The organism is Ignatzschineria indica (assembly GCF_003121925.1).
In the GTDB taxonomy this organism is placed as follows: Bacteria; Pseudomonadota; Gammaproteobacteria; order Cardiobacteriales; family Wohlfahrtiimonadaceae; genus Ignatzschineria; species Ignatzschineria indica.
In genome coordinates this window covers 230,686-288,356 of sequence record NZ_QEWR01000002.1, presented here as the reverse complement: position 1 = coordinate 288,356, position 57,671 = coordinate 230,686, and the positions used below count along the sequence as shown (strand labels likewise).

Genomic DNA, 57,671 nt, shown 5'->3' with positions numbered 1-57,671 from the left:
TCCTTTTTCGCAATGGTGAATCTCACCATCCTTCTCATATTGATACGCCTCGGCAAGCTCAAGACCAATACCTCGGTAGTTGAACTCAAAGGCAGAAGTTTCGATCTGATGAATCCCTTGAGGCGTTGAAAAACGGACACTATCGATGCCTTGGCGGATATCTTTTAGGCTCTCTAATGGATAATCTGTGGGGGAATCGAGATTAATCCATGATTGTGCCGGGATTACGATCTCGCCAAAATTCAAATTTTCTTTCACTTGAAAATAACGCTCATTAAGCTCTTCTAAAGCTCGCTTTTCAGCGATTAGATCGGTGATTTCTGTAACAAAGATTGTCCAAAGAAGCATAACTGCCGGGAAAACCGTAATCACCATCGATAGATTGATCCCAAAGAGTTTGAGCTTAGAGATCTCCCTCGATCCTCGTAAATAACGCCGGCGATAGATCCACAATCCTAAAAAGAGTAGAAAGCCAAGGATGGCAATAAAGATAACAATAATAAAACCACCGGCAGCAGCGGAAGCGCCCATAAAGCCTCTCTTTTAAGATATCAATGTATTGAAATGATTGGGAAATTAATGTAATCGGCAGTATCGATACCCTGCCTCTCAAATTGATCTACCAGATACAATATTAACGGGTTATTAGGAATATTGTCTATGATAAAACTCAATAATTGCATATAGATCAACCACTTTTGAAGATTTAAGCCCCATTTTGAGAGAGTAGCGCTACAAATCCTCCATCTACTGTCGCTTAAATATCATTTAAACATCACTTAAACATCAACTGGAATATATATTTTTAAATATATATTCATGTATATTCAAAAATAGATGGAAAACATTTGCAAAATATTTTATAAAAATTATAAAGAGGAGATCTTATAAAGATTTGTAAAATACCTACCACAAGAAGCTACCACTCCCAAATAAGGTGATCGATATGATGATGACTGTATTAGATACAACGCTCCCTATAGTTGTAACGCTGTTACTCGGTTTTTTCGCTTCATGGCACCATGATTTCACCAGTAGTGATGCGCCGATTTTAAATCGAATGGTCTTAACATATGCCGTTCCGATGGCAATTTTTGCCGGAACAATCAGTACTTCTCGCGAATATTTAATTGAAAGTCTCCCCTTATTTACAACAATTACTGCAGGTGTTGTTATTACCTATATTGTTGTCTATTTTATCTCTCGCCTCTTACTAAGATTATCCCTTAGCGCTAGCGCATTAGTAGCGGTTGCTGTTGCCGGACCTGCCGTTCCTTTTTTTGGTCCTGCAATTCTTGAAGGTGTCTTCGGCACATCTGGTGCAGTACCGATGGCTATCGGTAGTATCGTCATTAACGTTACGATCGTCCCCTTCACTGTTTATCTTTTAACGGTCGGAAAAATGAAGAGTGAGCAAGCAGAAAATGATAAAGAGATAGAAGAAGATGCCGGCTCCATATTTATTGAGCACTTAAAAGAGACTGTACAAAAACCTTTAGTATGGGCACCAATTCTTGCTGTTATTATTGTCTTTTCAGGCCTCGATCTCTCCTCTCTTTTTGGTAAATCCCTCAATTTATTGGGATCATCAGCCTCCGGAGTCGCCCTTTTTGCTTCCGGGATTATGTTAGCCGCCTACAAAATTCGATTAGATTTTTTAACATGGTTTATTGTTATATTAAAGAATATTGCGGCACCGGCAGCGATCTATTTTGCGGCATCTGCATTGGGACTCGATCATAAAACAGTTGCTCAAGCGGTGATTACAATGGCAATTCCGGCAATGCCGATCATCGTTGTATTTGCAATCGAATATAAAGTGGCAGAAAAAAATATGCCCTCGGCACTGTTACTAAGTACCATTCTATCCCCACTAACCATCGGAGGATTTATCTATCTGTTGGCGGTATAGTGAAATCAAATATATCTGTAAAATAGAAGATTGTGATCAAATAGATAGCTACCATGTAATAATTAGATAGTCATTTAAAAAATATTAAAAGTGATAAACTATTCCCTATTCGATTAATAGTAATTTTCTTATAGGTTTCATAAATGGCGATCAATCAAACAGAATTATTCGATAAATTAGAAAAACTTACTCAAAACAAGGATTACGATAATTTTATCTTTGAATTTTTACATCTTTATGATTTCCCTAAATCTACTATTACTCGTTTAAAAAAGACTGTTTCTGGCGATAACGACAACATTAATGTTGCTTTAGCACCTTTAGAAGGAGAGGTTGCTAATCAAAAAGGAATCTATTTTAAACCCATTAAAGATGGAGCTAAGCTATTAGATACACTAGATACTTTAAAGAAAAATAGTATCATTCAATCCAAAAATATCGCTTTTATCATTATTACCGATTATCAAGACATCCTAGCTTATGATGTTGAAAATGATGAGATGATCGACTGCCCCTTTACAGAGCTTCATAAAGAGTATGGTTTCTTTTTGCCGCTAGCTGGATATGAAAAAGGAGCTGAATATACCGATAATCCCGCTGATGTAAAGGCAGCAGAACGACTGAGTAGGCTATTTGATCTAATACGTTATAAAAACAATCTTACTACAGACCAAGAGATTCATGCTCTCAATGTCTTTTTAACCCGTCTATTATTCTGTTTTTTCGCAGAAGATACCGACATTTTCAAGAAAAACCAATTTAGCGATACAGTTGCTAAATATACCAAAACAGATGGTTCAGATTTAAAGCCATTTTTAAAATCTCTATTCTCGATTTTAAATAGTGAGCCTACATCCGATTTACGCCAAAGTTCACCATCTCACCTCACTGACTTCCCTTATGTTAATGGTAAGTTATTTGAGGATGAAGAGACCATTCCTAAATTTGACGCTCGTACTCGGAGGATGTTACTAGAGTGCAGCTCTCTTAATTGGTCTGAAATTAATCCGGATATCTTTGGATCGATGTTCCAAGCGGTAATTCATGAGAATCAAAGACGTCGACTAGGGCAACACTACACCTCTGTTCCTAATATCATGAAAGTATTACGCCCTCTTTTTCTCGATGAATTAGAAGAGGAATTTATCAAAAGCAGGCATAGCGAAAAGAAACTTAAAGAACTGTTATTGCGTTTAGGCAATATTCGGGTATTTGATCCAGCTTGTGGTTCGGGAAACTTCTTAATTATTGCCTTTAAAGAGCTTCGAAAATTAGAAATCCGTATCTATCAAGCTCTTTCTGATTTGAATGAAGATCCTGAGATGATGATGTCGAATATTCGGCTAAATCATTTCTACGGCATTGAAATAGATGATTTTGCTCACGAGATAGCCCTACTCTCTTTATGGCTTGCAGAACATCAGATGAATTATGAGTTTAATCGAACTTTAAAAAGTTATATCCCAACACTCCCTTTACATGAAAGTGGAAATGTTATTCAAGGTAATAGCCTTAGAACCGATTGGGTAGGATTTTGTCCAGCTAACAAAGGTGAGGAGGTTTACGTTGTCGGTAACCCACCTTTTGGTGGCGTCAATAGCCGTTCAGAAGAGCAATCTGAAGATATGGAAATTGTATTTAAAGGCTTTAAAACTTTTAAATCCCTTGATTATGTAACATCTTGGTTTTGGCTTGGAGCTCAGTACATTCAAAAAACGAATGCAAAAATGGCATTAGTTGCAACTAACTCAATATGTCAAGGTATTCAAGTTGCACCATTATGGGAGCCTATTTTTGACTTAGGTTTGGAAATTGACTTTGCTTATCAGTCATTTTTATGGGCAAATAATGCCAAGGATAAAGCCTCTGTATATGTAGTAATAATTGGCTTATCTTTTAAAAAAGATACTTTCATAAAAAAGAATAAATTTATCTATCGAGAAATCAATAAAAATTGGCATCAAATCTCTGTTAGTAACATTAGTCCCTATTTAACTGAAGGAAATAATATTGCCATTAAAAATAGATCTAATCCTATTAATAAGGTTAACCTAGCTATCTGCGGAAGTATTCCTGTCGATAATGGAGAATTATTATTATCCGTAGATGAAAAAAATAATTTACTATCTGAAATCCCTTCTCTTGAACAATATATTTTTCAAATAGTTGGGGCACAAGAGTACTTAAATAATATTCAACGATGGTGCTTATGGTTTCATACAAATCCCCCTCCTATTCACTTATTTAATCACCCTCTTTTAGAAAAAAAATTTCGTGAAATACAAAGCTATCGTGCTTTAAGTACAAAAAAATCAACTAGAAAATTAGCAAATATACCACACCTATTTGGTGAAATTAGGACTCCCAAAGCTGAAAACTATATCTTAATACCCAGAACAACCTCAGAAAAAAGAAAATACATACCTATAGGATTTATGAATAGCAATATTATTACAACTAATGCTAATTTATTTGTTGATAATGGGACATTATATGATTTTGGTATATTAACATCTATTATACATAATGATTGGATGAGGTTGATTGCTGGTAGATTAAAGTCAGACTACAGGTACTCAGCTAACATTGTATATAACACCTTCCCCTGGCCTCAAAATATCGGACCTCAACGCCGGGAACAGATTGAAAAGCTTGCCAAAGAAATTTTACGGGCTAGAGCTCGCTATCCGGACAAGACTTTAGCGGAACTCTATGATCCAGACAAAATGCCGGCAGATCTATTAAAAGCTCATGAGACTCTCGATAGAGCTGTTGAAAAACTCTACCGAGATGCACCATTTCGAGATAGTACAGAACGAGTTGAATATCTATTTAAACTCTATGAAAAACTTATTAATGAAGAGAAAAATAAGAAAAAGAAAAAATAGTGGGGAGATAAAATGAGCAAAACTGTCAATTTAGTAGAAGTCACCTATGAGCAGACAGGTGCTAGCACTCAAAATAATGCGATGGGTATGCGAGAGATGCAAGCAAGAGCTTACGCCTATCGCAATAGTCAATATCTATTAATTAAAGCACCACCTGCATCAGGTAAATCGAGAGCTTTAATGTTTTTAGCTTTAGATAAGTTACATCGACAAGGTATCCGTAAAGCTATTGTTACTGTTCCTGAAATGTCTATCGGAGGCTCTTTTAAAGATACGGATCTTACAAGCCATGGCTTTTTTACTAATTGGCATATTGAAAATAAAAATAATCTCTGTTTAACCGAAAGTGAAACTAGCGGTAAAGTGGATCGCTTTATCGAGTTTATCAAAAGTAATCAACCGAGAGATGCGATCATTCTCTGTACTCACGCAACATTACGACATGCTTTTAAAAAATTAGAGCCTCAAGACTTTAATAATACTGTGTTGGCAATCGACGAATTTCATCATGTTTCTGCAGGTGAAGAAAACATTCTCGGAAAACTGATCGATGAAGTAATGCATGGATCAAATGCTCATATTATTGCAATGACAGGTTCTTACTTTAGAGGAGATTCGGTACCAATCTTATTACCAGAAGATGAAGCTAAATTCGATAAAGTGACTTACACCTACTACGAACAGCTCAATGGCTATCAATATCTGAAATCTCTTGGAATTGGATATCATTTCTATCAAGGGCGTTATATTGATGCTCTATCAGAAGTCTTAGATACCAATCAAAAAACATTAATTCATATACCCCATGTTAATTCTTCAGCTTCTACAGGCAATAAATATGCAGAAGTGGGACATATCCATGATGTGATTGGAGAGTTTGTATCAAAAGACCCAGACACTCATATTTTGACATTAAGGCGTTATAATGATGGGAAGCTTATAAAAGTAGCCGATCTTGTTGATGATAGTAAAGAGCGCCCTATTGTTATGGAATATCTTCGCAATGTAAATCATGCCAATGATATCGATATCATTATTGCTCTAGGGATGGCTAAAGAAGGTTTTGATTGGCCTTGGTGTGAACATGCATTAACCGTTGGGTTCCGAAACTCTCTAACTGAAATAGTACAAATCATTGGCCGTGCAACACGGGATTGCGAGGGTAAAACCCATGCACAATTTACTAATCTTATTCCACAACCTGATGCAACTGATGAAGATGTCGTTATCTCTGTAAACACGATGTTAAAAGCCATTAGTGCTTCTCTATTGATGGAACAAATTCTAAAACCGAATATCACTTTTAGACCAAGATCATCAGTTGTAGAAGGGGAGACTTTACCGCCAGGAACTATTGTAATAGACGATACAACTAAAGCACCCTCTAAAAAGGTATTAGATATCTTAAATGGTTCTACTGATGATATTTTCGCAACTCTATTAAATACTCAAGAAGCGCAACAAGCCTATTGGTCTGAACAAGGTTTAATAGAAACGGAAGTTGTGAATAAATTAATGATCCCTAAAATCATCCGACAATTACATCCCGATTTAAATGAGGAAGAAGTTGATCAAATTCATCAAGGATTATTAACCAGTCTATTCATTCGGCAAAATGGAGGGATAATAGAAGGTAATGCCCTACCTGAAGATGCCATTGTTGAGGGAGAATTAGCATCAAATAGAGGAGGCACTCATCCTACATCGAGTGATTATAGTGGGCAGCAATTTATCAATATTGGTAATCGATTTATTAATCTGGATGATTTAAATGTAGACTTAATCGCTTCTGTAAATCCTTTTCAAGGTGCTTATGAAGTTCTCTCTAAAAGCATAGATGCAACACTCTTAAAGACTTTGCAACAGACTTTAGCTTCTCAAAAGATCAATATGACGGAAGAAGAAGCTGTGATGCTTTGGCCTAAAATTAATCAATTTATAGCTGATAATAATCGACATCCAGATGTGGATAGCAATGATAATATTGAGCGTCGGTTAGCGGAAGGACTGTTATATATCCAAAGAAAATATGCTGAAAAGAGACAACAGGAGGGGTAAGAATGAAACTCTATGGGATAAAAAATGAGCTCCCTTCCCTAACTTTTGAGGAGATTCTCAGTGGTCAAAATGATCCGCATGGCCTGCTTAAAAATATTAAGCCTAAAAATAGTAACAATAAAATACAAAGTGCTTTAGTCTCTAAATTTGATGAGATTAATCAATTCATTGATCAAAAATCTCGATTACCCGAGGTAGAAAGTACTGATATCACTGAAATGATATTAGCAGAATCACTACATAGTATTATTGAAAAGCACTCTGATAATAATATATTACGGCAGATGGATCACCATAACCTCCTTACAAAGGAAGCGACTTCAGTAGCTACAAATAAAGATATAAACATAAAAAATAACATTTCTAAAGCAGAAGAGGTAACTTCTTTAGAGGATATCTTTAATATTGCCGGTGATCTTTTAAAAGATAACAGCGGAATATTTGAGCTAAAACATATACCGAAGATCAAACAAAATAAAGAGATGCCAGATGACGTAGCTGAGAGAAAAGAGTGCCCTGACTTTTGGAGATTTAAACCGTTATTCATTGAGATGCATCAAAAACTTAAAGATGGAGAATTTCAATTACAAAAGTTTAGTAATAATTCCCAAATACGAGAGGGAGATTTTTTTATCCTTAAGGGAGTTGCCTGTTTTGTTGATTCTATTGCTAAAGAGAGTGAACGAGAGGATGTTCATAACCCAAGAATGCGTCTGATTTTTGAAAATGGATTAGAATCCAATATGTTAATGAGATCACTAGCAGCTTCTTTATATAAAGAAGATAATGGACGGCGCATCTTACAAGGAGCCGATGCCGTAACAGAGTCTCTACTTAATATCTCTCATAAAGATAAGCCATTAGGTTATCTTTATATTTTACGCTCTTTGAGTAATAACCCTTCCCTAGCTATATACGAAAATCTTTATAAGATTGGTTTTACAACCACAACGATTGAAGATCGAATTAAGAATGCCGAGAATGATATTGCTTTTCTAGAAGCGCCTGTCGAGCTTGTAAAGTTTTTCGAATGCCGGCATGTCAATCCTCATAAACTTGAAAGATTAACGCATACTTTCCTCGAAGCTCAAAGGCTTAAAGTCACTTTAATAGGTAAGGATGGAAGTCGATATCAGCCACAAGAATGGTTTAATGTCCCCTTAGAAACTATTATAGAAGTAGTAAAAAAAATTAGTGATGGGACTATCAATCAATATCGTATGAATAACACGACTGGGGAGGTTGTTAGGAAATAATATTAACTTGACCATAAAGTTCAGAATATCAAAAGAGGATTCTATGTCATTAAACACCACTATTTTTGAGAAAAATGATTTTAAAGAAGTTATTCGCAAATTAGAAGAGCTTTTAACCCACTCTAAAATTGTTTTATTAGGAGCAGGGGCAAGTTTCTGCGCCGGATTGCCTTTAACAAATAAGCTGACGGAAGAGGTCTTGAAAAACGAGAGCCTCTCTACCACATCTAAAGAAATTTTAAAAGCTATTCAATCTAAGTTTAAGGGAGCCAATCCCGCTGCTCATATTGAAGATTACCTCAGTGAATTAATTGATTGGTTAGCCATTACAGCCCGTCGCTTTAATAGAAATGTGGATGATAACTCTATTTCGATCGATAAGAAAAGATATGAGCATGATCAATTATTAAAAGCTGTCGAAGAAATTAAATTAGCCATCTTTTCTGTGATAAATAAAGATGTAACAATTGATACGCATATTAAATTTATTGAATCATTACATCGACCTATTCGACCGGGTAAAAAGTCATCAGAATGTATCGATTATCTAGTGATGAATTACGATACTTTAATAGAAGATGCTTTAGCTCTTTCAAGAATAAAATATGCCGATGGCTTAGAGGGAGGAGTATCAGGATGGTGGAACCCTGATGTATTTGAAAAAAGTGATTTAGAAGCTAAAGTTTTAAAACTACATGGTTCCATCAATTGGTCAGAGGATCCTTCTTCTTTCACTCCGTTTAGAGTTAACAATCGACTTAACTTTCAAAAGGATCCGTCAGCAAAAATAATGATATGGCCTGCATCTACTAAATATAGAGAAACGCAGTTAGATCCATATGCATACTTGATGCATAAAGCAAGAGGTATTTTAAATCCTCAAAATGGAAAACAAAAAGTCTTATTAATTAGTGGTTATAGTTTTGGAGATTCACACATCAATTTAGAAATTGAAAGAGGCCTCAAAAACTCTAAAGGTAATTTAACTGTCTTAGCTTTTATCAGCGATAATGAACCAACTGGTATTATTAAAGACTGGAATAATAATCCTGATATAAACAAGCAATTATTAATTTTTGCTAATAAGGGATTTTATCATGCAGATCAACAGATAATTTCTGAAAATGATATTAAATGGTGGAAGTTTGAAAATTTAACTCAAATTTTAGAAGGACGGATTTAACATGATAAACCAACTTATTAAACCTATTGATAATCTTGCTATCGGTAAAATTATCGAAGTTGATGGTACTCGTATTATTGCAGAATTAGACCCCCTACTATTAGATCTATCTAGGGTATTTGCGGGAGAAAACTATCCTATAGGCCAGTTTGGTTCTATTATAAAAGTACATTTTGGGCGAAAATCAATTTATGGTTTAGTTAGTCGCCTACGAATGAAAGCTGACTACGAATTAGAGAATGGAATCCCTGTTGTATCTTCCGATGAAAGAATTATAGAGGCAGATCTATTCGGTGAGGGTGAGTGGAGAATAGGTGCAGATGAGAGCCCTTCTTTAGAATTTCAGAGAGGTGTTGCTACTTACCCACTTCCCCAGCAAACCATTTACATTACACAAAAATCCGAACTGAAATATATATATGGTAATACACAAGGTGCAATTATTCATTTAGGAGAGCATGTTGGTTCAGGATCCCCCTGTTATGCTGAACTTAATGAATTGCTTGGAAAGCATACCGCAATATTAGGGTCTACAGGATCAGGAAAATCAGGAACAGTCTCAGCTGTATTGCATAGCATCTTAGAACGAGGGAATATTGCTCACTATGAACGTTGGCATCCACAGATTATTATCTTAGATCCTCATAATGAATATGGAAAATCTTTTCCAAATCATCAACGCCTATCTACAGATGAAGGATCATTAAAGCTTCCTTATTGGCTATTAGATCTTGAAGAAACTATAAGTTTATTTATAGGAAAGACAGAGTACGCAGCTACATCTCAATCTAATATAGTTAAGAACGCATTAATAGCAATCCGTGAACAAGCCGCAAATAAGTTATTATTAGATAAAAGTCTATTAACAGTCGATTCTCCCATCCCATATATTTTGGGAGATCCGAATGGCATAGATGAATTTGGGAAAAAAAATAATGAACTATATACAGAAGGTTTAATTGGAGAAATAAATAAACAGCGTCCAAATAATAAAAGTCAAAACCAACATGAAGACTACAATAAAGTTATTCGTAAAATTAGCTCTCTCTTAAAAGATGGTAGATTAAAGTTCATGATGAAAGGTTGGGATGGCAAGTCCGATCCTTTACCTAGTATTCTTAGTCAATTTTTAACCTCAGAGACGTCTATCCAAATAGTAGATTTATCAGGCATACCCAATGAAATTGCTGGAATTACAAGTGCCGCTATTGCCCGAATTATATTTCAAATAAAAGTATGGCAGTCAGAAGAGGAAAGACAAAATAGTCCTGTTCTTCTTGTGTGTGAAGAAGCCCATCGTTATGTCCCGAATAAAGGGGAGGCTCAATATGAAGCAGCTCAATCAGCAATTAGAAGAATCGCAAAAGAAGGTAGAAAATATGGCGTTGGATTATTTTTAATATCGCAACGTCCAAGTGAGGTAGAGGCTACGGTCCTCTCTCAATGTAATTCTTGGATTGTCTTGCGTATAACAAATGATACTGATCGAGAACATGTCAAAAGTATTTTGCCTGACTCAATGACAGGCTTAACCAAGATGTTATCAGGATTACGCCGACAAGAAGCTATATTTTTAGGTGAGGCGGCAACACTACCTTCCAGAATTATGATTAAAAACTTAGAAAAAGATCAGCTTCCTAAATCAAGCGATATTGATTTTGATTTAGGCTGGCAAAAAGCAGCCTCTAATTTAAAAGACATGGAAAAAGTGATAAATCGTTGGAGATACCAACAACGTTAAATAACAGAACAAAACTTATATCTTGTATTGATTCTTAACAAATGAAGTACAGAAATAAAGTACAGCTTTGAGGCTTATAAAAATAATAAATTTGTTATTATCTTCCTTATTTAATCACATACGTAAGTTTAAAAATGTTTTCTCCCCCAAAAAAACAAAAAGCCGGCGCTATGCCGGCAATTGAATGGATACTCCCATTAAGGTTTATTGTTTTTAAGAGATGTGATTATGAGTAGTGATACAGATTTTCACAATTTTTTATACCTTGGGAGAAAGTGATCCTCAATGAGTAGGATGAATTGTGATGGAATTCACCAATAAGGATATTGGGCACTTTAGCCCTTTCTGTAAAATAGTATCCATTAGAACACATAAAATATGTGCTGTTTGGGTCTAGTGAAACTAACGTACAGAACAACAAATCATAACAAAAATTGTCACAGGTAGCGGAAAATCTTTCTCATTTATTGGTATAAGTTGACATATATCATGATTTCTTTATTTAAGGTAAATATCCCTAAAAATGAGCTTAAATGCGCTAAAACAATATAAATTTTTATCTGAAATTGTTATATATTGTTAATGAGATAACGACTTCATCCATTTAATGAGGAGTTTAAGATGAAATATAATAGAGATATTCTTTTTATTAATGATTTTTCCGATTATAGCGATCATCCTTCCCATAGACTCAATGAACGATTGAAAGAGTTACAGAGTGCTTTGAGTGCTTTGGGGTATCAATTTACAGTGGTTGAATCTCTACCACAGGCAACGGCAATCGTTGCGCAGACGCCTCACTTTGGAGGTGTTGGACTCTTTTGGGGTGGTAAAGAGACAGATGCCGTTGATGCTCTACACTTTTTAACCACTTTTCGCGCTAGAAATCCGGAAACGCCCATCTTTCTCCTCTCGGTTGAATCGATTACTCATAATCTGCCGATCGATCTCCTTAAAGAGATGAAGGAGTATATCTATCTCTATTCAGAAACGCCTCCCTTTTTAGCCAATCGCATCGACCGAGCAATTCGTCGCCACTATGAAGCGATGCTGCCACCCTACTTTAAGACTTTAAAAGAGTTTACCGAAGATGGTGATTACTACTGGGATTGTCCGGGGCATATGGGGGGAATGGCTTATCTAAAACATCCTGTTGGCGCAGAGTTTTTTAAGTTTTATGGGGAGAATATGTTCCGCTCCGATATTGGTGTTGCTACGGCGGAGATGGGGGATTATCTGATCCATGAAGGACCACCGAAAAAATCAGAAGCGATCGCAGCAAAAGAGTTTGGGGCTGACTGGACATTCTATGGTGTCGGGGGCTCTTCTACCTCCAATAGAATCGTGGCGCAAGGTGCCGTAGGTGCTAATGAGATGGTGGCTGTAGATCGCAACTGTCATAAATCGATCAATCACGCCTTAACACTCTCTCAGGCGCGTCCTGTCTATCTTCAACCGACACGAAATGGCTTCGGTCTGATCGGCCCGATTCCGACAAAAAGATTAACCAAAGATCATATCGATAGCTTAATTGCCGCAAGTCCTTTAACAAAGGATGCTATCTCACCGGCGCCCACTTATGCTGTTGTCACGAACTGTACTTATGATGGATTCTGCTACAACGTTAAAGATGTGGTCTCTCATCTTGGCGAATCGGTCCCGCGTATCCATTTTGATGAGGCTTGGTACGCCTATGCAAAGTTTCATCCTCTCTATAAAGCACGTTTTGCGATGGATGTTGAAGAGGATGATCCCCATCGCCCGACAATATTTGCCGTACAATCGACCCACAAGATGTTGCCGGCACTCTCAATGGCGTCGATGATTCATGTGAAGAAGAGTGATCGAGCGCCACTCAATTTTGAAGACTTTAATGATGCCTTTATGATGCATGGCACCACTTCGCCCTACTATCCGATCATTGCATCGATCGATGTTGCCGTTAATATGATGAGTGGTCAATCGGGCTACTCTTTAGTACAAGAGTCACTAGAAGAGGCGATCGCTTTCCGAAAATCGATTGTCTCTATTAAACGCCGACTGCAGGAGGAAGAGGGTGAAGAATCTTGGTTCTTCGATCTGCTCCAACCGTGCGAAATCTACTCTGAGAAAGAGAATCGTCACTATAGCTTTGAAGAGGCGCCGATAGAGCTTTTAACTCATGATCCCCGCGCTTGGCAACTGCGTGCAGGTGAAGATTGGCATGGTTTTAGCGATGAAGATTTAGCCGATACCGATAGTATGCTCGATCCTGTAAAAGTGACCATCACCTGCCCCGGCATTACGGCACAAGGGATCTATGAAGAGAGAGGAATTCCCGGCTATATTATGACTCGCTTCCTCGATGATCGCCGGATTGAGATTGCACGAACCGGTGATTATACCCTCTTAATTCTCTTCTCTGTCGGGACAACAAAAGGAAAATGGGGAACCTTAGTGGAAGCTCTGCTTGAGTTTAAGAAGCTCTATGACAATGACACTCTCGCGATTGAAGCGATTCCTTCTCTCGCAGCAGAAGGGGATCACTATCGTAATATCACACTCAAAGCACTCTGCCAAAAGATGCATGAGATGATGAAATCGAAAGAGATGATGTTGAAGATCAATAATGCCGTCAATAGTGCGCCTATTGCCGAGTTAACGCCGGCAGAAGCCTTCCAGAAAGTGGTTCGTTATCAGACTGAGGTAGTGAAGCTCGATGACTTTAGAGGTCGTATCTCCGCCACAATGGTAACCCCTTACCCACCTGGAATTCCGGTCTTAATGCCGGGTGAGCGCCTCTCTGAAGAGGATACCGGCGTAATTGCTTACCTTAAAGCGTTGCAAGAATTTGATAAAGCATTCCCCGGATTTGAGCATGAGCTACAAGGGGTACATATCGATGAATCGGGGGATTTCTGGGTTCGAGCAATTGTTGAGGAAGAGCGAGAACCTGCGCAACCGAAGGTGAAATTTAGAAAACAGCGCTCTCATGCCATCCGTACAGCACGTGGTTAAAGGAGATTAATCATGAAAAAGCATGCAGCAGAAGCACCGAAGCCTGCTTCTAAACTTGGCTTCTTTGCCCTTATCGCGATTGTGGTCGGATCGATGCTCGGTGGTGGGGTCTACAGTTTGCCCCAAAACACCTCGCTCCACTCCGCTGTAGGCCCCATTATTATCGCTTGGCTGATTGCCGGCTTTGGCGTCTACTTTATCGCTAACTCCTTCCGTATTCTCTCCGATATTCGCCCCGATCTAAAATCGGGTGTCTATATGTATGCACGTGAAGGTTTCGGCCCCTTTATCGGCTTTGTCGTCGCTTGGGGCTACTGGCTCATGACCGCTTTTGGGAATGTCGCGTTTGCCGTTATCTTGATGGATGCAATGAACTATATCTTCCCGGGGAAATTTACCGGGGGGAATAACCTCAACTCCATTATCTTCGGCTCCATTTTGATCTGGCTCTACTACTTCTTAGTTCTTCGTGGTATCAAGACAGCGAGCTTTATCAATATGGTCGGGACGATGAGTAACCTTATCCCCTTAACGCTCTTTATCATTATTATGCTCTTCTTCTTTAAGTTCAGCCATTTTACGGAGAACTTCTGGGGTCATAGTGCGCCGGCACCTAGTGAGGATCTTGGCTCTATTCCTAAGCAGATTATGTCACCAATGTTAGTGGCCTTATGGTGCTTTATCGGTGTTGAAGGGGCTGTGGTTCTCTCAGGCCGAGCGAAAAATCCTGCCGATGTCGGGAAAGCTACTTTAATCGGCTTTTTAGTAGTATTAACGATCTATATTCTGCTCTCGATCCTTCCCTTTGGTTTTATGGCGCAACATGAGATTGCAGAAGTTCCCAATCCTTCCACTGCCGGCGTATTGGGTAAAGCTGTTGGCAATTGGGGGCAATGGTTGATGAATATTGGGCTGATGATCTCCGTTCTTGTCGGCTGGCTCTCTTGGACACTCCTCTGTGCAGAAGTCCCGATGGCAGCGGCACAAAATGGAACCTTCCCTTCGCTCTTTGCCAAGCAAAATAAGAATCAGACCCCATCATTCTCACTGCTCGTCAGTAGCATCATTATGCAGGCGGCGATGTTATTGGTCTATTTCTCCAATAATGCGTGGCAAACAATGCTCAGTATCTCAAGCCTTATTATGTTGCCGGCCTATCTTGGGACTACGCTCTTCCTCTTTAAGCTCTGCACGCAAAAAGAGTATGAGAAGTATGCGAAAAAAGGTAAAACGCTTGCCTATTTAAGTGGTTTGATCGGTTTTCTCTTTGGCCTTTTTATGTTCTATGCCGGCGGTATTCAATATGTGGTAATGGTTCCCGTCCTCTTAGCATTGGGAATTCCGGTATTTATCTGGTCTCGCTGGGAGAAGAGAGATGGTGCGCCGATCTTTCAAAAAGTGGAAGTGCTCTATCTTCTGATCCTTCTGCTATTAGCGATTGCCGGCATAATCTCCGTCTGGGGAGGTTGGGTAAAACTGTAATAATGATCTCGTAGCGCTTGACTCGCTCTTTTAATCTATTTAACAGATCGAACGCAGATGACGCTACGAGAGAATCTAATCTGTTTGTTTAATCGGTAAACTTTATTATTCAATTTCAGAAAATGAGGATTCATCAATAATGGGTCAATCAAAAGGTGGTAAGTTGGGCTTAATTGCCCTGATTGCAATTGTTATGAGCTCGATGATTGGTGGTGGCGTCTATAGTCTGCCCCAAAATATCGCACAATATTCAGCACCCGGTCCGGCGATTATCGCTTGGATCATTACGGGTATTGGTCTCTTCTTTATCGCAAACTCTTTTAGTATCTTGGCAAATGCGCGTCCAGATCTAAAGGCGGGAATCTATATGTATGCTCATGAGGGCTTTAATCCCTTTGCCGGCTTTTTAGTCGCTTGGGGTTACTGGCTGATGACGATCTTTGGTAACGTTGCTTTTGCCGTGATCTTAATGGATGCGCTCAATACCTTCTTCCCGGGCGTCTTTACTAATGGTAATAATCTAACTTCCATCATCTGTGGCTCGATTCTGATCTGGGGCTATAATCTACTCGTTAGTCGCGGGGTAAAAGTTGCCGGCTTTATCAACTTTATCGGGACGATCGGCAAGACCATTCCCCTTCTAATCTTTATTATCGTTGTGGGCGTTATGCTCGATTATAGTAATTTGACACATAACTTCTGGGGGAATGATCCCCATACAATGAGCGAGCTTGGCTCACCGGGGAGACAGATCACTAATCCCTTAATGGTAACTTTATGGGTCTTTGTAGGGGTTGAGGGTGCCGTTGTCCTCTCTGGGAATGCGAAAAATCCCAAAGATGTAGGAAAAGCCACTTTGATCGGCTTCTTCTTAAGTCTCTTTATCTATATTGCGCTCTCTATTTTGCCCTATAGTGTGGCGAGTCAAGATACTTTAGCGAAGATGGCAACACCCTCTACGGCAGAGGTTTTAAAGCTCGTTATTGGTGAGGCCGGTTCGATGATTATGAGTATCGGCGTAATTATCTCGGTGATGACAGGATGGCTCGCTTGGACCATGCTCTGTGCTGAGATCCCGATGGCTGCTTCTGAAAATGGAACCTTCCCTAAATTCCTCTCCATTAAAAATGGTCGCGGCGCAGCGAAATACTCCCTCTTGATTAGTAGTGCCATTATGCAGATTGCGATGATTTTGGTCTACTTCTCCAAAAATGCTTGGAACACAATGGTTGATATTACCTCGGTGATGGTGATTCCGGCATATCTTGCAACCACACTCTTCCTCTTTAAATATGCCCTAAAAGGGGATAATGAGGTGATTAAGAAGCGGAGAATCTTAGCGCTTATGAGTGGTTTGGTCGGCTTTCTCTTCTGTGCCTTTATGCTCTATGCGAGTAATCCGCTCTATGTTGCTGTCATTCCATTACTATTAACGCTCGGTGTCCCGCTCTATATCTGGGCGAAAAAGGAGAGTCGTACAACACAAAATGGGACAATTGAAACAACCGAGGCTCAAAAGGAAAAAGAGCGACTCTTTAGACGAGATGAACTCCTCTATCTTATCCTGCTTCTCATTTTAGATGCCGTTGCCGTAACGGCACTATTTCTGATGCTCTTTAAGCATTAATCGCTAAATGGGTGATTGGATGATTGGATTGATGATTGAAGCCTGATCCTTAAAATATTGATGGCTCTATCGATTATCCTATATCAATAGAGCCCCGTTAAAGGATCAGCTCAAGAGCTCCATAGAGAGATCAGAGAAAAGAGAATAAAGAAAAGCCGGCATGATCGTTATCATCATGTCGGCTTTTATAATTGATAGGATGCATTATTAATCTATCAATATTACTAGGGGATCGTTACTCATCGAGAGCCTAGATCTCTACGCTCGATGATTAAATCGCTTCTTGATCTGTCGTTAATCGACCTATCGTTTTTCAATCTTAAAAGTTACGGTAAAGAGATAATCATACTCAATCGCTTTGCCCTCTTTTTGTGCCGGCTGATAGCGATACTCTTTCGCCGCTTTTAGGGCAGCTTCATCTAGACGTGGGTAACCACTACTTTTATGCACTTTAACACTCTTCGCTCGTCCTGAAGGGAGTACTGTTGCCACTAAAGTGACTTGCCCCTCTTCTCGGCGCCGGAGCGAAAGCTCTGGATAGCGCGGTTTACGATTGCCTAGTGCCGCTCCCTGATGCGATGGCGGCACAAAGGCTTGATTTCTAAGATCGCTCCCACCGGGATTACGATTATTGCTACGGTTCGCTTTTGGATTATTACCCTGCTTTTTCTCTTCTCTCCTCTCTTCCTTTTTCACCGGCTTTTTTTCAAGCTTTAGCGCACTCTGTTTAGGCTCACTCTTCTTCGGCTTACTCTCATTGAGATTTTGAGTAGGTGCTGTTAATGGCTCCTGCACCCTTTTTTCAATACTCTCTTCGGCTGGCTGATCAACTGCTATTATAGATTCAACTGCTTTCTCCGGCTCAAAGCTTTCGAGCGCTTTCTCACTCTCTTCTTGCTCTACAACCGATGTTGTACTTGATGGTAAGTTTACGGAGGCACTCTCCATCCGCATCTCAGGAATTAAAGAGATCTCTAATATTGTGCCTGCCGCTGCTAGATCCTGCTTAACGATCTGATCAGGGGGAGCGATCAAGAGTCGTTGCAAAATCGCGTAGTGAAAGAGTAACACTCCGGCAAAGATCACAATATTAGAGAATTTAAACATATTATTTTTAATACCACTTCAGAATAGATATCCCAAAATACCCATCCAATAGAGAATTAAGATGACTATCTAAAGATCAATATTCATCCTGACCCAAAGGCTTCTTCCCGGCTCATTAATACGAGTTTTATTCTGAACGTTATAACCTGCAATATCATGCGTTCCACGACTGATAAATTCGGCATAATTTTTATTAAAGAGATTATCAACGCCCGCCATAATGGTCATCTCATTGCGTACCTTCCATGAAGCATTAAGCGCAACCGTGCCATAGCCGGCACCACGACCGATATCGGTACCAAAAATATTCCCTTGCCCTTTTGCATAACGATGTTGCGAATTCACCACTCGCCAAACAATCCCGGCACTAAATTGCTCATCATGCCACTGAAGGGAGCTATTCCACTCTAAAGGGGGAACTTGTGCTAATGGGCGATTATCGGTTTTATTCTTTCCATAAGTGTAAGCAATGCTACTGCTAAGGCGCCAATTTTGGCTCATATTCCATTGCACTTGCGCTTCAATGCCGTAACGGTCAGCATCGATATTACGAGCTGCTTTTTCTTGGATCAAGATATAATCCTTCATTTTGCTCGCAAAGAGTGTTGTTGAGAAGGCTAATGTCTCATTTTGGAAGATAACCCCTAGATCGATCTCATGATTAGTCTCTTTCTTAAGACGTTCACCATTATCTTTACTTCTCTCCCAGAAATCGGGCGCACGTTGCGCCATACCGTAACCGGCATGTAGTAACCAATCACCTAAACGATGCTCATAACGGAGAAATGCAGAATCGAGATTGTAACGTTTCGAATGAAATTGGGGTGCAATTTTACTTCCTTTGCCAAAATCGGGATTATATTTTGCATCATAACGATCATGACGATATCCCATCACCAATTTCTGTGAATCATTGAGGAACCACTCATCTTCAATAAAGATGCCCCAATTCTTAAATTTTTGATTCGCTTGATAAGGCATCTTATGGTAGTTAGCGGCAGCTGCTAAATTGGGTTTCATACCGGTCATTCGTAACTTATGGCGATCATCGAGCCAATCGATCCCCACTGTTGTCTCATGATCTCCTAAAGAGAGTTCTGCAAAGAGCTTTGCCGATTGCGTTGTCCGTGCAGGATTACTTACCGCAAACATCTTTGGTGAAATTCGGTAAGTGTAATTATCCATCACATGATCAATCTTATTATGGCTATACTCAAATTGGAGCGTGCGTAACCAATCGGTAATATTCTCCTGTTTCACTCTAAAGCGCCAGCTATCACGATCAAACTTGATACCATCCATCATGCGATCTGCATAGTAGGTATGGCCACGGCTACGATCATAACCTATTTCAATCAAGGTATTCTCGGTGGGGGTTAAGCCCGCTTCTATCGTTTGACTATCCCGTTTATATTTAGAATGGATCTTATCGCCGGCACCATCCTTATAATCATGTGAGCGATTATAGGTCGCATTGGCATGAATCCAGCCCCACTCATTACCGATGATCCCATCAACATAGGATTCAATTCGATCAAAGGAACCTCCTAAAAGGGAACCGCTCAATTTAGCTGTCGGTTGATCAAAACGAAGATCATTACGGATAAAACGAGCAACTCCGGCAATATTTCCCGGGCCATATTTTACTGTTTGTGGCCCTTTAATAAAGATCACTTCATCATATGATTCAGGATAGATATAAGCGGTTGGGGGATCCATTCGTCCGCCACATCCACCTAGAATTTGATGATCATTACTCAAAATACGTAGACGAGATCCGCCCAATCCACGGAAGATCGGCTCACCGCCGCCGCCCCCTTTACGAGCAACACTCATATTAGGGATTAAGCGCAATAGCTCTGTACCATCTTGCACCGGTGCCGGCTGTATCGCCTCTTTGGGATTGATATATTGAATATTTGGCTGATCAGAGATCTTAGCAATCACCTGAATATCATCTAATGCCGTTAATCTCTCCTCTAGAGCAACCTCTTGCGGTAGATGATTCACTTCATCGGCAAACAATGGGGGGATAAGAATCGCAAAGAGTGCGAGACACAATCTCTTCTGTTTCATTGAGCTTCCTTCAACTGACATACTTTTCTCCATTTCAATGATCGATGGAGGTTAAGTTAATAAAAGGCTTAAGGATTTGAGTTCTCCTAATTTAAGAATTCTTAATTTGAGCGTTCTTAATTTGAGGAGTCCTAAGCCGAAAAATTTTTTAATGATGCATCGTGCTATGATCGATCTCTGAATGATCCATCTCTGAGTGGTCCATTGTTCCATGCCCCATCGCACCATGGTCCATCTGCGAGTGATCCATTGCCCCATGCCCCATCGCATCATGATCCATCTGTGAATGGTCCATCGCTGAATGATCCATGCCATGTCCATGATGATCATGACCACCGCCGATCCCAAGATCGCTCATCAACATCGATCCCATGTAGAAGATGGTCATCGCTAACACCAATAATCCGGAAATCTTGCGTGCTTTTGGAGAGCTAAAGAAGCTCCCAAAGAAGTTTCCAGAGACACTTAAGGTCAACATCATCGGTAACGTTCCTAATCCAAAAAAGAGCATCACTAATGGTGCTGCTAAAACATTCTCCACTCCTAAGCTCATCGCAAATGCCATATAGACCATGCCACAAGGGAGTAGCCCCCAAGCAAGTCCGGCAACATAGGCCCCTTTTAAGGTCTTAATGGGAAAGAATTTGCGCGTTAACTGAGAGATCGGGCGAGAAAGCTTATTGAGCGGTTTCTCAATAAAGGCGAGATATTGTGGAAAGCCGATCAACTGTAACGCCACAAAGAGCATAATCATTCCTGAAAAGTAACGAATCACAATCTGTAATGGCTTGAGATCTTGCATCGCAACAGAGAGAAGCATCGCAACAAATCCTAAGATCACATAGGTGGAAATTCGTCCTAAGTTATAACAAATGGCTGTTCCAATACGCTTACTATGAGTATTCGCATCGGTATTCATCCCTAAAATACCGACAATCGGCCCACACATCCCCACACAATGTAGCGAACCATTAAGCCCTACCAAAAACACCGCTGCAAGCAACGTAATATCAATCATTTCTGTCCCCTATTTCTACTTTTTTGATCGATCTTTTAGGGATCAATCACTTCTATTAATATTCTCTTTTATGTCCTTATTATTTTTTGCTTCTATATTTTACAAGTTGTATATACAGGATTATAGTGTATAGTTGTCTATACAGCTTGTTAACTATAGGGGTATAGTCTAGCTCTAAAAAAATAAATAATAAAGCCCTACCGGCAACTCTTTTTAAAAAAGAGGGGGATAGAGGTCAAAGAGTGATAAATAACTGATCAATATCAATGATCTACTGCCGATCGATTATGGACCACTTACCGATATATTGAATGCTCGACTTTGAAGATTAGGCTCTAATGATCAGATTTTGAAGATGAAGTTTTGAAGATGAGACTTTGAAAATGAGCTTTTGAAAATGAGCTTTTGAAAAGTAGAGTTGAAAAGTAGATTATAAGAATCAAATTTTACTATGGAATTGATATCGCGATGCCGGATAGAATTGTTCTGCGTAGGAACGGAGCTTTCCTTGAATCTGCAATTTTTCAATCACTTTAAAGCAAGCCTCTTCCCCCTCAATACTCAAAATTTTCTTCAGTTCAGGAGAGGGTATCATCGCCTCGAGACGATGCTTTTGGGAGAGTGCCGGCACTAAATTGAGAAGATAGGCACTACTACAATGATGGGTAAAGTGCTCCTCTTCATAGCGAGGGGCAAAAGCGGCTAATAATGTTCGTTGCTCATATTGAATCGGGATACCGTTACTAAGATAGAGGATTTCACTATAAAGAAAAGGAAATTCTGCCGCCTCTTCTTTAGAAAGCTGAAAGAGCGAGGCAAAAGGGACTTCATCATAGGCGAGACGTTTGCGCTCAAGAATCAGAACACCGTATTGATTCCCCTCAATGGCAATCTCTTGAGAGATGGGAAATAGTTCAAAAAAAGGGGTAAGCTGAAATGGTTCTGCCACAAATGTACCCGATCCCTTTTCACGAAAGAGATAGCCCTCCTCCGTAAGCTCCTTAAAAGCTCGATTCACTGTCATTCGGCTAACATTCAAAATAGCCGAGATCTCATTTTCGGAAGGAAGCTTTTGATGTGGCAACCACTCTCGGATGGCAATCTTTTCGAGAATAAACTCTTTAATCTTCTGATAGAGTGGCAAAGAGCGATCATCACGCTCTAATGAGTGCTGAAATTCTTGAAATGAATTGATTGGCATATTTTCGATTCAATCTCCCATCGATCGGCAGTCAAAGAAGCTAATATAGCTTATTAGCATGACTTGTTAGTATAACTTAAAATCTCTCAACGCTCGTTAGATTCATATAGAAACGATCATAAATGATTAAATTATCGAGTGAAAGTTAAGCTGATATTAAACTGATATTAAACTAATAGTAAGCTTATCCTATTTCCTCATCAATAGAGGTCACTTTTGATCTATAATGATCTTTACAAATCTATTTGCCGATAAATTTATAGAGCTGATTGAGGGAGATCATGACAAAAAATAAGATATCACCAGCAGAATATACCATCATGCAGGTATTATGGTCCCAAAACCAAGCAACAAGCCAAGAGATGATTACGATCTTAAGTAAATCAACCGATTGGAAACCAAATACCATTCAAGTAATGCTCTCCCGTTTAGTGAGTAAAGGTGTTGTCGGTATCCGAAAACGGGGTCGCTATAATGTCTACTTTCCCACAATCGCAGAAGGTGATCGTAGCCGAAATATCGGGGAGAGTTCCACTCATATCTGTGCTCGAAAGGTGGGGAGTCGTATTGTCGAGATGATCGAAAACCGCATACTCTCCTTCGATGATATCGCGAAGATTGAGAAGGCATTAGAAGCTAAAAAAGCTTTTGCCGTTGAGGAGGTGATGTGTGATTGTCCGCCGGGAACCTGTACCTGTAAAAATTGTAACTGCAGACGAGAAGATCGAAAGTATGCCCTAACCCCGGCCAATAGCCAAGTTGAAGATTCAGATCAAAGAGCAACGGCCAATAACTCACTTGCGACTTCACTATCTTCCCCTTTATCACTACAGCCGGAAAAAGAGCAGCAGAGAGCAGAAGAGATCAAGAGCGACAAAATGAAAAGTAGCTGTTGCGGTGGCTAGATATAATTAAATCTATTCTATAGTTAGATGTAGCTCTAGATAATAACTCTAGATAATAACGCAGTAAAAAGCGCACTAAAAAGTACGCTTTTTACTATCTTAAGTCTCATCTATCTTCTATTCTACAACTCTGGCCACTCGCCTCTTCTAGGAAGAGCGTGGCTCAACAAGTGGGCGTCGAAGATAATCGAAACAAAAACCAAAAGGTTTGGCATGTTGACGCTTTCCTTCACCCTTCTTACCAATAAACTTTCCCTTCTCTGCCATCAGTTGGCCACGTAGAAAGACCTTATCAGCTCGACCTTTGATTTTAAACCCTTCAAAAGCAGAGTAATCGATACCTTGGCAGAGATCTTTATTATGAATTTCCCCCTCATAATCTTGATCCCAGATCAAAATATCGGCATCACACCCAACTGCAATACGCCCTTTATGGGGAATATTGAGTAATCTTGCAGGATTTGTCGCCGTAATCTCCACAAATTTCTGGCGACTAATATGTCCCGCTTCTACACCATAAGTCCAGAGCATCGACATACGCTCCTGCATTCCAGGAACACCATTAGGAATCTTTGCAAAATCACCATATCCCTCTTTCTTCTTCTGAAAGCCCCCCACTAAAGCACAGTGATCCGAACTCGTCGCCGTTAACCAGCCCCGGCGAAGTCCTTCCCATAGGGGCTCTTGATTCGATTTATCCCTCAATGGGGGCGCACAAACATATTTAGCACCTTCAAAATGGGGAAGCCCTAAGTAGGACTTATGTAATGTGAGATAGTGCGTACATGTTTCGCCATAGATCGGATACCCCTTCTGATAGGCATCGCGAATCGCTAACATCGAATCTTCGAGCGTCACATGGACTATAAAGAGTGGCGCTCGTGTTAAGATCGCCATATCGATCCCCCGACGTGTTGCCTCTACCTCAGTAATAGGAAGGCGTGAGTAGTAGTGATCTATCGTCTGCTCTGGATGTTCTTTCTCTAAGATCTCTGTCAAATAGGAGATCATATCGCTATTTTCACAATGGAGCATGGTGGTGATCCCATATTTTCTCGCTTCTCGCATACAGTGCATAATGGTTTCATCATTTGAGTAATACTCACTACCTTTATACCCCATCAATAATTTAATAGTGGAGACCCCATGTTTTGGGAGGTTTTTTATATCATCAAAGAGCCCTTTATGCCCACCGCCCATCACCATTGAGTGAAATGCATAATCACAGCTTGCTATCCCCGCCGCTGTTTGATCATGCGCTTCAATCGCATCACTAAAGGTCTCACCTTCATGCATCGGTGCAAAATCGATCACCATCGTTGTACCACCGGCAAGTGCGGCATGGGTTGTTTCAAACCCCATACCACCAAAGGAGCCTAAATGGGTATGTTCATCAATGCCACCGGGAAGGATATACTTTCCCTCAGCATCAACGACTTCATCGGCATTTGGAGTTTGATCAGTAATCGCAACGATCTTCTCCCCTTCAATCAGCAGGTTTGCCCGATACTCATGATCAGTATCAACAATGATGCCATTTTTAATCAGAATAGTACCCATAACTCTTTTTTTTACCCTAAATCTTAAAATTTTAAATTTTAATAGAACTTCTCAATAGAACTTCTCAATAGAACTTTAACAAAGCTTCAATAAAACTTCGGTAAAGCTTCAATCATCTCTCGCTCAACTAATGTCGACATTCTAACATTGTTTCAATTTATGTCATTATCCTACATAAAAATATTGTCAAATAAAGTTATTTGGTCAATTAAAGTGATTTTAAATCAATTAGATGTAAATATGTAAAGAGATCATGACAGAGACTAACCTTAATCTGAAATTAAAAAACATAGATAAAAAACATAGATTTTATAGAGGAGAAATTAATGGTTAAGAGAGAATTCTATATTGAACAGCTTGGAAAACAGTTCATTAAAGAGACGCCGAGAGTTGTTGTATTGACCGGTGCCGGCATCTCAGCAGAATCTGGTATTCGCACCTTTCGTGCAGCCGATGGTCTTTGGGAGAATCACCCTATTGAGGAGGTGGCATCTCCCGAAGGATTTCAACGAAATCCGCAACTGGTACAACAATTTTATAATGATCGCCGGGCGCAATTGCAATCGGAGATAGTTAAACCCAATGCAGCACATTTTGCCCTCGCTCATTTGGAAGCACGATTAGGGGATCATTTTCTCCTTGTTACACAAAATGTCGATAATCTTCATGAACGTGCCGGTTCAAAGAGATTGATCCATATGCATGGGGAACTACTTAAAGTTCGCTGTTTAGAAAGTGGAATGATCTTCGATTGGAAAAGTGCCGTAACAGAGGAGAGCCTCTGCCCTTGCTGCCAACGACGAGGTTATCTGCGCCCTCATATCGTTTGGTTTGGGGAGATGCCGCTAGAGATGGAGAGAATCTATCAAGCTTTAGAAGAGGCTGATCTTTTTCTCTCTATTGGTACCTCTGGAAATGTCTATCCTGCTGCCGGCTTTGTAGAGATTGCGAAGATGGTGGGGGCACATAGTGTAGAACTCAACCTCGAACCGACCCAAGGAGCAAGCCTCTTTGATGAAGCTTATTATGGCCCTGCTTCTGAAATTGTCCCGCAATATTGTAACAAAATCATCAGTTAAGCCTTGTAAAATCGGTAATTTTCATGAGGCATGGATATTCGCTAACCCCTTCTAGGAGAGTTGAGATACTCGATTTGATACCATTTTGAGGTTTATATTGCTTAATTTTTAACCATAAACTGTATAAATTTCCATATTTTGTCGCTAAAAATTTTAGTACACTGATTTTTCGCGTTGAAAATATCAATGAAAATTACAAACACCTGACTCACTTTAGGAGCCAAGATGTATCAAAAAATTAAGTACTTTTTCACACTTCCAACTGCAGGCGGCATCATTTTAATGCTTTCAGCAATTATTGGGCTTATTCTCGCCAATAGTGCATTATCAGACTTCTATTTCTCTATTCTAAATAGTGATGTTGCCGGTTTATCGGTACTTCATTGGATTAATGATGCTTTGATGGCAATTTTCTTCCTCTATGTTGGACTCGAATTGAAACGAGAATTCATCAGTGGAGAGCTTGCAACCAATGCTCAACGTATTTTACCTGGATTAGCTGCTTTTGCAGGGTTAGCGGTGCCGGCACTGATCTACTTTGGACTCAATAGTACCGATCCTGTCGCGCTTCATGGCTGGGCAATTCCCACAGCTACAGATATCGCTTTTGCACTTGGAATTGTTGCACTCTTAGGAAGTCGTGTCCCCGTATCTCTTAAGATCTTCTTAACCGCTTTAGCCATTATTGATGATTTAGCGGCTATTTTGATTATTGCGATCTTTTATAGTGACTCCTTACAGCTTAGCTATCTCTTAGCGGCGCTCATCTGCGTGATCATCTTAATCTTCTGTAACTATCGCCGAATTACACAACCAATCGTCTATATTATCATTGGTGCTATTCTCTGGTTTGTCGTCTTAAAATCAGGAATTCACGCAACGCTTGCCGGTGTTGTATTAGCGATGACCATTCCGCTCAATGGCGTTAAAGAGAATAAGAAAGGGGAAACACCTCTCATTGCATGGGAGCACGCTCTTAGCAATTGGGTCAGCTTCTTAATCATTCCACTTTTTGGCTTAGCCAATGCCGGCGTTTCATTGAAAGGCTTCGATTTTTCGATGTTGACACATCCTGTCGTTTTAGGCGTTACCTTAGGTCTCTTTGTCGGAAAGCAGGTGGGCGTTTTTGGTATGGTCTTTATTGGCGAAAAATTGGGGATATTCCAACGTCCGAGCGGCGCGAGTTGGACACAAGTCTATGGTATCGCCCTTCTCTGCGGGATCGGCTTTACGATGAGTCTCTTTATCAGTATGTTGGCCTTTACCTCACCTGAATTGCAAGATCTAAGTAAGATTGGTGTCTTCTTAGGTTCTCTTCTCTCTGGAGTATTAGGTTATCTACTTCTTCGCTTCCATAAAGCGCCTGCTGAAAAGCTAGAGAAGTAACGTTTCTACTCAATATCCTCTATTCCCTATTGAAGACTCTATATTGAAGATTCTATATTAAAGATATTTATTAAAAGGCATCGACTCATTGATGCCTCTACTTTATAAGAATAATCAGATAGTAAAATAATAGGATAAAAAGATGCCCCACTTTCCACGGTAGATCATATCATTACATTAGATCTATTGTAGAGATGGGGCATTTCCAATAAGAGGGGATACAACATCCCTCTTTCACTCAAATCACTCCTAGATCTGATCTCTCCTCTTCTAAAATTATCCAAAGAGGAGAAGGCGATATATTCAACAATCGATCAGATCTCAGCCATGTTAGTCTACATCAATTATGCTGTAATAACACTCTTAATATCAATTCCTAAAGCTTCTGCCACGCCGGTACCATAAGCTGGATCTGCTTGATAGCAGTGGTAGATATGGCGCTTTTTAATATGCTCTTCACTATCACCCATATTTCGAGCTGTATTATCAAAGAGGCGTTGTTGCTCTTCTGGTGTCATTAAGCGGAAGAGTTTTCCAGGTTGCTCAAAGTAATTGTTATCATCTTCATGGAAGTCCCAACGGGTTGCAGGTCCAATAAGATCGAGTTCTGGCTCTTCAAGATGGCGTGCTTCTGTCCACTCACTATAGCTATTTGGTTCATAAGCAATACGACGACCTTGGTTACCATCCACTCGCATTGCACCATCGCGATGGTAACTATGTACCGGACATTTCGGGGAGTTTACAGGAATCTGATGATGGTTCACCCCTAAGCGGTAACGCTGGGCATCTCCATAAGAGAAGAGTCGACCTTGTAACATTCTATCAGGTGAAAAACCGATACCAGGAACAACATGCGCAGGGTTAAATGCCGCTTGCTCAACATCTTGGAAATAATTATCCGGATTGCGGTTAAGCTCAAATGTACCCACAGGAATCAATGGGAAATCTTTCTTATACCAAACTTTTGTAAGGTCAAATGGGTTGTATGGCATCTTCTCTGCCTCTTCAAGTGTCATTACCTGAATAAACATATCCCATTTTGGATAATCACCCTTTTTAATAGCATCATGAAGATCTCGCTGACTCGCTTCACGATCCTTACCAACAATCTTCTCTGCTTCACTATCCGTTAAATTCTCAATTCCCTGACGCGTTTGGAAGTGGAATTTGACCCAGAAACGCTCTTTATCTTTATTGATAAAGCTAAAGGTATGGCTACCAAATCCATGCATATGACGATATGATTTTGGAATACCGCGGTCACTCATTGTAATGGTAATTTGATGAAGAGCCTCTGGCAGAGAGGTCCAGAAATCCCAGTTAGCATTAGGGCAACGCATATTAGTATGGGGATCACGCTTAATCGCATGATTAAGATCAGGGAATTTTAATGGATCACGGAAGAAGAAGACCGGTGTATTATTACCCACTAAATCCCAATTTCCCTCTTCGGTATAGAAACGGAGGGCAAATCCACGAATATCACGCTCTGTATCTGCGGCACCACGCTCTCCGGCAACTGTTGAAAAACGAGCAAACATCTCTGTCTCTTTACCAATCTCAGAGAAAATTTTGGCACTCGTATATTGGGTAATATCGTGGGTAACGGTAAATTTACCAAAAGCGCCTGATCCTTTCGCATGCATCCGACGCTCAGGAATAACTTCACGATCAAAGTGGGCTAATTTCTCTAAGAACCAGACATCTTGTAATAACATCGGTCCACGACGACCTGCTGTTAAAGAATCTTGGTTGTTAGCTACAGGTGCGCCTGCTGCGGTCGTAAAATATTTTTTATCGCTCATAAAGTTATCCTTCTGCTGAAGTTAAAGAGTTCGGTTAAGTCTTACTGCTTAAGCGATTTCACTCAAGCTCACTGTTAAGTCTTATCGCTCAACAACTACAGCATAATACGTTAGGTTTGATTATTAAAATGAATTATATTAATAACTTTCTTTAATTTTATTAAAAAGATCTTCATAACTTTTATTTATCGCGATCTATGAGCAATTATCTCTTAAAAAAGAGATACTTGAAAAAGTAATCTATATCAAATCTCTGAAGTCTCTATTTTATCGGGCCTAGATCAATATAGTAAAGATCAGAAAATCTCATTATAAGATGATTACCACAGCAAACAGAGGAATAATTCGTTATAATCGATACTTCTTTTTCTTTTTAGAGTCACTATGGTTCTACTCATTTTTATCGTTGTTATTTCGATTGCGGTCTCATTTCTCTGTTCTATTTTAGAGGCAAGCCTACTCTCATTAACCCCCACTTTTATCTCACAACAGAAGAGTCGCTCGCCACAGCTCTATATTGCACTAAAGGCATTAAGAGATAAGATCGATCGGCCATTAGTTGCGATTCTAACGCTCAATACAATTGCGCATACAGCAGGCGCTGCCGGCGTTGGCGCTCAAGTGACAGCGCTTTATGGTAGCCATTACTTAGGTATCGCCTCGGCGATTATGACGATTCTGATTCTGATCCTTTCAGAGATTATTCCTAAAGTATTGGGGGCAAAATATTGGCGAAAAATAGCGCCGGCATTGCCGAAGATCCTCAATCCGATGATTCTTCTTCTACGCCCCTTTATTTGGCTCTCCGATCGAATTTTACGCATTATTGGTAATCATAAAGAGGAGATCAATCTACGAGCAGAGATTAAAGCGCTATCACAACTTGCTAAAGAGCTTGGAAAGATAGAGACAAAAGAGCAACAGGTGATCGCTAATGTCTTAGATCTCAATGAAGTTGATATCACTTCAATTATGACACCACGTGTTGTGACAACTGCAATTAAGCCCGATATCGACCCTGAGAGTTTGACCGATCTGATTGAGAGGCATCAATTTTCACGATACCCCATTATTGATGATGCAGAGAATCCTTTAGGGATCTTTTTCCGGCATGATCTCCTAAAGGTTGCGCAAGAGGGGGAGAAGATTATGGATCTTGCAGAAGAACCCTTAGTCTTTCCCGATACAATCAGCGTTAAAAATGCATTTCGTAAACTTCTTGATGAGCAACAACACCTTGCCTTTATCTATGATGAGTATGGGACATGGCTCGGTATTATCACCTTAGAAGATATCTTAGAGAGACTGATTGGTGAAGAGATTCTTGATGAACATGATATTGTGCCCGATATGCGCCTTCTTGCTAAAAAGCGTTGGGAGAGCCGCCAAAATAGTGAGTTACCCCATAAAGATCGATAAATGATCATGAAATAATTAACACAAAGATAGACCCGTAGAATAGATTACACTCTACGGGTCTCATTACACTTTATAATTACACTTTATAATTACTCTTTAAGTTACTCATTCAATAATCGATATAAGCGATTTTGAAAATATTAGAGTGCTTTACCTACTTCATTACCGATAACACCGCCGACTGCAGCGCCAATACCTGTTCCTAAGATTGTATCTGTCACTGCAGCGCCGGCAACAGCCCCTGCACCTGTGCCGATCACCATTCCCTTCTCCTTACTGCTCATCCCATCCCAAGTAGAACAAGCAGTTACAACAGCAACAATCGCAAATAAAGAAGCCATCTTTGTCATTAACTTCATCATCTTTCTCCTTATTACCCTTAATTATCCCTGATTACTCAATTGCTAACAGCTATTAATTTATCTCTCTCTACTCGATCGATCACTCCATCCTTCACGAGATCTTTCTTTTGATAATTAACTCAACTGCTAAATTTAGTTGTTAGTTTGGCTGTTAGTTTAACGTTTAATTTTACGACTAACTTTCATTTAATATTATCACATAAAACAGAAAAAGAGATGCAAGAATCTGCATCTCTTCTCTTTAAATAATAACCAGTTTAAGTAGTCACCGACTATTTATGCTCTTTGATCATCTCACGAAGAACATAATGTAAGATACCGCCTGATTTATAGTAATCGACTTCATTAAGAGTATCGATACGGCAAAGAACAGTGAATTTCACCTCACTACCATCTGCTTTACGTGCTACAACTTCGATATCTTGACCTGGCTTAATATCATCATTTAACGCAATTGAGAATGACTCTTCACCTGTTAAACCTAAGCTCTCAGCATTTTGGCCATCTTTGTACTGAAGTGCAAGGATACCCATACCGATTAAGTTAGAACGGTGAATACGCTCATAGCTCTCAGCAATAACTGCTTTAACACCTAAAAGGTTTGGACCTTTAGCTGCCCAGTCACGGCTCGAACCTGAACCATACTCTTTACCCGCAAGAACGATTAATGGGGTATTCTCTTCAGCATAACGCATCGCCGCATCATAGATAGGCATTGTTTCGCCTGAAGGAATATGCTTCGTATATCCACCCTCAACGTCTGTTAACATCTTGTTGCGAATACGGATATTGGCAAAAGTACCGCGGATCATTACTTCATGGTTACCACGACGTGAACCATAAGAGTTAAAGTCTTTTGGCTGTACCCCTTTATCTTGGAGATAGAGACCTGCTGGTGAACCTGCCATAATTACCCCTGCTGGAGAGATATGGTCTGTGGTGATTGAGTCACCAAAGTATGCAAGTACATTTGCATTTTCGATTGATTTAACAGCTTCAACCGGTTGGTCAATCTTCTCAAAGTATGGAGGATGTTGAACATAAGTTGATTTCTCATTCCATTGGAATGTCTCTGTCTTATCAACATCAAGCGCCTGCCAGTGAGCATCACCGTCGAAGACACCTTCATAGCCTTTACGGAACATTGTGCCATCAACTTTTGCAACTGCTTCTGCAATCTCATGATTTGAAGGCCAGATATCTTTGAGGTAAACATCATTACCATCTTTATCTTGAGCGATCGGATCTTTTGAGATATCGATACGTGTTGTACCTGCAATCGCAAATGCAACGACTAATGGTGGTGAAGCGATCCAGTTAGTTTTGATCTGTGGATGGATACGACCTTCGAAGTTACGGTTACCTGAGATAACAGCAGCCATTGTGAAGTCGTTTTGATCAATTGACTCACCCACTTCTTTAATTAATGGACCTGAGTTACCGATACATGCCGTACAACCATAACCTGTTAAGTTGAAACCAACTTCATCAAGATATTTCGTTAAGCCTGCTTTATCGAGATACTCACTTACAACTTTAGATCCTGGAGCTAAAGAGGTTTTAACCCATGGCTTACGTGTCAAACCAAGTTTTGCCGCTTTTTCTGCAACTAAACCTGCTGCCATCATAACGCTTGGGTTAGATGTATTGGTACATGAAGTGATTGCTGCGAAAACAACATCCCCTTGATTGAGAGTCTCTGTTTTACCATCTAAAGTGATATCTGCAGAAAGGGTGATATCTTCTTTTGAATCTTCAACAAATTTATCAAATGCTGATTTAAGGTTTGGTAAAGTGACACGGTCTTGAGGACGCTTAGGACCTGCCATGCTAGGCTCTACGCTACCAAGATCAAGTTCAAGCGTATCTGTAAATACTGGCTCATCATGATCATTACCCCAGAAACCTTGCTCTTTTGCATAACTTTCTGTACGTGCGATAACTTCTTCATCACGACCTGTTAGACGCATATAATCAAGTGTGATTTGATCTACTGGGAAGAAACCAACCGTAGCACCATACTCCGGCGCCATGTTAGAGATCGTTGCACGGTCTGCTAATGGAAGCTCTTTAAGACCATCACCATAATACTCAACGAATTTACCAACAACACCTTTTTTACGGAGCATTTCAACAATTGTTAAAACTAAGTCCGTCGCAGTAACACCCTCTTTCAATTTACCGGTTAATTTAAAACCGATTACTTCAGGGATCACCATTGAGATAGGCTGACCAAGAATCGCTGCTTCCGCTTCGATACCACCAACACCCCATGCAAGAACAGAGAGACCATTCACCATTGGTGTATGGGAGTCAGTTCCTACACATGTATCTGGCATAATCCAAGTTTTACCATCTTTCTCATTGGTCCATGCCACTTGTGAAAGATACTCAAGGTTAACTTGGTGACAGATTCCTGTTCCGGGTGGAACTACGCGGAAGTTATCAAATGCATTTTGACCCCATTTAAGGAACTCATAACGCTCACCGTTACGCTCCATCTCGAGCTTAACGTTCTCTTCGAACGCGGCATCTGTACCAAACTTATCGATCATGACTGAGTGGTCGATAACAAGGTCTACTGGTGCTAATGGATTGATATGTTTTGCATCGCCACCTGCTTTAACCATCGCGTCACGCATTGCTGCTAAGTCAACAACAGCAGGTACACCGGTAAAGTCTTGCATTAAAACACGTGCAGGGCGATATTGAATTTCACGCTTAGATGTGCGGTTTTTAGCCCACTCACCAATTGCAGCGATATCGTCAGCATTCACTGTAACGTTATCTTCAAAACGGAGTAAGTTCTCTAAAAGAACTTTCATCGATTTCGGTAAACGAGAAAGATCACCTAATTTCTCTTCCGCTTTCTTGATTGAGTGGTAGTGATACTCTTTATCCCCTACTTTTAAGGTAGAGAGAGTATTTAATGAGTTTACATTACTCATGTTGACCTCCTAAGTTAATAAAAAAATAGTCTGCTAAATCCTTTAAAAACTTGATATTAAGGCTTTTATCAATAACTTTGTTTTATTCTCTTTTATTGTTCTTTGTTATTGCACCTTATTCCGCGCTCATGATAGCAAGATTACACAATAAAAGGAAACCTTAAAAACACTCTTGCATGCTAGATGATTTCATCAATAAGGCTTAACATTTCCACAACACCCATCGCCGCAGCAAAACCATTATTCCCTGCTTTTGTACCAGCACGCTCTAACGCTTGTTCAATGGTATCGACTGTTAAAACACCAAACATCACAGGTTTACCACTCTCTAAACCAACACGACTTACCCCTTTTGCAACTTCTCCGGCAACATACTCAAAATGGGCAGTAGCGCCACGAATAACAGCGCCTAAACAGATCACCGCATCAATATCGCTCTTCTCTGCAAATTTTTTCGCAATTAAAGGGATCTCATAAGCGCCCGGAACCCAAGCGAGGGTAATATCCTCTTCTGAAACACCGCTCCGCACTAGTCCATCTCTTGCACCCTCAATCAACTGCTTAGTAATAAGGCTATTGAAACGACCTGCAACAATCGCAATTTTTTTACCCTGAATACTTAATTGACCTTCTAATACTTTCATCTTTTCCTCACTTTTTATATCGAATATTGAATCTCAAATTTCTAACTTTTAACTTCTAGCTTTTAATGTCTAACTTCTCAAAACGAATTTTAATCTCTAGCTCTTGAGCTATCACACTTAATCTATAGTTATTATCGATAGTTATTAATATCTAGCTCTCTAATCCCACTAAAGCACGATACTCTTTACTCAAGGTAATATACTCAAGAGATGAGCTTATGATATTAATTAACGTAATTGACGCGTAAGCCCTTTATGCCCCATATGATCTCGCTTAACATCTAAATAATCGCTATTTTCTGCAGTCTCAAATCGAGGCGTCCCCCCTTCTTTAACCTCTATTCCTGCGGTTTTAAGCGCAGCAATTTTATCGGGGTTATTAGTGAGAAGATTGACCTTTTTAACACCAAAAAACTTTAAAATCGCTGCTGCTTCATCATAGGTACGTTCATCAGCACCATGACCTAAGAGCTGGTTTGCGGCAATTGTGTCATATCCCTCTTCTTGTAGCTTATATGCTTTAAGCTTTTCAACAATTCCGATTCCTCTTCCCTCTTGGCGCAGATAGAGAAGAATGCCATTCTCCGCTTTTGCGGTCTCTTCTAATCCAAAAGCTAATTGCGCATGACAATCACATTTGAGTGATGAAAAAACATCTCCCGTTAAACATTCAGAATGGATTCGTACCGTTGCTTCCTGGTGAGTCTTCTCTGTTTGATGCTCTAGAACAGCTGAACAGAGCGCCATATGAGGCTCTCCCCCATTCTTATTAGGAAAGGAGTAGATCTTAAATGTGCCATACTCCGTGGGTAATGTCGCTTCACTCAACGGCATCAGAAGAGATTCATCTTCTAGCATCAAGCGATAATTGACGATATCTTGAATCGAGATAATCGGTAAGCCATGCTCTTTAGCATATGGAATAAGATCACTCTCGCGAGCCATCTCCCCATCCTCTTTTAAAATTTCACAAATAACAGCGGCGGGTTTAAAACCAGCTAAAGTCACAATATCAACAGCAGCTTCAGTATGACCACGACGCTCTAACACACCACCTGCTTTCGCAATTAAGGGGAAGATATGGCCTGGACGATTAAAGTCAGCGCCGGTTTTACTCTCATCTGCTAACGCGTTGAGCGTCTCTGTTCTCTCAAAGGCTGAGATTCCAGTATGGGTTGTCGCTAGATCGATCGAAACAGTAAATGCCGTTTTATAAGGGTCACGATTATCCACCACCATAGGGGTGAGTGCTAAACGATCTGCATATGCTTGTGAAATCGGCGCACAGATCAATCCGCCGGCATGGCGAATCATAAAGTTAGTATCTTCGGGAGTTACGGTCTCTGCGGGCATAATGAGATCCCCCTCATTCTCACGAGAGGCATCATCGGTGACAATGATCATCCCCCCTTTCTTCATAAATTCAATTGCTTCTCTCACTTTTGCGACAGAACCTACTTCTTGAAATATTGTTGCCATCTGGTTTCCTACCTAATTTTCTAAAGGTGTTCTAAAGGTGTATAAAACAAAAATATGATGTTCAAATTTTTAATAACCCCAATTGGAGAGTTGTTCATATTGCAGGCTTTTACGCTCTTGTTGTTGTGCCTTAATATATTTACCGATCATATCGAACTCAATATTGACTCTGCCTCCAAGCTTCAATTTCTCTAAATTGGTATTCTCAAATGTGTGAGGGATAATTCCTACTTTGAAGGAGCGATCTGTCACAGAGATAATCGTTAAGCTGATCCCATCGATTGCAATAGAGCCTTTCGGGATAATCAGTCCTTCATGGGAATCCTTCAATTCAAAAGTGAGCTCGCGAATATCACCAAGATCATCCACTCTTAAGAGCTTTGCCTCACCATCGATATGGCCGCTCACCATGTGCCCTCCTAAGCGATCGCCCATTCGAAGGGCGCGCTCTAAATTGACAAGGGTTCCCACCTGATATTGATCAAATCCTGTCCGCTTGAGCGTCTCCGGCATCAAGTCTGCTTTGAAATAATCATCCCCAAACTCTGTCACCGTTAGACAGACGCCATTTACGGCGATGCTATCGCCCAATTTAACATCCCCTAAAACCACTTTTGCACTGAAGGTGAATCTAGAGATATTGTGATGATGATTCATTGCGATGATTTTTCCACGCTCTTCAATAATTCCTGTAAACATCTAACGTCTCCTTCTTGCGACAGTTAAAAATGATTCTTCAAGTAGTTCAACTGATTCAATTGTTACAAGTGGTGCATCGCTTAATTGCTCGATACTGCTCGATTGCCACAACTCTAAAGCTTTTGGGTTTCCAATCAGTTTAGGCCCATAAAAGAGAAGATATTGATCAACACAATCGGCGCTGATAAAGGCATCATAAATGCCGGCGCCACCCTCAATAAAGAGGCTCATAAAGCCGGCATTAAAGGTATATTCTAAAATGGATTGAGGGGTGATCTCGGCAAGAGGCACTACTTCAACCCCTTTTGCTTTTAATAGCGCTTCTAATGAGTGGCTAGGAGGATTCCCAACATCATAGAGAATCAGCGAAGGGGCTAAATTAATATTAAAGAAGTGATATTGGGTGATGATCTCTTCAGTAATGCCCACAAAATTATTAAGCATCAATAGACGTGTCGGCGCTTTAGTTTCATATCCGTAACGGACAGTCAGCGATGGGTTATCCGCTAGCAGCGTCCCTTTACCAATAAGAATAAGATCATGTAACCCCCGATAATAGTGTGCTCGTTTACGAGCAGCCTCACCAGTAATCCATTGTGAATCACGAGACTTTGTCGCTAATTTACCATCGAGGCTTAAAGCTGCTTTCAGGGTAACAAAACTCTTTTTATAACGCTGATTGTGGCTAAAAATTTCAATGAGTCTCTCTCCCTGATCAGCAAGAAGATTGGTAACGACCTCAATGCCGGCATCCTGTAAAATTCGATGCCCTTTACCGGCAACAGCGGGATTAGGATCTTCCATCGCCGTGACAACTCGTTGAATCCCACTCTTTAAAATAAGATCGGTACAAGCGCCCGTCTTCCCTCTAAAGCAGCAAGGCTCTAGTGTGACATAGAGTGTTGCTCCTGCGAGTTGATAGCCATGATCAAGCGCATCTTGCACAGCATTCACTTCTGCGTGAGCGCCTCCGGCGTATTGATGATAACCGCGGCCGATGATCTCGCCCTCTTTGACCAGTAATGCCCCGACATAGGGGTTAGGTGAGACTGCACCATAACCAAGCTTTGCAAGCTTAACCGCTTCTAAAAGATAGGTACGATCAACCTCATTTTGACTTAAACTCTGATCGACATTCTGCTCAGGCTCTTGCTCTAACGCTTCGCCTGAAGCCTGATATTGCGTCTGATCTCTTTCGACCAATGTCTGATCTGATCTCTGCTCTGATTTCTGCATTAAAAAAGCCCCTTGCAATCTGCTTGGGGCTTTTAACGATTCGGGATAGATGTCTGTTAAAGTCTCTTATATCGATACCTATCGCATAATCTCTAATAGACGATATCGATAACAACAAGTCATAGTCGTTGAGAAGATCTCTTAGCTAAAACGGCTTAAGATGATAGATCTTATCAGCTGTGAGAGCTGATTATCTCCTAGAGGATCTTACGATAGTATCAGAAAGATCAAGTTCTCTATTACTCTCTATTCTATTGCTCTCTATTACATAATACTTTCTAAGAGCATGGAGAAGATCATACGCTTATTTCAACTCTTTCTGCTATCTCTCATCATGAAAGATGAACACTGAAATAACCGATTAAAATAATCTCAACCGAGATACAACTCAATATAAAATGTTACTTTAACAAATCATTTATCTTTTACCATCCAGACTATACTGTCGGTTTTGGAATTGCACCAATATCAGCTTACGCTCGCGGACTATCACCGCCGGTCGGGAATCGAGAAATTCTCTCACCCTGCCCCAAAGATAAATTTAAAACTTCTTTAGGTACTATACCCTTTCTTTTGCTAAAAAAAAAGAGCCTCTTATAGATTAGAGGCTCTTCCTAACGATTTTTTTAATATCTATCTAAATAACTATCTAAATAACCATCTTGATAACTATCTCTTAATATCACTGTAAGTTCACTGTGAGATCACTATTAGATGGATCATTATTAGATAGATTACTCTGTAAACTACGCTCTATGACGACGAATCGCAAAACCGAAGTAGAGACTATAGATCCCGGCAACTAAGGCATATGCGCCAATCAAAGTTGTAATAATCTCGATACTATTAAGTGGTGAGTAAGACATTGAGAGCCCTAAAAGAAGCCCTAAAATACCAATAACTAATGTTAACCACCAGCTAGCAACTCCCATTCTCTTAAGACTAAATGAGAAGGTAATTGCAGAGATACCGTAAAAGATTAACCAGAACATAAAGAGGAAGATCATCATCATCTCTGGTAGGCCTTCATTGGCATGTTTAATGAGATAGGCTCCGATAAAGACCTGTAAAATCCCCATAATAAGATTGAAAACCCAACCTTCTACATGTCTATTGGTCAGTGAGTAGATCACTTCAAAGATCCCCGTTACAAAGAAGAACGCTACCATAAATTGTGATAAGACAATAAAACTTGTTAAGGGGCTGATAAATAGATAACCACTCATAATGATGTAGAGAATCCCCATCAAGACCCACATCCACCAATTCTTAATTGCTCTTTCCATTTTGTAAAACTCCCTAAGAGTACAGCTGTTATAAAAATGTAGATAAAATGCACATAGCGTGCATACAGATCACATACAAATCACATATAAACTACGTATAAATCACATATAAATCGAATATGAAAGATATATAAAAATATTCGTAGATTATAACAATTTATTACAGATATATATATGATAATTCGCGATAATTCTTTTACCTATTACTAATGTCAAACATAGCAGAGATATTGAGGCGAAAGATAAGCTTCGTACCTTATCATAAAGGAGCATAAAGGAGGTGATCTCTCTGCCATAAAACTAATAAAGCCACGCTAAAATTGCACAACATCTCATAGATACTTCGCAAGTTTCTGGCAAATTATTAGATAGATGTTTGCAATCGTGATCACGATCCACTATAAAGATCGATGCTTAAAGCAATAACAATATCTATTTCAATAGAATGATCAGTAAGGTGTGACTATTTTTATACCTATTATTTATTAATATTAAAGGAGTATACTGTGGCAAGTTCCGCACAAAACCCAGACTTGCTAGCTGAGGAGCTATCTCGTTTCAATCTAGCAAAGGTGATTAAATCTGTCGTGGGAATCGCGATTATAGTAGCTATTTGTGCTGTCATCTATCGCTTTCTTCCCTTTACAGAGCAAGCCAATAAAGGGCTTGTGATTCTCTTTTTTATCGGTGCTCTCTGGCTAACAGAGATTGTTCATACCACGATCACAGCACTACTAGTGCCACTGTCTGCAGTTCTATTAGGGGTGCCGGAGTCGATCACTTTAAAAAGCTCATTAACGAGTTTTGCAGATCCTATCATCTTCCTCTTCTTTGGAGGATTCGCCCTAGCAACTGCACTTCATATGCAAAAAATTGATAGAAAGATCGCCCTCTTTATGATTCGTCTCTCAAAAGGACATCTTGGAGTCACCGTCTTCTCTCTCTTCTTTGTCACTGCCGGCTTATCGATGTGGATTAGTAATACGGCAACGGCGGCAATGATGCTTCCACTTGCACTTGGGATTATGAGTAATCTCGATTTCTCTAAAGAACGCGGAACTTTTATCTTTATCTTGCTCGGAATTGCCTACTCCGCAAGTATCGGTGGTCTTGGAACATTGGTGGGATCGCCTCCTAATGCGATCGCAGCAAAAGCACTCAACTATAGTTTTGATGATTGGTTCCTAGTAGGAATTCCTATGATGGTTATCTTAATGCCAGTGATGTTTATTGTGCTCTACATCATCTTTAAGCCAAAGCTCAATATGCGAATCAATGTCACAGATGAGGTGATTCCTTGGACCCTTCCCCGTATTATTGCCACAGTACTCTTTATCGTCACAGCAATTGCATGGATTAGCGGCTCCTATATTCAAAAGCATCTCGGGATCAGCTCTCCTGATACATATGTTGCAATCACCTGTGCTATTGCAGTAGTGGTTTTAGGCTTAGCTTCATGGCAAGAGGTTTCTGAAAATACAGATTGGGGAGTTCTCTTCCTCTTTGGCGGTGGATTAACCTTAAGTGCTGTATTAGGAAGCTCAGGCGCTTCAGAGATCTTAGGTAATACGGTTGCTGATCTCTTTGGCCGCTCACATCCTTTAGTGGTCATCTTTATTGTTGTGATCTTTATTATTATCCTTACTGAATTCACCAGTAATACCGCATCAGCTGCACTTTTAGTACCGGTATTTGCCGCGGTAGCTGCAGAGATGGGAATGCCTGAAGAGGTATTAGTATTGATGATCGGCTTAGGTGCTTCATGTGCCTTTATGCTGCCGATTGCAACTCCTCCAAATGCCATTGTTTTTGGTACCGGTCACTTAAGACAGCGCGATATGATGTTCGCCGGCGGTATCCTCAACCTCTGCTGTGTGGGGATCTTAACAATCTATGCTTACTTCTTCCTTCTTTAAAAAACATAAAAGAGCAGTGATCAATTCACTGCTATCGATAGTTATTAAGTAAAGAGGAGAATATAGAGAGAGGAGCAATATTAAATTTGCTCCTCTTTTTTTATTACGCTTTGCGCAGCTGAATCGCAAATTGGATAACGTGGCAGATGCCTCGATGTAATGCTCCCTCTTCACGCATAACCTCTCCGACATAGAGATGGCGAATAAAATCCTCTGAAAAGAGCCTTGTAAAGAGCGATGGAGAGTAGAGATAATCTTGATTTCGCGGGCCTCCAGATTGATAAGGAATCTGCTCTTCTGAATAGACTTCCCCAACAATCCACCCACCAGATTTAACGCTTTGACGTAAGCCTTGGAAGACCTTTTCTTGCATCTCTTTAGCAAAGTGTCCATAAACACAGATCGCCGCATCATAACGATTTTCCGGCCAAATCACTTCTGTTAAATCTACCTCTCTTGTCTCAATAGGAAGATCCTCCTTGCGTTGATTGATCTTCTCTAGTGCCACATCAGAATAATCCCACACCTCAATTTTGATCGGCTCTTCGGCGGCAACAGCCTCTTTAGCGATATAGAGAGCATTTCTTCCCTCTCCCTCTGCGATCGCTAAAATATCCCCTTTAAGATGGATCTTCTGATTGATCTCACGAATAAATTGATTCGGTGCCTTTCCATAGAGATAAGCTTCTTGAGAGAAACGCTCATTCCAATGTGATTTCATATCTACTCCTTCATTGATGAAAAAGGTGATCTATTATTATAGATCACCTCTCCATTAACTTAACTTTTCCAGCATAAACTAGAAACGATAACTATTTAACTTTATCAACCAGTTTAAACTCTAATTGAGTCGTTGTATTTGATAATCTTAAGAATTGACCATCCGCAGAAACAACCGCTTCAGCACCATTTTCTAAGAGCTGGGCAATGTCGCCATCGAGTTGATTAAGAAGAGGATCTGTGCAGAGCATACGGGTCATCCCTACACCTTGAGCACGTAAAATACCACGATTAGAGAGCGTTGCTTGACCAAAGAAGTTATTACACATTGTTCCTGTTACACGCATATCTTGGCTAAATGCAATTGTTGGCGCCGCTTCATTTTTACCTGCTTCGAAGGCTTTGCCATTCACAGATACCAATTGATAATCATGATGTTGCAATTCTGGAACTGTTGCAATTTTTGTATCTAATTGGCTCATAGGCGTAATCCCTTTTGATGAACATGCCGCTAAAACAAAGAGAACCGCAGCACCTAATAAAAGCTTTCTCATCTCTGATTCCTTATTAACTCAATATAATTCGATTCAATTATTTGGTCGAATAAAATAGTAGTAACACGCTATCTCTTACTGATCATTAGTGTCGAAAATAGCACCTAAACCGCTAATGCTCTCTAATATTAATATGTAAAGATTGAAGCAATAAAAGATTATACACAATCTCTTTACTTTTTTAGAATCTTTCTCCCCTCTATCTCTACTGTTTTATATTCGCTTTATATTACTTAATCCTCTTTCTCTGTCGCAACAATAATGCTAGATGCTTTAATAAGGCCGATAACCTTTACGCCCTCTTTAATCTCCATCTCATCGAAGCTCTCATTGGTAATCACTGCTGTTAAACCAAGTCCCTTCTCTGTGACAAAGTGGACAGTACTATTAACCGCGCCTTTCACACACTTCTCAACGCGTCCTAAGAACTGATTACGTGCAGAAAAACGAAGATTGCCATCTGCTTGTGCTAAAACAACCCAAGGTGCTTTGATCACGGAGATTACCACTTTACCAGGGACAATTCCCAAAGTTTCACAACTCTGTTTAGTGATAACAGTAACGATCTCATCACCATTATCTAAAGTGATAATCACCTCATTATTGACACTTCCTTCGATAATAGCGCTTACCTTACCACGAAGCTGATTACGGGCAGAAACTGCTCTCATATAAAACCTTCCTTTTCAATCTAACTCGATATAGTACAAAATGTAGTACGAGATATCATACAAGTCATTATAATATCATCTCTCCCCCTAATCCCCTATAGATAGATAACGGTCCAATAAGGCTGTTATAGATTGGGAATAATCGGTTATAATGGTGCGATCTGTAATTTATATACCCATAAATAACTGTAAAAATTATCTAATTCGCCTATATCTATCACTGTCGATCTAAGAATATCAGGTATAAAATCAATCATATTTTGTACCGACTTTTATACCGATGCCAGCATAATCATGACAGATAAATATTCAAAAATGGAATAAAGATAAATATTGAATTGAAAAAGAGATAGGATAGGAAGAATCTAAACCACAAAGAGAGATCTAGCAGAGTCGCAGTTAACAGTCAGAGACCGCTGATCAATTAACTAGAAAAATAGAGAATAAAGTTAGATAGAGATAATGATAGATAGGAACCATAAATTATTATGAAAACAAGTGTAGCCATTCAAAACCCCAATATTGTTCTAATCGACCCTAATCGTCTCTTTCGCGAACGAATCGACTTTCTTTTAAGAAATGAGATAGAGATCAATAGCCCATCGATAGTCGTGGCTGAATCCTTAACCTCTCTTCCTGCTACCATGTTTGAGATTGATCTACTCTTAATCGATGCACACTATCTCAATAGTGCAAAAGAGCGACAGTTATTTGAAAATCTTACCGCTCGATCGCCTGATATGGTGATTATTCTCTGGGTAGAAGGTGTGACAAAGAGATTCTCTATCGGAACTCCACAGAAAAATAGCACCACAGATGCAGCTCATGAGCAGATACTTTCAGAGAAGATCCGCCACCAACTAGCACCGATTGAGCGTTACTACACCTTAAGCAGAAGTGTCGATCGACAAGCCTTTATCGATCTAGTAACTCAAATTTTAACACCACAAGAAGAGAGCGATAAGCACTCTCTCCTAGCGACACTAACCCCCCGTGAAGAGGAGATTTTAGCCTACCTCGTTAAAGGGGATAGCAATAAAGAGATTGCCCGTGCGCTCCATATATCAGAGAGTACCGTAAAGGTTCACGTCCAAAATATCTTAAAGAAATTCTCCGTATCGAGCCGCGTTGAAGCGGCTGTCTATGCGGTTCGTCATGAGCTCATGAAGTAGTCGATATGAAATAATCGGCATGAGGTAATCGGTATGAGATAACCGATCTATAAAGAGAGTTTTACGAGCGCAGAAAGAAGATCTTCTTTAAGATCTTCTAACTCTTCTAGCCCCACAGAGAGACGAAGTAGCGTCTCATCAATTCCCATCAACTTTTTCAATTCCGGAGAAAAGGTACCGTAAATGGTCGATTCCGGATGGATAATCAATGTGCGATTATCAAAAAGATTGGTAGCTCTACGGATTATTTTTAAGGCATCCATCAGCTGGAAACAGGCCTCTTTTGAGGCAAGATTGAAGGTTAACATCGCACCGGGATAATTTTTAAAGAATTGATCACTCAAAGCTTTATAAGAAGATGATGGGAGTTTAGGATAATTGACCGCTTTAACCTGCGCCTCCTGCTCTAAAAACTGTGCTAATTGATAAGCGCTCTCCCCCATCGCCTGATAACGTAATTTGAGCGTCTCTAATCCCATAATTTGGGCATAAGCGCTATCTGCATCTAAACATGCCCCAAAATTACGAGCGATCTCTCGCTTAATTTTAAACATAAAAGGGCTAAATGGCGCGGGATTTGTCACTTTGGCTAATCTTCTATTTGCTGACCAATCAAAGGTTCCATAATCGAGAATTGCACCCCCAACACTAGTTGCCCCTCCTGAGATATATTTTGTCGTTGAAACAACCTCAATATCAATCCCCCATGCTCTTGCATCAAAATCACACCAAGGAACAACGGTCGTATCGACAATTAAGGGAACCTTTTTACGGACTAATAGAGGTTTTATCTTGGTTAAATCGGCAATTTCAAGGTGGGGATTGGTCACAAGCTCACAAAAAAATGCTACGGTATTCTCATCGATCGCAGCTTCAATCTCGGCCGGAGAATCTGTATTGACAAAACGAACCTCAACTCCAAACTCCGCCAAAGTAAATTGGAAAAAGGAGAAGCTATTCCCAAAGAGATGGGGAGAGGTGACAATATTACTGCCGGCATAAGCGAGTGCCATAAAGGTATTAGAAATTGCCGCCATGCCACTACTGAGCATCATGACATCTCTCGCCCCGGAGATCGCTTTAATCTTATTCTCTAACGCCTCAACCGTAGGATTACTGATGCGAGAATAGGTATGTGAAGGGGTATGCTCCCGATTTTGGAAAGCAGCAGCAATCGCTTCAGCATTTGGAAATCCATAAGCAGCACTTCGATAGATAGGGGTATTCATTGATCGGTGAATATCGGGATGATTTTTATCACTATTGAGAATTTTACTGGTAAATCCTAATGTGAATACTTGTTGTTCTTTTTCTGTTTGCTTTGTCATTCTTAATATCTCCCCTACTCTCATCATCAAATGGACTCTATTATTCTATTCATTGTGCCTAATAACCGCTGATTGACAATTGATAATTAATACTCCGTAACCTCCACGCATAACTACCGATATCATTTCCTTTAATGAGTAGCGATCGATGAGTAGCGATCGACCGCTGCGCCTATCAACCCCATCAACCCTATCAATATCAATTCCATCAACGCTGTCAGTCTCCTTTATTAAACGCCCTTTTTCATCCAGAGATGAGCCTCCCGGCCCTATGGCGAGTGAAAGAGAGCGTTATCAAGAGAACTATCTAAAGTATGTGGAATCAATTAAGCATGCAAGTAGTTTTTAAAAAAAGAGCAATAAAATCAACACTATCAATCCTCTTTAAATATCTTTTAAAGATATGTTCACTACTCTATTGATTGCCCTATCACGCTACTCCCCTCAGTAATGGATCGAGATCGAAATATTGATCTACCTTCTCCATCAATGCCGGATCTGCTGCGGCTTGATAGGGAATTTCCCCAATCATGGGAATATCGGTAAATGCTTGAATGCCGGCAATATAGTTAGGTAATGAGGGAGAATCAGAGAGATGATTTGCAATCCAGCCGGTAATCTCTAAACCAGCAGCCTCAATGGCATCAAAGGTTAGACGCGCATGATTGATCACACCGAGCTTTAAACCCACAACAACAATTACAGGGAGTCGATTCTCAATAACCCAATCGCTATAGCTACGCTTGAAGCTCAAGGGTGTATACCAGCCTCCAGCCCCTTCGACTAAGGTGATCTCTCCTTGACTCTCGAGATATTTTAAACCACGATTCATCACCGCAAATTCGATTGTTCTTCCCCCTTTTTCGGCCAAAATATGGGGTGCCTCCTCTTCAAGAAAGAAGTAAGGATTAACATGCTCATAATCGAGATCACAATAGGAGGCCTTAAGTAATGAGTAAGCATCAGGATTTTTAATACCTATCGGGGTCTCTGCTGCACCAGAGGCGACCGGCTTATAACCATTTGCCTTTGCGCCTTGCCGATTAAGTGCTTTTAGTAAAAGCGTTGTTACATAGGTTTTACCAATCTCAGTATCGGTGCCGGTGATAAACCATTGTTGATGATTCTCTGCTTGTTTCTCTTGCGCCATTTTATCTCCCTTCTTCTATTGATCTTCCATATTGATCTTCTATATCGATCATCGATATTGTGATTATCGATATTAACGCTGCTACAACTTAAATTTCTTCGCCTAACTTCTTTTCCTAATCTCAGCCTAATCTCTATCACTACTGCCTGGCAAGATAATTTCAGCCACATGATAAGTTAATTGATAAGCGCCGAGTTGCTGAAAATAGTGATCGATCTTTAAAAAATCATTTCGTCCCATCAACCCCTTTCGACGCGCCGGCAATGCCGATGCCCCTATTGAACGTAAACTCTTAAAGAGCGCCTTTAAAGTTGGAAAGTACATCACCTTCTCATAATGAATCAACTCTCCGCCCAATTGCGTCACGATATGGTTCGCCTCTTCAAAAGAGACAAAAGGGAGAATATGTTGTTGATCATCAACGGTCTTAAAAGCATTCTCTAATTCTTGCAATGTGCCATCGAGCAGTGTTGTCACAAAGAGTCTTTGTTGAGTCACTTCTTGTAATTCGATCAATGCCTGCTGAAGACTATGGCACCACTGCACCGCAAGGCTACTCATTGTAAAATCGAAAGAGGCAGCCGAAAAAGTCTTCCCGATCTGCTCAATATCCCCTTCAACAAATGCCTGATAGCCCCCTTGCGCCTTTGTCATCGATAGCATCTCTGGCGCAAGATCGAAAGCGGTCAATTCTATTTGATGATTCAACAGCGCTTTTGCCGAAGACAGATCGGTAATAGGTGATTGATCCTTATCTATAGCTCCCTCGATACTATTTGCGATACTATTTGAATTCACGATAGGAGCAGTGACCAATGCGCCCCTCAGTGCGCGCCCGAGATAGCCTGTTCCGGCACCGGCATCCAAAATTTTGATGGGATGAGAAGACTCCCTCACCTTATCTTCCCTATTACCGCTCTTACCACTTTTCTTATCACTTAAAGGAAGAAGTGCCGGCAATAGGTATCGAGTCATTAAGCGATCTGCAATTTCCCGTTGAACAACGGCAACAGAATCATATTGTGCCGCATAGGTGCCAAATTTTTTCTGCACCTCAGGCTTTGCTACACGATCTATCAAACTACACATCTAGCACACCCACCGCTTCATCGTTCTGTTGAGTTAAAAGGATAATGAGCGACTCTTCTAATTGATCAATAAGATAATCGATCATCGATTGTTGATGTTCTGCGGTAATAGTAATACGGAGACGCGCACTTTTAGGGGGAACGGTCGGTGGCCGAATCGCCGAAACCCAGATCCCATGATTCTTCAATAGTCTTGATAATTTCAATGCCACTGAATCCTCTCCGATCACTAATGGCTGAATAGCACTCTCGGAGGGTATAAGGCAAGGAAAAGGGAGCATATTAAATTCATTAATCCCGGGAGATAGCGTAAAATCACGACTAAATCTCTCTTTCAAAGTGGCAAGCATATCTCCCATGCGAGTACGGAAATAGGCAATATTCGCCGCAAGCTTCTGTCGACGCTTCTCCCCTTCATCAGAGCGAATAAGGGTAATCGCCTCATTTAAGATCTCTGCCTGCATAGGTGGAATCGCCGTACTATAGATTAATGGGCGAGAGAATTGAGTAAAATACTCAGCAAGCTCATCAGAGAGAAGGACCGCCGCACCACTGCAACCAAAGGCTTTTCCAAAAGTGACAATAAGAATATCTGGCTTAATGCCGGCTTGATCACAACTTCCTCTCCCTTCATCACCCATAATGCCAATCCCATGTGCATCATCCACCATTAAAAGTGCTCCATAATTAGCCGCTACCTTCGCTATCTCACTAAGAGGAGCGCCATCACCATCCATACTAAAGAGCCCTTCTGTAACGACTAGTTTAAGTGGCGTTTTAAGTGGTGTTGGTAAAGAGGAAGTATCAAGAGATGAAGCGTCAGATAAAGGATTAAACGAAGAAACACTATAACGTTCGAGATAACTCTCTAATGATTGCAGATCATTATGCTTGAAGCGATGCAATCGTCCAGGAGATAAGATAGCGGCCTCCATAAGTGATGCATGAGAGAGTCGATCAGCAATAATGAGATCCCCTTTCTCAATCAGCACCTTGATCACTGCCTGATTAGCTGTAAATCCAGAAGGATAGACAATCGCTGCTTCATACCCCAACCAATCTGCCAATCGCTCTTCCAATAGCGCAAGTGGGCGACTAAATCCTGTTACATGGGGCGAACCACCACTTCCCACACCATAATGTTCTGCACCATAAGCTGCGGCAAGAACTAATTGAGGATGGTGAGCTAAACCAAGATAATCATTAGAAGAGAAGTTGAGATATGTTGCCTCTTCAACTTCAATATTGATGCTGCTTCCCTGTGCATGACAGACAACTCTCTGCCGATAACGATCATCGAGTCGTTGTTGCTCGAGCGCTTTTCTAATTCTTTCTTTCCACATAACCATAAAAGCCATTGAGAAAACGCTCTAGCAATCATTGCTAAGGTTTATCAATGGCGATTCCTATCGATTCCTAAAATATATTATCTTGAAAAACATATTGATAACATCTTGATAGGTTATTATCCCTATAACCTCTTATACCCCTTATAAGTTCTAATGAACCTCTAAATGAACCCTTAGGGGATCTTATGGGATCCCTTCATTAACCTACGATGCTCTTCAGGTGAGATTGAACCCTAAAAGTGTTATCAAAAATCTTATTTATAGTACCATAGAGCTCTATCACTTGAGCTGTAAATCTCATTTAGCTCTCCGCTCTATCAGCAATACACCACTCTTTACAGAGATTGATCATGGAAAGTAAGTGGATAATAAAATAGATAACAGATGGATGATAAGTGGATGATAAGTGGATAATTTATCGCAGCACAAACCATCAACCTAAAGAGAAGAAGATGAAACAAGAGAAAAAATCCTTACAAGGTCACGATACGTGTTTTGATTCTATCGATTTAACATTTGATACCCAACATATCTGGCACCCTTATACCTCAATGAGTGAGCCACTTCCTTGCTATCCGGTTACTTCGGCAGAAGGGGTCAAATTACGCCTGGAAGATGGAAGGGAGCTTATCGATGGGATGTCTTCTTGGTGGGCGGTACTTCATGGCTACAACCATCCTGTGATGAATGAAGCCATTAAAGCACAACTGGAGAAGGTCTCTCATGTGATGTTTGGTGGCATTACCCATCAACCTGCGGTGGACCTTGTTAAAAAATTGATCGAATTGACACCATCGGCGTTAGAGTGTGTCTTTCTTGCAGATTCTGGCTCAGTTGCTGTTGAAGTTGCGCTTAAGATGGCCTTTCAATATTGGCAAGCCAAAGAGAGTTTAGCCGCAAAGCGTGAAGGAAGAGCTGAAAAACCACGTCATCGCGTTCTCTCACTCTCTCATGCTTACCATGGAGATACCTTTGGTGCGATGTCTGTTTGCGATCCACAAAACTCGATGCACTCTATCTATGGTGATTATCTCCCAAACCACCTCTTTGCAGATACCTTCACCATCGGTTTTGATGAGCCTTGGGATGATTCCGCAGCCGATAATTTGCGAGAGCTCTTTGCAAAACATCATCATGAGCTCTTTGCCGTGATTGCCGAACCGATTGTTCAAGGTGCCGGGGGCATGCGCTTCTACCATCCCAATTATCTTAAAGTCCTTCGAGAGCTCTGTGATAAGAGTGGCGTTCTTCTGATATTTGATGAAATTGCTACAGGATTTGGTCGTACGGGACGATTCTTAGCAGGTGAACATGCCGGCGTCGTTCCCGATATCCTCTGTCTTGGAAAAGCATTAACCGGTGGATACTTAACACTCTCTGCAGTTTTAACAACACGCCATGTTGCCGAGACAATTAGTCAAGGCGAGGCAAAATGCTTTATGCATGGCCCCACCTTTATGGGTAATCCCTTAGCCTGTGCCGCAGCGAATGCGAGCCTCTCACTGCTAGAAGGAGGTCATTGGCAAGAGAATGTCTCCCGTATTGAGAAGCAGCTCAAAGAGGAGCTCTTAAATCCATTGAGAGAGAATCCCCATATTGAAGATGTCCGTGTTTTAGGCGCAATAGGCGTTGTCGAGTTAAAACGTCCCGTCAATCAAGCTCGTATTCAGAAATATTTTGTCGATCGCGGCGTTTGGATTCGCCCCTTCAACCGCCTGGTCTATATTATGCCCCCCTTTATTACCAATAAAGAGGAGCTCAGAGAGCTGACATCAGCCTTAGTGGACCTCCTCAACCGGGAAGATTTTTCAGAGTTTGTTGAGCAGTAGTGAGCGCTCTCCATGAAATCTGAGTGAATCTATATGAAAAATAATAAGCAACAACCCGCCCTCTACAACAGGATAAGGTGGAAGGAAGATGGACGAGAAGTTAACAGAAACCTCAATATCTCAAACATTCATACCTCAAAGAGAAACCGAAATGATTAATGCTAAGACCTTAACAATTGAGATCGATCCTCAAGGCAATCAAGATAGTCAAGATAGTCAAGATGCTCAACATCATCAGCATCTATCCCTCTCCTATCTTCAATGTCAAAGCCATCAACAGGGAGTCAAGAGCGATGAGACGCCGGCACTTCTCTTTCTTCATGGGATATTAGGAGATGCTCGCACATGGCTTCCCTTCCTTTCTGCCTTCCCACAATATGATTGTTATGCATTAACCCTCTCAGGCTTTGGGAAGATCGAGCCGGGGAGTGCTGAAGGGGAGATACTATTTGATACCGATCGCCATGCCGCAGAGGTTGTCGCCTTTTGCCAAGCGCTCAATAAGCAAGAGGGAAAACCTCAGCGGAAATATATTGTTATAGCATGGTCTTATGCCTGTCATGTTGCGCTCTTAGCGGCGGACAAAGATCGATCACAAAACCACTCACTCTTCTCAGAGCTAATTCTCTATGAACTCATTATCCCTAGTTATGGGATCTCTGAAGAGAAACATCAACAATTTACCCGGGATATCGCTAAGATGATGAGCCCTATCATTCGTGCTTTTCGTCGAAATGAGGAGATGCAGGCAATCGATCACTTTATAGCCGCCTGTAAAAATGCGCCCTTCACTCTCAAAGAACAATCGAAGCATATTCAAGAGATTAAAGAGGAGAATCGACATACCCTCAATAAGCTCTTAACCCAAAAAGATCCTCTCCCCTTTACCGCAGAGATGTTACAAACACTCAATGAGAGGGTTCCCATCACCATTCTTTGGGGGAAAAATTCACGTGCGATCTTTCAACTGAGCTCTCAAGCTGCCTTTACGGCACTCAATGAAGAGAGTACAACTCTATCTAAAACAGTTAAAGGAGGAGAGATCGATGCTGATCATCTTCTGCCCGAAGAGAATCCTGAAAAGTTGATCCTTCTCCTCAAGGAGCTGATCTCCCAATAGGGATTAATAATTTCTCAAAACAATAGTGTCATCATCAATCAATTCATCATCAACCAATAATAATGAAACCAATGATCATGACGCATAACCTCATAACTAATAGAGTAGAACTTAACAGGTCAACTTAATAGATCAACAATAGGGAGACGATATGGCTCAATTCGCAGATAAAATCTACTACAACGGCGCAATCTTTACAGCAGATGCAGCACATCAGATCACCGAAGCAATCGCTTTCAAGGATGGCAAAGTACTTGCTACAGGGACTTTAGATTTGCTCAAACCATATATCAGTACAGAAACAGAGCAGATCGATCTTGCCGGCAAGATGTTAATGCCGGGAATTATCGACTCCCACCTTCATCCTTTCTGGGGTGGACTACAGCTCTCCGGCTGTAATTTAGATTATCAATCACTCTCGGTAGAAGAGACTCTAAAATTTATTCAAGATTATCTCGACCGAGATACACAGAAAGGGGATCGGGATTGGCTCCCTGTCCGGGCCTATCTTCGCCATGCCGTTCTCCCATTAGGATATGATATTACTCGCCGTGATCTTGATCAGCTCGATACCGTACGCCCCGTTATTCTCTTTGCCAATGATTGCCATACCTTAGTTGCAAATAGCCGAGCATTAGAGCTCTTCGGTATTGATGAATCTACTCCGACGCCCAAAGATGGTACGATTCGTCGCTATTCTGATGGGATGCTTAATGGAATCATGGAAGATGCGCCGGCAATGCGTGCTTATGATTCAATTCCAACACTCGATGCCACGGCGGCTATCCAAGTTGCGGAGAATGTCCAGCAACTCCTTAATCGTCAAGGCGTAACAACGGTGATGGATGCCCGCGCACTGCCCCTTCAATTTGATGCTTTTACTGCAGTTAAAGAGGCAGGTAAATTAACCCTTCGCCTCTTAGGCGCGCGTGAGATTACCCCCGATGATTCCCCAACTGTTGCCGATGTTCCCCATGCGGTAGAAGAGATGGCGGCATTTGCAAAAAAATATAGTGATGCATCATGGGAAGTGTCACCAGGAATTTTTATTCAACATGCCAAATTTTTTGTCGATGGCGTTATGCAAGCACCGATCCATACGGCAGCACTCCTCTCCCCTTACCGTATCAATTATGGGACAAAGAGTGCGCCAGAATATCGTTTATCAGAACAGACTGGGGATCTCTACTACTCAGATGAGCTATTAACAGCACTTATTACCGAAGTGAGCCAACATGGATTTCATCCCCATATGCATACTGTTGGCGATGGGGCGATTGAAGCGACCCTCAATGCAATTGAAAAGATGCGCGCTCAAGTAAAAGCGGATATTCGCCCAAGCCTTGCCCATAATGAGTTGACCTCCCCCCATCAGTATGAGCGTTTTAGAGCACTTGGGGCGATTCCTTGCCTCTCATTTCAATGGGCTGACTACCCACAAGTTTTTGCCGATGAGATGATGGAGATCTTAGGAGAGGAGCGATTCCAATATCTAGAGACGGCCGGTAAGTTTTATGATGCCGGTGTTCGAGTTGCTTTTGGCAGCGATTGGCCGATCGATCCTCTCGATGAGTGGTTTGCTTTTAAAGTTGCCGTCACAAGACGGGGTGATGGGGATGATAATCCAAGGCTCAATACCGATAGAGATCTAACCTTAACTGAGGTTTTACGTTCAGCCACTATTGAAGCAGCCTATATGCTTGATGCTGATCGCTATATCGGCTCTTTAGAACCAGGGAAATTTGCAGATTATATTATTCTTGATCGAAATCCTCTCAATCATCCACCAGAAGCGATCGGTAATACAAAAGTCTTAAAGACCTATGTCGGTGGAAAAGAGGTCTATCGCACAGAATAGATCCAAGTAGATCAAAAAAGGCCAATGGGCCGATGGGTATAAAAAAAGAGATCTTGATCAATAGATAGCTCATCATACGATCAAGATCTCAACTTTCTCAACTTTCAACAAATAATAATTCTAATGGCAGATAGCCATCTATTATAAATCTTCTGCCGGCAAGCTTATTGCAGCTTTCCTTTAAAATCGGGCAATTTGGGAAGATCAAACCGTTCTGCTTGCTCTTCAGCCATCTTTTTTGCATCTTTAATACTCCAGATCTGATAATAATCTAAAACCCAAAGGACAATCCCAAGAAAGATTAAGATCATCACAAGACGCATCACTAATTTAATAAAGACCGATGCGATCTTGCTAACAAATCCTAAGACAAAACGTAATGCACTAAAAGCCACCAGTATCACAACGACAATCACTATCGCTTCCATCACTTCTCCTCTACTTAAAATCATTTAACTCAATCATTCAACTCAAATAACTGAAGATGAGTTAGAACTTACTTAAACCGGAAAAAAGGAGAGATGGCATCATCTTTTGCTAGCTCGATTGTCTCTACAAAAGCTTGCAATACCGGACTGATCTCCTCTGTGACGCGATAGATAAAGGTAGTTGTAATCTCACTATATTGTGCCGGCAGCTCATGACAGAAAATAAGCCCTTGTCGCTCATAATGTTGCACCGCAGAATAAGGGACATAAGCAATGCCTAAGCCGGAGATCACACTACCCAAGGTCGTCTCTAATGTACCAAGCTCCATATTCTTTGTGGGTTCAAAATGAATGGTCTTTAACCATTCTTGTAATTTCGCACGATAACCACATCCATCACTAAAACTTAATAGCGGCATCTCGAGCAGTGTCTCAATATCCTCTGCTTGGTGATCCGCAATCAAGACTAACTTCTCTTCAAATACGTCAATCTCACGCAATTCCGGATGACTTGTAAAGCGACTCTTAGTAACAAATGCCCCATCTAATTTATAGTTGAGTACTTTATCTCGCAGCTCCGTTGTCACACCTGTAGCTAAACGAAGATCAACGGTTGGATAATTCTTATTAAACTTAGAGAGGATCAATGGCAATTTAATCACTGTTTCAACAGAGGCAATCTCTAACTTACCCACCGGCTTTCCACCTGAGCGTGCCAGTTGCATCATCTTGTCAGAGAGCTCAATAATCTTATAAGCAATATCGATCAGCACCTTCCCTTCCGGCGTTAATTGCATTCCCTGCTTACTGCGAAAGAAGAGTGTCACATTGAGATCTTCTTCTAACTTCTGAATTCGAGAACTCACATTCGATTGAACATAGTTGAGCTCTTTTGCCGCATGACTAATAGAGCCTAACTCTGCCACTTTTGTAAATATTCGTAGATCACGACCATTCATCGCTCCCCCCTCCTTTTTAATTGATTTATCTCTAATTTAATGATGGAGATATTATATCTATCACTAAAAATGATCGCAACTAATATAATTAATCGTTTTACAAGATATGAAAAGCGGTTTAAATTGAGTCACATTGCTATAGAACGGAGAGTACCGCACGCAAATAGATCAGCGATACTTTTAGAGAGTGAGAAAAATAGAGCAATCGAAATAATAATAAAAATTGATGAAATCGAATATCGAATATCGAAATAACAGTAAACGATCAAAATGGAATCCAAAATAGGATTCTAAAGAAAAATTGACAAGGAATGGGGTGAATTATTATGGCAAGTCGGCATAGTCTAATTTATGGAGCATTACTACTGATCATCGCAAGCGCATCTTGGGGTGCGATGTTCCCTGTTGCTGCCGAAATTTTTAAGGTGATCAATCCTTACTACTTTACATTGCTACGTTATCTTCCTGTTGCACTCATTTTAGCCATCATCCTCTACTATAAAGAGGGTGCTGCCGCTTTCAAAACAGAGGGCCATACCTTGATGATCTGGTTCTTTGGCTCAATGGGCTTTACCGTCTATAACCTCTTAATGTTTATTGGTCAAGATCAATTGGGTGATCCCGGCGTTCTAATCGCATCAATTATGGAAGCTGCCGTTCCCATTATCTCTGCCATTGTGATCTGGGCTTACTATCGCTCAAGACCGAGCAACTTCACACTTGGAACGATCATTATCGCTTTCTTCGGCGTCACGCTAGTTGTCACTAATGGTGATTTCTCAACACTCTTTAGTGGTGATCGTCTCCTCCCCCTCTTTTTGCTCTTCTTAGCGGCATTAGGCTGGGCGCTCTATACAATCGGTGGCTCCCGCCTTCCAAAATGGTCGGTGTTGCGTTACTCCACACTCTCAATCATCTATGGAATGGCAACTACCTTTATCGTGGTGATGATCGGCACAATCTTTGGCACAATCACACCGCCCACATTGCCGGAGATCTACTCTGTTAAGTATGAACTTCTCTTTATGATCTTCCTCCCCGGGCTCTTTGCGCTCATTGGCTGGAATAAAGGGGTGCAGATCTTAACACCGATCAATGCGGTACTCTTTATTAACTTTGCGCCTGTAACAACAATCATTATTCGGATGTTCCAAGGACACACAATCGAAGTAGTGGAGTTACTCGGCGTAGTGATTGTCTGTGGTATGATTATAGCGAACAATCTCCATAATCGATTTCAACAGAAGAGACGATTTCCTAAAAAAAAGATGAGTGAAGCTGTTGCGCATGAAGCAGTAGAAGAGAATAGTTCTGCAGAATGTGATGTTGCTGAAGAGGGCTTAACTGCACGATAAACCATAGTTCTAGCTATAATAGTTATAGCTATTAGTTATAGCTATTGTTTATACTCTAACGCGCCAACCTAGTGGCATTAGCATCATCAAGGCTCTAATCATAAATGGGCAATCATGCAAAAGAGATGGAGATTATCGATATCTACGATATCTACATTTACATCAATACAGTAACTACAAAGTTAATTAAAAGAATCCTTTAGAAGAAGCCTTTAAAAGAAATTATTTAAAAGAGTCATATATGATCCATCCTTCTGCTGATTATCTACCTATCATCTATAAGCGCTATGCGAAAGCATGGCGCAAATTGCGTTCAGAATCTCCTTTTGTTGAAAAAGCGTGGCTCGATCGTTTTATCTCTATGATCCCTCAATCTGAAGAAGACAATAATCGCACCAATAATCGTACAAAAAGTGAGATTCTCGACCTTGGATGTGGTGATGGTTATCCTATTGCTCACTACCTTATAGAAGAAGGCTATTCTGTTACAGGAGTAGATATTACCAAAGCTTTTATCAAAGCAGCTAAAAAACAATTTAAAGGGATGCCGGCAGAGTGGATCCTTGCAGATATGCGTGATATCACTTTTGATAAGCAATTCTCCGGCATTATTGCTTGGGATAGCTACTTTCATCTTCCCCCTAATGATCAAACCGCACTATTTGAGAAATTTGAGCATTATTGCACTCCAGGAGCACCACTTCTTATAACAACAGGGGCAGATGCCGGCGAAGCCATTGGGAAATTTAATGGGCATGATCTCTATCATGCAAGCCTCTCTCCTGATCACTACCGGCAACTCTTTATTGATCACGGC

At 40.6% G+C, this 57,671-nt stretch carries 44 protein-coding genes and 1 riboswitch (2 of these 45 only partly in view); of the genes, 21 read left to right on the top strand and 23 right to left on the bottom strand.

Translation table 11 applies throughout. The annotated features are described in order from the left end of the window. Positions 1 to 531, bottom strand: partial view of a hypothetical protein gene (locus DC082_RS01475; RefSeq protein ID WP_109235445.1) — the 5' portion only. The gene continues 177 nt to the left of window position 1, outside the view; 531 of the gene's 708 nt are visible here — the first part of the coding sequence; its start codon is at positions 529 to 531; its stop codon lies off the left edge, out of view. A gap of 415 nt (positions 532 to 946) precedes the next feature. Here DC082_RS01475 and DC082_RS01470 point away from each other — a divergent pair, with 415 nt between their 5' ends. The 9 genes from DC082_RS01470 (at position 947) to DC082_RS01430 (ending at position 17,144) form a co-directional block, all read left to right on the top strand. Beyond that, on the top strand, positions 947 to 1,912 hold the full coding sequence (locus DC082_RS01470; RefSeq protein ID WP_109235444.1) for an AEC family transporter: 966 nt from the start codon (positions 947 to 949) through the stop codon (positions 1,910 to 1,912). A gap of 143 nt (positions 1,913 to 2,055) precedes the next feature. Beyond that, on the top strand, positions 2,056 to 4,800 hold the full coding sequence (locus DC082_RS01465; protein ID WP_109235443.1) for a class I SAM-dependent DNA methyltransferase: 2,745 nt from the start codon (positions 2,056 to 2,058) through the stop codon (positions 4,798 to 4,800). A gap of 12 nt (positions 4,801 to 4,812) precedes the next feature. Continuing rightward, on the top strand, positions 4,813 to 6,858 hold the full coding sequence (locus tag DC082_RS01460) for a DEAD/DEAH box helicase (RefSeq protein WP_189363293.1): 2,046 nt from the start codon (positions 4,813 to 4,815) through the stop codon (positions 6,856 to 6,858). 2 nt (positions 6,859 to 6,860) lie between these two features. Further along, positions 6,861 to 8,114 (top strand): GIY-YIG nuclease family protein, encoded by a 1,254-nt coding sequence (locus tag DC082_RS01455; RefSeq protein WP_109235442.1) that lies wholly within the window; start codon positions 6,861 to 6,863, stop codon positions 8,112 to 8,114. Positions 8,115 to 8,157: 43 nt separating this feature from the next. After that, complete coding sequence (locus DC082_RS01450; RefSeq protein ID WP_109235441.1) at positions 8,158 to 9,297, top strand: SIR2 family protein; 1,140 nt, start codon at positions 8,158 to 8,160, stop codon at positions 9,295 to 9,297. Between the two features lies 1 nt (position 9,298). Next, positions 9,299 to 11,038 (top strand): ATP-binding protein, encoded by a 1,740-nt coding sequence (locus DC082_RS01445; RefSeq protein ID WP_109235440.1) that lies wholly within the window; start codon positions 9,299 to 9,301, stop codon positions 11,036 to 11,038. 621 nt (positions 11,039 to 11,659) lie between these two features. Then, complete coding sequence (locus DC082_RS01440) at positions 11,660 to 14,035, top strand: Orn/Lys/Arg family decarboxylase (RefSeq protein ID WP_109235439.1); 2,376 nt, start codon at positions 11,660 to 11,662, stop codon at positions 14,033 to 14,035. 12 nt (positions 14,036 to 14,047) lie between these two features. Beyond that, positions 14,048 to 15,517, top strand: a complete 1,470-nt coding sequence (locus DC082_RS01435; RefSeq protein WP_109235438.1) for a basic amino acid/polyamine antiporter — start codon at positions 14,048 to 14,050, stop codon at positions 15,515 to 15,517. 139 nt (positions 15,518 to 15,656) lie between these two features. Further along, positions 15,657 to 17,144, top strand: coding sequence for a basic amino acid/polyamine antiporter (locus DC082_RS01430; protein ID WP_109235437.1), 1,488 nt, complete (start codon positions 15,657 to 15,659; stop codon positions 17,142 to 17,144). Positions 17,145 to 17,447: 303 nt separating this feature from the next. Here DC082_RS01430 and DC082_RS01425 read toward each other — a convergent pair whose 3' ends face one another. From DC082_RS01425 to DC082_RS01410, 4 genes are all read right to left on the bottom strand, one after another. Then, the gene (locus DC082_RS01425) at positions 17,448 to 18,251 is read right to left on the bottom strand and encodes an energy transducer TonB (RefSeq protein WP_109235436.1); all 804 of its coding nucleotides are present in this window, start codon (positions 18,249 to 18,251) and stop codon (positions 17,448 to 17,450) included. Between the two features lie 69 nt (positions 18,252 to 18,320). Continuing rightward, positions 18,321 to 20,327 carry a TonB-dependent copper receptor gene (locus DC082_RS01420; RefSeq protein ID WP_109236159.1) on the bottom strand — a complete coding sequence of 669 codons (2,007 nt, stop codon included), beginning with the start codon at positions 20,325 to 20,327 and terminating at the stop codon, positions 18,321 to 18,323. A 148-nt stretch (positions 20,328 to 20,475) separates the two neighbouring features. Continuing rightward, positions 20,476 to 21,345 (bottom strand): sulfite exporter TauE/SafE family protein, encoded by an 870-nt coding sequence (locus tag DC082_RS01415; protein ID WP_109235435.1) that lies wholly within the window; start codon positions 21,343 to 21,345, stop codon positions 20,476 to 20,478. 439 nt (positions 21,346 to 21,784) lie between these two features. Beyond that, positions 21,785 to 22,546 carry a GntR family transcriptional regulator gene (locus tag DC082_RS01410; RefSeq protein WP_109235434.1) on the bottom strand — a complete coding sequence of 254 codons (762 nt, stop codon included), beginning with the start codon at positions 22,544 to 22,546 and terminating at the stop codon, positions 21,785 to 21,787. A 281-nt stretch (positions 22,547 to 22,827) separates the two neighbouring features. Here DC082_RS01410 and DC082_RS01405 point away from each other — a divergent pair, with 281 nt between their 5' ends. Further along, complete coding sequence (locus DC082_RS01405) at positions 22,828 to 23,451, top strand: CopY/TcrY family copper transport repressor (RefSeq protein WP_109235433.1); 624 nt, start codon at positions 22,828 to 22,830, stop codon at positions 23,449 to 23,451. A 147-nt stretch (positions 23,452 to 23,598) separates the two neighbouring features. Here the strand turns inward: DC082_RS01405 and hydA are convergent, their stop codons facing one another. Continuing rightward, on the bottom strand, positions 23,599 to 25,011 hold the full coding sequence (gene hydA, locus DC082_RS01400; protein WP_109235432.1) for a dihydropyrimidinase: 1,413 nt from the start codon (positions 25,009 to 25,011) through the stop codon (positions 23,599 to 23,601). Positions 25,012 to 25,337: 326 nt separating this feature from the next. Here hydA and cobB point away from each other — a divergent pair, with 326 nt between their 5' ends. Both cobB and nhaA read left to right on the top strand, forming a co-directional pair. Beyond that, complete coding sequence (gene cobB, locus DC082_RS01395) at positions 25,338 to 26,090, top strand: Sir2 family NAD+-dependent deacetylase (RefSeq protein WP_109235431.1); 753 nt, start codon at positions 25,338 to 25,340, stop codon at positions 26,088 to 26,090. 225 nt (positions 26,091 to 26,315) lie between these two features. After that, positions 26,316 to 27,476: a Na+/H+ antiporter NhaA gene (gene nhaA / locus DC082_RS01390; protein WP_109235430.1), complete on the top strand. Its 1,161-nt coding sequence runs from the start codon at positions 26,316 to 26,318 to the stop codon at positions 27,474 to 27,476. 344 nt (positions 27,477 to 27,820) lie between these two features. On the opposite strand, the gene DC082_RS01385 is transcribed toward nhaA, so the two are convergent. After that, positions 27,821 to 29,284 (bottom strand): catalase, encoded by a 1,464-nt coding sequence (locus DC082_RS01385; protein WP_109235429.1) that lies wholly within the window; start codon positions 29,282 to 29,284, stop codon positions 27,821 to 27,823. 384 nt (positions 29,285 to 29,668) lie between these two features. On the opposite strand from DC082_RS01385, the gene DC082_RS01380 reads away from it, so the two are divergent. Beyond that, complete coding sequence (locus tag DC082_RS01380; protein ID WP_109235428.1) at positions 29,669 to 30,703, top strand: CNNM domain-containing protein; 1,035 nt, start codon at positions 29,669 to 29,671, stop codon at positions 30,701 to 30,703. A 140-nt stretch (positions 30,704 to 30,843) separates the two neighbouring features. Here the strand turns inward: DC082_RS01380 and DC082_RS01375 are convergent, their stop codons facing one another. From DC082_RS01375 to DC082_RS01345, 7 genes are all read right to left on the bottom strand, one after another. Beyond that, positions 30,844 to 31,065 (bottom strand): glycine zipper 2TM domain-containing protein, encoded by a 222-nt coding sequence (locus DC082_RS01375; RefSeq protein WP_275665686.1) that lies wholly within the window; start codon positions 31,063 to 31,065, stop codon positions 30,844 to 30,846. A gap of 272 nt (positions 31,066 to 31,337) precedes the next feature. After that, positions 31,338 to 34,013, bottom strand: a complete 2,676-nt coding sequence (acnA, locus tag DC082_RS01370; RefSeq protein ID WP_109235426.1) for an aconitate hydratase AcnA — start codon at positions 34,011 to 34,013, stop codon at positions 31,338 to 31,340. Positions 34,014 to 34,192: 179 nt separating this feature from the next. Beyond that, complete coding sequence (gene ribH / locus DC082_RS01365; protein WP_094568007.1) at positions 34,193 to 34,657, bottom strand: 6,7-dimethyl-8-ribityllumazine synthase; 465 nt, start codon at positions 34,655 to 34,657, stop codon at positions 34,193 to 34,195. A 228-nt stretch (positions 34,658 to 34,885) separates the two neighbouring features. Beyond that, complete coding sequence (gene ribB / locus DC082_RS01360; RefSeq protein WP_109235425.1) at positions 34,886 to 36,136, bottom strand: 3,4-dihydroxy-2-butanone-4-phosphate synthase; 1,251 nt, start codon at positions 36,134 to 36,136, stop codon at positions 34,886 to 34,888. A gap of 69 nt (positions 36,137 to 36,205) precedes the next feature. Continuing rightward, positions 36,206 to 36,835, bottom strand: coding sequence for a riboflavin synthase (locus DC082_RS01355; protein ID WP_109235424.1), 630 nt, complete (start codon positions 36,833 to 36,835; stop codon positions 36,206 to 36,208). Further along, complete coding sequence (gene ribD / locus DC082_RS01350) at positions 36,836 to 38,071, bottom strand: bifunctional diaminohydroxyphosphoribosylaminopyrimidine deaminase/5-amino-6-(5-phosphoribosylamino)uracil reductase RibD (protein ID WP_109235423.1); 1,236 nt, start codon at positions 38,069 to 38,071, stop codon at positions 36,836 to 36,838. Between the two features lie 416 nt (positions 38,072 to 38,487). Continuing rightward, a riboswitch (FMN riboswitch) is annotated at positions 38,488 to 38,612 on the bottom strand. Between the two features lie 205 nt (positions 38,613 to 38,817). Continuing rightward, positions 38,818 to 39,357: an HdeD family acid-resistance protein gene (locus DC082_RS01345; RefSeq protein ID WP_109235422.1), complete on the bottom strand. Its 540-nt coding sequence runs from the start codon at positions 39,355 to 39,357 to the stop codon at positions 38,818 to 38,820. A gap of 572 nt (positions 39,358 to 39,929) precedes the next feature. Between DC082_RS01345 and DC082_RS01340 the strand changes: the two genes are divergently transcribed. Further along, complete coding sequence (locus DC082_RS01340) at positions 39,930 to 41,273, top strand: SLC13 family permease (RefSeq protein ID WP_229821616.1); 1,344 nt, start codon at positions 39,930 to 39,932, stop codon at positions 41,271 to 41,273. A 103-nt stretch (positions 41,274 to 41,376) separates the two neighbouring features. Here DC082_RS01340 and DC082_RS01335 read toward each other — a convergent pair whose 3' ends face one another. From DC082_RS01335 to DC082_RS01325, 3 genes are all read right to left on the bottom strand, one after another. Beyond that, entirely contained in the window at positions 41,377 to 41,994 is a 618-nt protein-coding gene (locus tag DC082_RS01335; RefSeq protein WP_109235421.1) for a class I SAM-dependent methyltransferase, read from the bottom strand. A 91-nt stretch (positions 41,995 to 42,085) separates the two neighbouring features. Next, positions 42,086 to 42,547, bottom strand: a complete 462-nt coding sequence (locus DC082_RS01330; RefSeq protein ID WP_109235420.1) for an META domain-containing protein — start codon at positions 42,545 to 42,547, stop codon at positions 42,086 to 42,088. 233 nt (positions 42,548 to 42,780) lie between these two features. Then, positions 42,781 to 43,218, bottom strand: a complete 438-nt coding sequence (locus DC082_RS01325) for a TOBE domain-containing protein (protein WP_109235419.1) — start codon at positions 43,216 to 43,218, stop codon at positions 42,781 to 42,783. A gap of 488 nt (positions 43,219 to 43,706) precedes the next feature. Between DC082_RS01325 and DC082_RS11055 the strand changes: the two genes are divergently transcribed. Next, positions 43,707 to 44,390, top strand: coding sequence for a response regulator transcription factor (locus DC082_RS11055; protein ID WP_308429194.1), 684 nt, complete (start codon positions 43,707 to 43,709; stop codon positions 44,388 to 44,390). Positions 44,391 to 44,437: 47 nt separating this feature from the next. Here the strand turns inward: DC082_RS11055 and DC082_RS01315 are convergent, their stop codons facing one another. Beyond that, positions 44,438 to 45,718, bottom strand: coding sequence for a PLP-dependent transferase (locus tag DC082_RS01315; RefSeq protein ID WP_109235418.1), 1,281 nt, complete (start codon positions 45,716 to 45,718; stop codon positions 44,438 to 44,440). A 148-nt stretch (positions 45,719 to 45,866) separates the two neighbouring features. Here DC082_RS01315 and DC082_RS10625 point away from each other — a divergent pair, with 148 nt between their 5' ends. Beyond that, complete coding sequence (locus DC082_RS10625) at positions 45,867 to 46,067, top strand: hypothetical protein (RefSeq protein ID WP_133243670.1); 201 nt, start codon at positions 45,867 to 45,869, stop codon at positions 46,065 to 46,067. An 81-nt stretch (positions 46,068 to 46,148) separates the two neighbouring features. Here the strand turns inward: DC082_RS10625 and bioD are convergent, their stop codons facing one another. From bioD to DC082_RS01300, 3 genes are all read right to left on the bottom strand, one after another. Further along, entirely contained in the window at positions 46,149 to 46,868 is a 720-nt protein-coding gene (gene bioD, locus DC082_RS01310; RefSeq protein ID WP_109235417.1) for a dethiobiotin synthase, read from the bottom strand. Positions 46,869 to 46,994: 126 nt separating this feature from the next. Next, entirely contained in the window at positions 46,995 to 47,957 is a 963-nt protein-coding gene (locus tag DC082_RS01305; RefSeq protein ID WP_109235416.1) for a methyltransferase domain-containing protein, read from the bottom strand. Next, the gene (locus DC082_RS01300) at positions 47,950 to 49,314 is read right to left on the bottom strand and encodes an aminotransferase class I/II-fold pyridoxal phosphate-dependent enzyme (protein WP_229821522.1); all 1,365 of its coding nucleotides are present in this window, start codon (positions 49,312 to 49,314) and stop codon (positions 47,950 to 47,952) included. Before DC082_RS01300 ends, DC082_RS01305 begins: the two co-directional genes overlap by 8 nt. A gap of 443 nt (positions 49,315 to 49,757) precedes the next feature. Between DC082_RS01300 and bioA the strand changes: the two genes are divergently transcribed. The 3 genes from bioA (at position 49,758) to DC082_RS01285 (ending at position 54,112) form a co-directional block, all read left to right on the top strand. Beyond that, positions 49,758 to 51,134 (top strand): adenosylmethionine--8-amino-7-oxononanoate transaminase, encoded by a 1,377-nt coding sequence (gene bioA, locus DC082_RS01295; protein ID WP_109235415.1) that lies wholly within the window; start codon positions 49,758 to 49,760, stop codon positions 51,132 to 51,134. A gap of 151 nt (positions 51,135 to 51,285) precedes the next feature. Further along, positions 51,286 to 52,254 (top strand): alpha/beta fold hydrolase, encoded by a 969-nt coding sequence (locus DC082_RS01290; protein ID WP_157957381.1) that lies wholly within the window; start codon positions 51,286 to 51,288, stop codon positions 52,252 to 52,254. A 151-nt stretch (positions 52,255 to 52,405) separates the two neighbouring features. Further along, positions 52,406 to 54,112, top strand: coding sequence for an amidohydrolase (locus tag DC082_RS01285; RefSeq protein ID WP_109235413.1), 1,707 nt, complete (start codon positions 52,406 to 52,408; stop codon positions 54,110 to 54,112). A gap of 164 nt (positions 54,113 to 54,276) precedes the next feature. Here the strand turns inward: DC082_RS01285 and DC082_RS01280 are convergent, their stop codons facing one another. Both DC082_RS01280 and DC082_RS01275 read right to left on the bottom strand, forming a co-directional pair. Next, a complete protein-coding gene (locus DC082_RS01280; RefSeq protein WP_109235412.1) occupies positions 54,277 to 54,540 on the bottom strand; it encodes a hypothetical protein in 264 nt (87 codons plus the stop codon). A 68-nt stretch (positions 54,541 to 54,608) separates the two neighbouring features. Next, a complete protein-coding gene (locus tag DC082_RS01275) occupies positions 54,609 to 55,499 on the bottom strand; it encodes a LysR family transcriptional regulator (RefSeq protein ID WP_109235411.1) in 891 nt (296 codons plus the stop codon). 326 nt (positions 55,500 to 55,825) lie between these two features. On the opposite strand from DC082_RS01275, the gene DC082_RS01265 reads away from it, so the two are divergent. Both DC082_RS01265 and DC082_RS01260 read left to right on the top strand, forming a co-directional pair. Continuing rightward, positions 55,826 to 56,854, top strand: a complete 1,029-nt coding sequence (locus tag DC082_RS01265) for a DMT family transporter (protein ID WP_109235409.1) — start codon at positions 55,826 to 55,828, stop codon at positions 56,852 to 56,854. A 241-nt stretch (positions 56,855 to 57,095) separates the two neighbouring features. Further along, positions 57,096 to 57,671, top strand: the 5' portion of a protein-coding gene (locus tag DC082_RS01260) for a class I SAM-dependent DNA methyltransferase (RefSeq protein ID WP_109235408.1). Its footprint extends 75 nt past the window's final position; only the first 576 of its 651 coding nucleotides appear in the window; its start codon is at positions 57,096 to 57,098; its stop codon lies beyond the right edge, outside the window.

Excerpts from the sequence above, each read along its gene's own strand:
- DC082_RS01470 (WP_109235444.1), top strand. The coding sequence starts at position 947 with ATGATGATGACTGTATTAGATACAACGCTCCCTATAGTTGTAACGCTG.
- DC082_RS01465 (WP_109235443.1), top strand. The coding sequence starts at position 2,056 with ATGGCGATCAATCAAACAGAATTATTCGATAAATTAGAAAAACTTACT.
- DC082_RS01460 (WP_189363293.1), top strand. The coding sequence starts at position 4,813 with ATGAGCAAAACTGTCAATTTAGTAGAAGTCACCTATGAGCAGACAGGT.
- DC082_RS01455 (WP_109235442.1), top strand. The coding sequence starts at position 6,861 with ATGAAACTCTATGGGATAAAAAATGAGCTCCCTTCCCTAACTTTTGAG.
- DC082_RS01450 (WP_109235441.1), top strand. The coding sequence starts at position 8,158 with ATGTCATTAAACACCACTATTTTTGAGAAAAATGATTTTAAAGAAGTT.
- DC082_RS01445 (WP_109235440.1), top strand. The coding sequence starts at position 9,299 with ATGATAAACCAACTTATTAAACCTATTGATAATCTTGCTATCGGTAAA.
- DC082_RS01440 (WP_109235439.1), top strand. The coding sequence starts at position 11,660 with ATGAAATATAATAGAGATATTCTTTTTATTAATGATTTTTCCGATTAT.
- DC082_RS01435 (WP_109235438.1), top strand. The coding sequence starts at position 14,048 with ATGAAAAAGCATGCAGCAGAAGCACCGAAGCCTGCTTCTAAACTTGGC.
- DC082_RS01430 (WP_109235437.1), top strand. The coding sequence starts at position 15,657 with ATGGGTCAATCAAAAGGTGGTAAGTTGGGCTTAATTGCCCTGATTGCA.
- DC082_RS01425 (WP_109235436.1), bottom strand. The coding sequence starts at position 18,251 with ATGTTTAAATTCTCTAATATTGTGATCTTTGCCGGAGTGTTACTCTTT.
- DC082_RS01420 (WP_109236159.1), bottom strand. The coding sequence starts at position 20,327 with ATGAAACAGAAGAGATTGTGTCTCGCACTCTTTGCGATTCTTATCCCC.
- DC082_RS01415 (WP_109235435.1), bottom strand. The coding sequence starts at position 21,345 with ATGATTGATATTACGTTGCTTGCAGCGGTGTTTTTGGTAGGGCTTAAT.
- DC082_RS01410 (WP_109235434.1), bottom strand. The coding sequence starts at position 22,546 with ATGCCAATCAATTCATTTCAAGAATTTCAGCACTCATTAGAGCGTGAT.
- DC082_RS01405 (WP_109235433.1), top strand. The coding sequence starts at position 22,828 with ATGACAAAAAATAAGATATCACCAGCAGAATATACCATCATGCAGGTA.
- hydA (WP_109235432.1), bottom strand. The coding sequence starts at position 25,011 with ATGGGTACTATTCTGATTAAAAATGGCATCATTGTTGATACTGATCAT.
- cobB (WP_109235431.1), top strand. The coding sequence starts at position 25,338 with ATGGTTAAGAGAGAATTCTATATTGAACAGCTTGGAAAACAGTTCATT.
- nhaA (WP_109235430.1), top strand. The coding sequence starts at position 26,316 with ATGTATCAAAAAATTAAGTACTTTTTCACACTTCCAACTGCAGGCGGC.
- DC082_RS01385 (WP_109235429.1), bottom strand. The coding sequence starts at position 29,284 with ATGAGCGATAAAAAATATTTTACGACCGCAGCAGGCGCACCTGTAGCT.
- DC082_RS01380 (WP_109235428.1), top strand. The coding sequence starts at position 29,669 with ATGGTTCTACTCATTTTTATCGTTGTTATTTCGATTGCGGTCTCATTT.
- DC082_RS01375 (WP_275665686.1), bottom strand. The coding sequence starts at position 31,065 with ATGATGAAGTTAATGACAAAGATGGCTTCTTTATTTGCGATTGTTGCT.
- acnA (WP_109235426.1), bottom strand. The coding sequence starts at position 34,013 with ATGAGTAATGTAAACTCATTAAATACTCTCTCTACCTTAAAAGTAGGG.
- ribH (WP_094568007.1), bottom strand. The coding sequence starts at position 34,657 with ATGAAAGTATTAGAAGGTCAATTAAGTATTCAGGGTAAAAAAATTGCG.
- ribB (WP_109235425.1), bottom strand. The coding sequence starts at position 36,136 with ATGGCAACAATATTTCAAGAAGTAGGTTCTGTCGCAAAAGTGAGAGAA.
- DC082_RS01355 (WP_109235424.1), bottom strand. The coding sequence starts at position 36,835 with ATGTTTACAGGAATTATTGAAGAGCGTGGAAAAATCATCGCAATGAAT.
- ribD (WP_109235423.1), bottom strand. The coding sequence starts at position 38,071 with ATGCAGAAATCAGAGCAGAGATCAGATCAGACATTGGTCGAAAGAGAT.
- DC082_RS01345 (WP_109235422.1), bottom strand. The coding sequence starts at position 39,357 with ATGGAAAGAGCAATTAAGAATTGGTGGATGTGGGTCTTGATGGGGATT.
- DC082_RS01335 (WP_109235421.1), bottom strand. The coding sequence starts at position 41,994 with ATGAAATCACATTGGAATGAGCGTTTCTCTCAAGAAGCTTATCTCTAT.
- DC082_RS01330 (WP_109235420.1), bottom strand. The coding sequence starts at position 42,547 with ATGAGAAAGCTTTTATTAGGTGCTGCGGTTCTCTTTGTTTTAGCGGCA.
- DC082_RS01325 (WP_109235419.1), bottom strand. The coding sequence starts at position 43,218 with ATGAGAGCAGTTTCTGCCCGTAATCAGCTTCGTGGTAAGGTAAGCGCT.
- DC082_RS11055 (WP_308429194.1), top strand. The coding sequence starts at position 43,707 with ATGAAAACAAGTGTAGCCATTCAAAACCCCAATATTGTTCTAATCGAC.
- DC082_RS01315 (WP_109235418.1), bottom strand. The coding sequence starts at position 45,718 with ATGACAAAGCAAACAGAAAAAGAACAACAAGTATTCACATTAGGATTT.
- DC082_RS10625 (WP_133243670.1), top strand. The coding sequence starts at position 45,867 with ATGAGTAGCGATCGACCGCTGCGCCTATCAACCCCATCAACCCTATCA.
- bioD (WP_109235417.1), bottom strand. The coding sequence starts at position 46,868 with ATGGCGCAAGAGAAACAAGCAGAGAATCATCAACAATGGTTTATCACC.
- DC082_RS01305 (WP_109235416.1), bottom strand. The coding sequence starts at position 47,957 with ATGTGTAGTTTGATAGATCGTGTAGCAAAGCCTGAGGTGCAGAAAAAA.
- DC082_RS01300 (WP_229821522.1), bottom strand. The coding sequence starts at position 49,314 with ATGGCTTTTATGGTTATGTGGAAAGAAAGAATTAGAAAAGCGCTCGAG.
- bioA (WP_109235415.1), top strand. The coding sequence starts at position 49,758 with ATGAAACAAGAGAAAAAATCCTTACAAGGTCACGATACGTGTTTTGAT.
- DC082_RS01290 (WP_157957381.1), top strand. The coding sequence starts at position 51,286 with ATGATTAATGCTAAGACCTTAACAATTGAGATCGATCCTCAAGGCAAT.
- DC082_RS01285 (WP_109235413.1), top strand. The coding sequence starts at position 52,406 with ATGGCTCAATTCGCAGATAAAATCTACTACAACGGCGCAATCTTTACA.
- DC082_RS01280 (WP_109235412.1), bottom strand. The coding sequence starts at position 54,540 with ATGGAAGCGATAGTGATTGTCGTTGTGATACTGGTGGCTTTTAGTGCA.
- DC082_RS01275 (WP_109235411.1), bottom strand. The coding sequence starts at position 55,499 with ATGAATGGTCGTGATCTACGAATATTTACAAAAGTGGCAGAGTTAGGC.
- DC082_RS01265 (WP_109235409.1), top strand. The coding sequence starts at position 55,826 with ATGGCAAGTCGGCATAGTCTAATTTATGGAGCATTACTACTGATCATC.